The sequence below is a fragment of the Niveispirillum lacus genome (assembly GCF_002251795.1).
Taxonomy (GTDB): domain Bacteria; phylum Pseudomonadota; class Alphaproteobacteria; order Azospirillales; family Azospirillaceae; genus Niveispirillum; species Niveispirillum lacus.
Window position 1 is genome coordinate 57,219 of the sequence record NZ_NOXU01000020.1, and the last position, 48,238, is coordinate 105,456.

Genomic DNA, 48,238 nt, shown 5'->3' on the forward strand with positions numbered 1-48,238 from the left:
GGTCGGCGCCGCGAAGGGGCAGGACGGCAAGCCCAGGCCGTTCGCCTGGCTGCTGCGCAAGGGCGAATGGGCCGTCATCCTCGTTGACGATCCGGCCGGCTCGCCGCAACGGCGCGACGCCCTCGTGGACGCCATGCGCGAGTACGTGAACGCGAACCGCAAGGACATCGACGACGCGAAGTTCAGGGACTTGTTGGCCCTGTCCCGCGGGGAGGGGAAGATGACCGTTTACCCGGCCCATCGTCTCGGACCGGCCATGGTCCAGATCCTCGACGACGTCTCGAACTGAGAGGAGCATGGACATGGACGGAAACGAAATCACTGAGAAGCAGGCCCGCATGCTGCTGGCAATGGCCCTCCTCCCGGTCACTTGGCCCTTCGTCCTTGCGGCGTGGCTCTTCTTCCGGCCGGCGGTCGGCCTGGTCGAGCGGATCCGCGGGGTCGCGCCAGCCCGGCCCGACACGGCGGCCTTGATGAAGGACCTTGGGCGGAAGTACGCCGGCAGCGCGGACCCGCTGCTCCGGGGCGACCGCCGTGCGGCGGCGGAAGCTGCCTGGCCGACGGAGGCATACCCGTCGCTTTACATCGACGTGCCCGAGGACCTGGAGCGGCCCGCGGCGATGGACGGCCGGCTGTTCGAGGGCGTCGGCGTTTCATACCTTGCAGAGAGGGAGATCGTTCCCGACGACATCGCCGACGCGGCCCATGCCGGCAAGGTCGCGCAGCGGGCATTCGTGCTGTCGTCGATCGGGATCCTTGCCCTGGTGGCGTTCTTCCTGACCATGGCCGGCAGCTACCTCCCGGTTGGAATGAACCCATACGCCGCTGCAGCCGGTATCGCGGAGGTGAACGCCGACATCGCCGAGCTGCGCAAGCAGACAGTGGATCCGCTGCACGTGTCCTGGCCCGACATGAAGCCCATCGAGCTGTCCGCACCGACGGAGGGCGGCCTCGTCTCAGGCTTCCTGGCCGGTGCCAAGGCTTTCGGCTTCGACGCCCTGCATGTCGTCCTCGTGTACGTGGTGCCGATCCTGGTCACGGTCGCCTCGATCCTCTCCATCGCATGGGCGCTCGGAAAGGCTGCGCCGGCGAGCTACCTGTCGGCGCTGCTGGCCCGGAAGGGCGGGCGGTACGCCATGCCCACCAAGGATTCCTTCGTCCGCTTCCAGCACCGCGCCGACCTCCGCGAGCGCAACCTGAAGGGCTATGCGAAGCAGCTCCGGCTGGCCACCGGCCACCAGGCGCTCGACCCCCTCATCGGGCTGGGCAAGGCGACCGGCGCGCTCCGCCACCGCGGCGACCAGCTGGCGCCGCTCGCCGGCCAGACCCTGTGCATGGACTACTCGAGCCTGTTCCAGCACATGGTCGTTTTCGGCGGCACGGGCGAGAACAAGACGGCCGGCATCCTGAAGCCGATCTTCCGGCAACTCCTGGACACGAGGTCGCCGGCTGGCAATCCCCTGGGGTTCTTCGTCATCGACGCCAAGGCCGTCCTGTGGCGCGACTTCATGCCCAAGATCGAGAGGGCAGGCCGCCTCGACGACGTCCGCGTGATCGGCTTCGGGGCGGACCAATGGGGCGTGGACCTGCTCGCCGGGCTGGACCCGACGCAGGCCGCCGGGGTGCTGCGCACGATCATGGACCAGCAGGGCGGCGGCGGGAAGGATCCGTTCTGGGCCAACAACGCCGTCGACATCTTCAGGCACCTGCTGGTCCTCGCGGAGGCGTACCGCTACACGCCCGGCGGCCAGCAGGAATGGCTCGACACGGGCATCGACCCGTACTCGATCTCCTGGGTGTTCAAGGCGATCTGCTCGCCGGCGATCGTCAGCAACGCGACGATGAACGTCCTCCGCTCCTTCGCCGACGACCAGTGGGACGAGTACGGCAGCGCAATCCACTCCGCAACCCTGTGGTCCAGCATCACCTGGCTGCAGAACGTGTGGGCGACGATGGCTGAGAACACGAAGTCCGGCGTCGTGGGTCAGGTGAGTCAGATCCTGGACGGCCTGGCGTCGCGCCAGGACATCCGCGACCGCTTCGCGTCCGGGCGGCCGCACCCCAACGCCGAGGCCGGGCGCCGCATCCTCCCCATCCGGGAGGCGCTCGACGGCCGGATCGTGATGGTCGCCGTCTCCTCGCTCGAGCACGGCACCGCCGCCAAGTCGATCCTGATGTTCCTGAAGACGGGCCTCTTCCGCGCAGCCCGCCTCCGCGAGTTGGAGATCGGCAGCAAGGCCTGCCAGGCGAAGCCCTGCGTCTACGTCGCCGACGAGGTCCAGGAATTCGTCTCGGGCGACACGTCCGGCTTGTCGGACGGCACGTTCTGGAACGTGGCCAGGTCATCCGGGGTCGCGGGAATCATCGCCACCCAGACGATGTCGTCGCTGGTCATGGCCCTGGGCAACGAGAAGGCCGCCGAGAACCTCGTCGCGCAGTTTAGGTCAAAGGTGATCCTGCGCGTGGAGGACTGTTCGGCGTCGCGCGGCGAATCCATGACGACGCTTGAGATGGCTCAGGCCCTGTCTGGCCGGTACGAGAGGTGCCGCTCGTTCGAGGCGGGCCAGTACGAGAGCCTGGACGCCCAGTTCGCCGTCACCGGCTGGCATCCCGTGCTCTCGGCCCCCGACGGAAAGCCCGTCCGGCCGGCCGAGCGCAGGGACATCGTCGTGGAAGGCATGAAGGCCGCCTTCCTGCCGATGAAGTTTTCCAAGGACTCCGTCCGCGATCCCTTCCGGCCTGCCATCGACGGCGTCGGCGAGAAGCAGTCCCTGTACGAGGTCGACCCCCGCTACCTGGACGACGACGCCCGGGTGGCCCTGAAGGACGGCCAAGCCTGGCTGCAGCACAACATGCAGGTCGCGTGGCGGCGGGAGGACCAGCACCGCCAGACGGTGACGACGGGGATCGAGACCGAGCCCGGCGTGACGCCGTCGGACTTCCTGTCCATGGGCCGATTCTTCGCCTACGCCCACCTTCAGCGGGCCGGCGCGCGGGTCCACGACATCATCGAGCTTGAACCCGACTACGAGGTCGGCGTCCCGGCCGCAGAAGCCCAAGCCGCCGCCTGAAGGAGATCGAACATGGACGACCAACGCATCATCGACACGGACCTGCACCTCCGTACCGGCCGCCGCGCGGGCGACGACGAGAAGCCCGCCGCGCAGGCCCAGGCGAGGGCCGCCGAGGCCCGGGAGCGCGAGATCGTCGCCTCCAGGGAGAAGGCGAGGGAGGTCGGGCGCGAGAGGTAGGCGGGCAGGGGACCGGCGGGAGGGGCGTCCACCTTCCCGCCGGATCCGCCGAGGCCGTTCGGCTGGGAGCAGCCTGCGGGCCGAGAGGAAGGAAGAGGGAAGATGAAGGCAAGCACCGTCACGACGAGTCTGTTCGCCCTGGGCCTTGCCGCGGTTGCGGCGGGCCCGGTGGCCGCGTTCCCGAAGAAGCCGGCCCCGGTGCCCGCGGAGGCGGCCCAGCCCCAGGCAGGGGAGCCACAGGCGCAGCAGCAACCCCCGAAGGAAAGCGCCGCGCCAGCGAAGGAGGCTCCAAAGCCCGCCCCGGCTCTGGCGCCGCCGGAGGCCAAGCCTGCGCCAGCGGCAAGCGCGAAGCCTGTGGAGGGGCCCCCAGCAACGCCGGCACCGAAACCCGTAGAAACGAAGTCGACCAAGGCTGCCGCCCCGAAACCAGTCGCGCCTGGGAAGCCCCCGGAACCGAAGCCCGCCCAGGTGGCACCCGCGCCCGTGCCGCCGCCTGCCGTCCAGCAGGCGGTCCAGGTCCCGGTGCTCGACCCGCTGGACGACCAGCTTCGGTGGAGAGCGACGTGCCAGCGCCTGTCGCTGGACTGCACCCCGCTGAACCAGTTCCCGGACCTGATGCCCTACGAGGTCGGGACCCGGCTTTCCGACCAGGAGGTTTCCAGGTCCGACAAGCGCATCGCCGTCGCCGGCTGGCCCTACGACATCGTCTTCGACCGGCAGGGCGCGATGAAGGGGCGGATGGTGACCGATGTCCGCCACCAGCTTGCCATGGCGTCCGCCGGGCAGGACGTGGTCGTCGATCCCAAGCCTTCCTCCTTGCGCGGCGTCACGCAGGTGGTGATGGGCGGGCAGGGCGGGTACGTTGCGCTGCCGCCCGAGGAATGGGCGAAGCAGTTCGCCGAGCGGATCGGCGCCCCCGGCATCGCGCCCCGGCTCCGGGACGCGGCCGTGCTGGCGATCGGCGGCAGGACGCAGAAGATCGTCCTCGACGGCGCCACGGCGGCCACCCTGTTGCCGCTTTGGCCGAGCCCGCCCCCGCACGACGCGTTGGGCGTTACCTCAGGGGATATCGCATCCGGCATGGCCTGCATTGTAGGCATCGGGTCGATGGCGTTTCCGGCGCCTGCGTATGCCGGCCAGCCCGGCCAGCCCGTATTCGCCCTGGTCAAGGACCTGCTTTTCTGCAGCGGCGGGCCGGCTGGGATGAGGGTTATGGAGAGGATGCCGGCATGACGGGAAGGGGTGGCACCCCCGGTCATGCGAACGGCGCATAACTTTACAAAAGCGTCATGCAAAAGGGGAATTGCTCATCCAATTCCCCTTTCGTTCGTACTGCTAAGATAATTATCTTACGAATTTAGGTCAGCTGTCTGAAGACCTCATTATGAAAAGATACTTAGCCTAAATTCCGAGGCCAATTGTCCCAACCACGGCAGGCATCTGCATATAATGTACATGATATGCTGTTTCTAACCTACTGATCTTATTCGCTTTTTTTGTTGCCTCAAGTCGCGCCTTCGTCCATTGTTGTGGACATCGCAGACAGCGCGGAGACGTGTCGTGAAGACCGTTAGGAGCAAAAATCTGAAGAGCGTGCGGCAGGTTGCCGACGAAATGGGAATGACTTCCGCGAATGTCCGGTACCATATCGGCAAATGGCGGAAGGTCAGCATGACAATCGACGGGGCCATTCTGGTCGACATCGTGAAGTTCAGGCGAAAGATGGCCAGCGTGGTCACGCGCGGCAAGCCGCGCCTTGGTTTCCGGCAGGATCAGACGGCCGCCGCCTGACGGCTGGCCACACCGGAAAAAAGAAAGCCCACCCGCAGGTGTGCGACCTTTGGGCAGGCTGGGTGCAGTTCAAAAACATCTTGCAAATATATGCTAGCTGATTCCGGGATCGGAATCAAGGCCTAGTATATGAATACGCACCCATGCCGCGCCATGGCGCACCCTGCCCTTCCCGAAGAGGGCATCAATCAGATGGCAAGTAGCAACGAAATCAAGGCCCGCATCGTCGGCGCCGAAGCAGACCGCGCGTCCGTAGAGCAGGTGTTGGCGGCCATCGGCGTAACCGCAAAGGTCGGCGGAAGCTGGGCTTCGTGTCCGTTGTGCGGCAGGAAGCGCACGGACAAAACGTTCAAGGTCAATGAAAGCGGCACGTGCCAATGCCAGAAATGCCAGCGTCCGAAGAATGTCCTGGACCTGGTCATGGAGATCCGGGGTCACAAATTCCTCGATGCCATCGCCTTCGTCGGGGAAGTGATCGGCCTACCCCTGGACCGGAATGGCCGCCCCGGCGTCATGCCGGCCAAAGGTGCCCGGCCTGCGGCCCGTGACTTCCGGCCGGTGCAGGCGGAGCCGAGGAGGGCGATCCCGGTTCCAGCTGGGAAACCGCGCCGGTCCTTCGTCGCGCCCGACGGGCAGGAGATCCAGACCTTCGCTCCGAGGGAGGGGATGCAGGCCGAGCTTCCCAGCCGCCTGTCGTCGGTGCCGGTCGACAGGGAGGCGCGCGATCGAGGATACAGGATCCTACTGGATCATCTGGCGCTTAAACCGCAGCATCGCCGCTGGCTGAATGCCAAGCGTGGGTTCGGCGACGGGCTGATTGACCGCCGGCTCTACCGGTCCCTGCCGAAGGTCGCCGACATGGCGGCGGCGGTGGACGCGGCCGTGGCGGAGATGGGCATCGAGGTCGCAGTGGCACTGCCGGGCCTGGTAGTCCGGGAGGTCGGCGGCAAGCCCTGCTGGATGCTGGGCGCCCGGTATTCCGGGAGCAAGGACGGCGGCTTCCCCAACCAAGGCGAGACCGGCGACGGGCTGCTCACGCCTGTCATGGACGCGGACGGGTTGGTCGTGGCGCTTCGGGTCCGGTCGCACGTCCCGAGTGAGAACGGCGGATGGGACAAGAAAGTCACGTGGATGTCGTCCAACTACGCGGGCGGCGCCAGTCCTGGCGCGCCGTTCCATCATGCCGTCCCCGGCCAGCTGGTCGATGCGTCCACCATCCTTGTCACGGAAGGCGAGGACAAAGCCCAGGCAGCGGCGGAGCACTTCGGCTGCCGCGCGTTGAGCTTACCCGGCTTGAACCCGGCTGCGGGGGAGGCGATCGTGAGGGAACTCGAACTGGTCCTTTCGCGGTACGGGGATGAGATTCGCGCCGTCGGCATTGCGCTGGACATGGACCCGCCGTCGAACCTGAACGCGACGCGGGACGCGTTCATCACCATATCGATTGTCCGCGAATTCTGCGCCCGCCGCGGATTGGAATTCGCCGTCGGAAGCTGGGATGGGGTGAAGGGAAAGGGTATCGACGACGCCATCCGGGCTGGTGCTGAGGCCGATTGGCTGACAGGTCCCGAAATCGACGAGCACCTGACCCTGCTCAAGGGGGACAGGGAGATCGAGCTGCCCCGCCGGAATGCTGGACCGGCGGCCGGGCCGGACCTCCTGGCGGAGCTGGATGTCCCGGTATGGGACGGAAGCGAGGACCAGGCTGGGGCGGGCGAGTTGTACAGGTACGACGCCGACGGCATGCCGACTGGCCCGGTGGGGTGGGCGACTTCCGATCCCCCAGCACCGGGCGAGGCAATGCAGCCAGCCGGGCAGCCGAACGACGAAACCGAAGCAGACCCGGGCGACTTTTTTGCACACCTTGACGCCGGGCCCGGCGACGCTCCCCTTCCGGAGCTGAACGACCTGGCCGTAAAGGACGGGCAGGCGGGCGACGTCGGGGGCCAAGTGGGGCTGCTGAACCGGGGTCAGATGGCCGACCGGCCCGGCTTGCCGGAAGTCGCTTTCAAGCTGGTCGGCTGCCCGCGCTTCTCAGTCGGCCGTGACGGCATCTTCCTGAGCCTGGGCGAGGACAGAGGCTCCCGATCGGTCACGATGGACCCTATCGTCCCCGTTGCTGTCAGCAGGAACCTCGAGACGGGCGAGGAAGAACTCGTCGTAATGCACTGGCGGCGCGGTGCGCCTGGCCGGTGGGTCACGCTGCGTATGGATGCGCGTATCCTCGCGTCGAGGAACCACCTGGCCGCACTGGCGGCACACGGCCTCGAGGTCAATATCCAGAACGCCGGCGACCTGTCGCTTTACTTAAGCGTGGTCTTCCGGCTCAACGGCCACCTGCTGCCTGTGATGTATTCGACCAGCAGGATGGGGCTTCAGGAGGTGGACGGCAGGTGGATGTGCTTGCTCGGCGACCGGTGCATCTCCGCCGCAGGCGTGACGGCGGCCAGCCGGTCTGACACTGGGGCGCTGGCGGGTGCGCTGAGCTTCAAGCCGACCGGTGCCGGCGAGACGGCGCTGGCGGATATCTTCAGCACGAAGGGGACAATCGATGGGCAGCGGGAACTGATGGCGCTGGTCGCCGGCTTCCCGAAGGCGCGCGTGATCCTGAACGCGGCGCTGGCTGCATCGGTCGTTACGCTTGCGCGCAGGCCCGGCTTCGTCCTCGACGTCTACGCGCCGAACGGTTCCTCGAAGAGTACGCTGACCCGGCTTGCCGCAAGCACGTACGGTCGGGCCGACGATTCCGGCGGGCACGTCGGGCAGGAAATCCCGTGGAGCTCGACGCTGCCCAGCATGGAGCTTAGGGGAGGGACGCTCGGCGGGCTCCCGATGTACATAGATGACAGCAAGCACCTTGCCGGGCACGGCGGCGGCGAGAAGGCGTCCAGCTTGATCTACACGGTCGGCGGCGGCGGCAAGTTGCGCGCCGAGATGGGCGGGACCGGCACCAGGTCGAAGAAGGTCATGCAGACGGTCGCGATCTCGACCGGGGAATCGGCGCTGGCCGGGCTCCTGCCGGCGAACGACGGCGGCGCCAAGACTCGGCTGCTGCATGTTGGCCACCCAATCCCGGTAAAGTCGCCGGAGATGGCTGCGGTGGCGGACAAGATCAAGGCCGGCGTCCACCGGCACTTCGGTCACCTCGGGACGGAATGGATGGCGTTCCTGCTGTCGAAGCTTGAGGCCCATGATGCGCACAGCAGCCCTGGCGCGTTTGCCAAGTTGCTGAACGACGCGATCGACGCAGAGACGATGCGCCTCGCGAGGAAGGCTCCCGGGCATCTTTCCGCGGCGAGGCTCGCCGGCTATGCCGCCGCGATCAACGTGGCGGCCGGGTTGGCGTCCATGTGCACGGTTAACATGCTGGACGGCTCCGCGGTGGGCCTTTACCCATGGGAACAGGAACTGGTGGACACGGTCGAATACCCAGAGGGCGGCGCGCCTCCTGCCGGGGTTCCTGTCGGGAGGGTTGTCGACGGGGATATCTGGGCTGGCATGCTGGAACATGCGGAGGATTCGGCGGGGGACCTGAAGGCGCTGGACAGCGTGTACGCGTGGGCGGTCGCCAACCAGACGGCGTTTGGCGGGCGGTTCGACCCGGAAAAGGACCGGCCGCGGGAACTGCTTGGCGTGTGGAAGCAGGACACGCGCGAAAAGCCCTGGGTTGCCCTCTATATCCTGCTGCCGGCGCTGGAAGGCTACCTGAAGCAGCAGGGCTTCGTGCCGAGCCAGGTCCTGGCGGCCTGGAAGGAAAAAGGCATCACCAAGTGCGACCCGGGGCGGGTGACGACGAAGTCGGTCTGCATCGCGGGCTCCTACCCGCGGGTCGTCGCAATTAAGCGCGAGGCGCTGATGGCCCAGGAGAACGGGGAGGGGCAGGCTCCCCAGCGGGAGCTTGCGCTCGGCTAACGGGGAGGGGGTAGGGATGGACAGGACCGAGGAGTTCGAGGCGGACCTGGCCGCGGGGGCCAGGCGGGCGCTGGAGCGGGGACGGGATGCCGGGGAAGGGGAGGAGGGGTTCGAGGCCGACCTGGTGGCGGGGGTGCGGGAGCAGCTCCGCCGGAGGGAAGAGGCGAGGCGGCGGAGGGAGGAATGGGTTCAGAAAAGGTGGGACGAGTTTTACCAGCGGCTGGCGGCGGACGCGGCGGCAATGGAGGATTGACTGCGGGGTGGATGGGCAGCGGAGGCGGGAGGCCCAGACGATCATCGGCCCAGGATTCTGCGGAGCACGGATCCGATCCAGCTGAAAATGCCTCGACTGAACTGCTTGGGACGCTGCTCCAGTGTCGGAATGGACAGCGGTGGTCGCTTGAGCAAACGATCCTGCTGACGTCCCGCCTCGATGGCGGTGCGTGTCATCTTACCCGCCCAGACAATGGCTCCACGGTCGATGATATAGTGAGAAGCGCAGGCGAAGTCGTGATTGCCAATCGAAGGCCAGATAGACGCCCCTTCATCATGCATCGTAAGCCTGTATTCGGTGGAAACTAGTGGCGTTGACACCTCTTCGCCACATCCGCACGCACAGTTGTGCAGGGCTACGCAGCATTCTCGCGAAACATACAGGACCCCGTCTTCAAGAATCTCAGGTATCTCGGTCGTGAAGACGGTTCTGAGCTTATTGACCTGCATCATTTCGCGACTCTGTTAGAGATATTATTGCCCTCGATCATGTAAACCGAATTTATCTCGTTTCGTTCGTCACGGAAATATTTGGCCCATCGCTTCCATCGCATCACTGCCATAATCGCACTCAACGAGTTGACAGCGGCGATCTGGATATCCGTGCGATATAGCTCGTCCTCCTCGTTGTCGTCGCCAAATGGAAGCAGCTTTTTGACATCACCCCAGTTCGTACCAGGGCAGATGAACGTCGCGCGGGCACAGCCATCCAGACAGTTATCCTCCAAGCCAACGCCAATGCCAGTGTCGACGAAAGGAATGCTCAACCGTAGCAGCCCCTCGGCTATCGCGAGCCGCGAGGAACCTTTGTCAACACACACAAAAACGAAGTCGAAGCCGTTGAGTTCGCCCACGTTGTCGCGTGTTACCCGAACCGGGTGAGGCGTGATTCCGCCGTGAATCCGAGCATAGACCTGAGCGTAGTAGTTTACCTTATAAGGAAATTCCTTGAGCAATGCCTCCTCAGGTGCGCCGGGTGAACGAAACAGGTTGTGGTTCAGCAGTTGGTCCCCATCATAAAGATGGATTTCCGTGACCCATGTTTTTGCGAGTAGGTCGAGCAGATAAGACCCAGTACCCCCAAGCCCAATGATCGCGACCCGACCCTTCAGCTTTCGATTCACCGTGCCGATCTGATACCGGGCGGATGCTGAATCGGGGATTGCGAAGGGACTGTCATCGTTCGCAAGCATGCCCCGTTTGTGGGTTCTGGCGTTTGCTGTTTTGTCGAGTGACCTCGCGGCGGCGCTGATCAACTGCTCGTATGCAACCACCTTATCATAAATGTTCTCGTAGCGGTGGGTAATCTCTGGCTTCGACGACAGGTAATGATCCACCTCGATTTTGCCAATACGCTGCCTTTGGGAGCTATTGATGATATTTTCCATGCGAGCGCCGTTTCGATGGCACGGCGTTTCCCCTGCGAAATACATCGTATGGTCGGCCTGCGGCGTCGATGTCAGTCCGGAGGAGGCATCAAGCGACAGCGCGCAAGTAAGGATGCCCCTGGCCAAAGTGCCGCTGGTCGTAACATGCGGAACGCCATGGACGACCAGATGAGAATTATCCACCTCTATTTCGAAGCCCTCATCAGCGAGACGCTTCAGAAAGGGGTCACGACTTATCAGAGCGACGGACATTGAACACCATCCCGTTCTTCACCTTGATGGACTCACCTTCAACGAGATCACCTTCAGCGCCATCGACGCCATGCAGGTAGGTCGTCGTGTAGTTGAAGTTCTCAAAGTTGGGATTGGGATAGGCGATTTCCGCGATTTCCCGGTAACTGTATCGACGCTTCTCAACGGTACGCGATCGCCCATTAACCTTGATAATCACAGTCTTGGTTTCACGACTACGGACGCGCTCGACACCCTTGCCCGCCAAGTCGAGCTCACCTTCAGGCGGAATAACTGCGTCGCCATCGCTGTCGAGCACCAACTCGTGCTCCTCACCAATACCGGCGTAACGGTAGATGTCGGCCACCGCGATTGTCGCAACCCCCCACTCCCAGCCGCGCTCATCGACCGTGAAGGTAAAAACGCGATCGCTGCGGAAGGAGAGGAATACCGCTGCCTCGCCCTCAACAAACTTCACCTGATCCTCCAGGCCGATCGAACGGCCGGAACGCTCGATGATCTGGATCAGTACAAAGTCGCTCGCGGGCACTTTGTTGGCAGCTTCGCGGATTTGGTCCCCATCCATGATTTTGTCCCCCGTGCCATAGGGGACACCGTCGACGGTGAACTGATACTTCTCGTGTTCCTTGGCCATTGTGTTGCTCCATTCACGACGACTCTTGATCCGAAGCCCGCAGCGGACTAAAGTGACCATATAGTCCCGATATGGATTATCTATATCAGGACTATTTTGCCACACAAGTCCAAATTTGGACATTTGGGGAGAAATGTACGTGGCCAACATCGAACCCGTCGCTCGGACAGGCGAAGGGCGGTTCGCAATTCCGGCAGTCATGGAGGCTTTTCAGGGTCTCGCGGAATTGTGGCAGCTGTCCACCGAGGACCAGCTATTGCTGCTCGGGTCCCCTGGAAGGTCGACATTTTTCAAATGGAAGAAGGAAGGCGGCACTATTCCGCGAGACACAGTCGAGCGCGTCTCGCACCTCCTGGCGATTCACAAGGCGCTTGAGATCCTGCTTCCAGACACCCGTGCAGCCGACGGTTGGGTCCGTAAACCTAACCAGTTCTTCAACGGCCAAAGTGCACTTGATGTGATGCGCGGCGGCCATGTGATGGATATCTACCGTGTCCGACAGTATGTGGACGCCCAGCGTGGCGGTTGATGAATTTGCTGCCATCGACGTCAATCGGGCATTCTTCACCCTCATTCCATCCCGGTTTCCCACGGTCGATGTCTTCGCACGCGTTGCCAACGATCGAAGTAAGGAATTGGCTGAGATTGAATCCTTGACGAACCCGCGTTTGCGGGAGCGGGATCGGCTTCTCAATGGCGTCCAGGTAGTTGATGGCAACGGTCCGCTATTGCAGAATTGGAATCATGCGCCCTTCACCTACCAGAACCCGGAGGGATCGAAGTTCTTCGACTCGAGGTACCCGGTATTAGAGCTGGCTGGCGACGTACAGACGGCGCTAGCCATCTCGATCCGCAAACGCGAGTCTTTCCTGTCCCGTACTGGCGAAGCTGCGATTGGCCTCGAGATGCGCGAGCTTTCACGTGTCGTGAAGGGTCGCTTTGTCGATGGTCGTGATTGGAATCCCGATCTTGATGTTGACGAGAGGATTCGTCGCGGCCAGGCAATCATGAAAGCGGGTTTCGATGGATTGCTCTACCGCCCGGTCGAACGGCCAGCTGGCTACTGCATCTGTGTACTTAGGGGCGAGGCCTTGGAACGGGCAGTGCAGCGTGACCATTTTAAGTTCGTCTGGGATGGTAGCCGCGTCAGCACGATTTACTCCTTCAGCTCTGGCAAAGAATACAGCCCGGATGACCTGCGCGGCGTTGTCCCAATTCTGGCGGCTTAAGTACCCACCTTTCCAAGACACTGCACTCACGTTAGGCTTCGGCCTCACTGTAGGCAAAAGCACTGCGGCCTCAGCTGCCGACGTCGCGCTTGGGGGCATAACGGCATTGCCTCTCCCATCGGACGTTGTAGTGCGGAAATCACCGACCTGAATGGCCGGGAACTTCAGGCTCAAGCCGAATTTGCAGATCGGCAAGCAGATTAAAGTTCATGACATCGCCGGTCAGCGTTTCCAGGTAGTTGAGTAAATCATCTTGTCGCGGTTGACCAAAGGCCAGACGATAGATCGTGAGACTGCGCTTGAGCCAAGCGAGTCGTGTGACTTCCCGACTGAACGGCAGCATTGGTACACGCCGCTCGACGCGCACCGAACCTTCGTAGATCCAATAGGGGATGAGGTCTGTATCGACCGCCGCCTCCGAGCGCGCTCGCTCGAACATCAGCTTCCATGGATCGTTAGGAGCCTGTCCACGGCCCCTGACAACAGCGGCTTGACGCTCGGCCAGGTTGAGACGCACGGCATGGCCCTTGAAACGGTGGACGCGGCCTTCGCGCTGCTCGAGGTCTACCGGGTTGCCTGGCAGGTTCCAGTGATAAACGCGATAGCAATAGGGATGAAAGTCCAGCCCTTCCTGGCCGACCGACGTGGTGGCGAGAATGAACGGCCGGAACGGTGAGTTGAAGGCGTCACGCACGCCTCCGAGCCGCGCGACGGCGCCGTCCTCGTCCTTGTAGTCGGCAAGCCGCATCGCAAAGCGTCCGCGCATCTGGAACTTGCTGATGGCGAGGGACTCTCCATCGACCTGCACGTCATCGACTTCGATCTGCGACGGGCGGATAGCGAGGGCCTGGGCCATGGCGCGAGCAACACCCATTGCACGGTCCTCGGCTGGGCGGGCGCCGAGACCTTCGGCGTCGACAAGGTAGTGGGCGTATTCGTCCAGGACGGCCTGTAGGTTGTGCTCGGCGCAATAGACCAGCACGCGGCGCCAATAGTGATCGTCGGTATCCCGCCTCAGCAGGGCGACCGCGTCATGCTGGTTGAACAGCGCCCGGAACGACCAGGCGACTTCAGCGGCGGCGCTGAGCAGGCGCGGGTCGTCCCACGCCAGCTCTGGCGCGATCCGCTTGAGGGCGCGAAGTGCGCAGACGGCCGGACTGCCCAGCGCCACGTCGACCAGCAGGTCTGGAAGATCGGCGAACGAAGTGCCGATGTCGTGCGTCTTCACCGCCGCCGCCAGCTCGGCGACATGATCCTGAAAGGCGTCTTCGCTCGCCAGAGCGCGCATGCCTTGGGGCGTCTCCAGCCAGGTGCGGGACCGCGCGCCCAGCAGGTCATCGATCACGGCGGGGGCGGCCCACTCGGCGCTGTTGGCGTCCTGCCGCGACACCGCCCCTTTTCGCAGGGCCTCGAGGGCGGGCTTGAGACGGTCGCCTATGGCGGCGCGCATGCCATCCTGCGACAGGGCGGTCTCGGTTTCACTGAAAACCGCGAGCGGATCAGCCAGCTCGGCCAGTGCCGGCGATGGATAGATCAGCAGCAGCGCGCGCAGACCCACGTGCCGCCCCTGATCCTGTCGGAACTGCAAGGGGCGCAGGCGATGCGGCTCGAAATAGCGTCGGCCGGATTCCCCGACGCCCATGCGCCGTTCGGCTTCATAGGACAGCAGGGCCGCGATCGCGTCGGGCACCATGGACCAGGCTGAAAATATCAGCGCCTTGGTCAGCGGCGCGCCGGATCGCGCGTCGCCGTAATAGGGCATGGCGGCGGGTATCCAGAGATTCTGTTCGAGACGATGGTCGAAGATGTCGTCCATGATCGCGCGCATGCGGCCATTGGCCGGCTCAAGCAGCGCATAAGCGTCGATGGCTTCGTGATCGAGCATGGTCGGCCGAGCGGCCTGGATGGCGTTGCGGAGGGTCGCCGAGGGCGCCTCCGCCTCGTCCCTCAGAAGCTGCTTCAGACTGTAGTGGCGCATGAAGTTGAGTAGGTAAGGCGCCGATTTCCAGTATTCGATGATCTCCGGCGCATTCAGCGTGCGCGCCACTTGCGACAAGGCCGACGCCTGCGCGAGATCGGCGGGCGCGACCGAGACCGTGATGGTGGGCTCGCTCATCATGGAGTCGCGTTCGATCGTGGACGCGACCCGCTCGGTTCGGGCGATCACTTTGCGCAGGCGCTGTTCGATGGCCTGGCGCGCCTCGACCGCTGAAGCGTGCGATTGCGGCAGGGTATGCAGGAGGCCGCGGAAGGCGCGCATCTCGCGCGAGAGCGTGGCCGCCAGCTCCGGCCCTTGTTCGCGGCCATAGAGGAAGCTCAGGGTTTCGAGGAAGTCCTGATAGTGATCGCCTTCGTCGGGCTCGTCACCGGCGAGCGTGAGCATCCGATAGGGCGTGGCGGAGAGCAGCAGGGTGCGGGCGGCGTGCCCGTCGCCGCCCGAGTAGTCGAACAGTTCGCGCGCGAGGATCGCCGCGTCGCTGTCGCCGTGCAGCAGATCCCGAAACCGCTGGAACTCGTCCATGATGATCAGGTCGGGTTGCAGCGCGTCGACGCAGGCATGGGAGAGCTTGGCGCGTAGCCGGGCGACCAGGCTGTTGCGCGGCTGCGTCATCTCCGGGGGATAGCTGTCCCGGCGGCGCGGAAAGAGTTCGCAGACACGTTCGAGTTCCTCGAAGAGGTCGCGATCAGCCTGCACGTCGCGGCGGAAGCGCTCGATGATGCGCTTGTCGACGCCTTGGAGGGTGAGCGTGTCCACCGCGCGGTTCCAGCCGTCGATGCCGGCCGTGACCTGCAACAGATTGTGCAGGCCCCGCGGGCGCGAAACGAGGTCGTGCAGGAGATGGTGCAACAGGGCGCGTTCCTGCGTCACGCCCGTCGCGGAGCGCAGATCGAAGGTCGTGCCCGGCGTCAGGCTGATGAAGTTCACCTTGTTGGCGTCGAGACCGACCTGATCGCGCAATTGCAGGGGAACCAGGGTCATGCGGGTCGGCAGGGCCAGCTCGCGCCGCCCAAGGACGTTCAGCCGGTTGAGGTTCTGGGCGGCGATCGCCTGATTCGAGCAAATGTAGAGGATGTCGATCCGCTTGGTGCTGTCCCACAGGTGCTCGATCATGCGGGCGATGACGCCGCGCGCCACCATCGTCTTGCCGAGGCCGACTTCGTCCGCGACCAGGAACTGGCGGACAGGATCGTCCTCGCCGTAGAGCCGGTCGAAGACATAATCGACGGTGCGCCGCTGAAAGACCTTGAGGGGCGCAAGCGCCGCGTCGGCGCGGAACCGTTCATTCGGCATGAGCAGCGTCCTGCGTGGCGAGCGCAATCCGGAAGGTGTTCCAGAGCGCGCGGAACTCGGTCGGAATCGGATCGGTACCTGCGCCGTCGTCGGTTTCCAGACGGGCGATCAGCCGTTCGATGGCGCGGAGCTGGTCGCCGCCACGGCAGAAGGCGCGAACCAACTCTTCAAGGATCGGCGCGTCGTCGTTAGCCGCGCGCCACGCGCCCTGACCGGACCCATCCTGCGCCGCCAGCGCGGCGGCGAAGGGATCGCCCAATTCGGAGAGCAGCAACCGGAGATAGCGGAAGAAGGCATCCTTGCTGTCGATCACCCAGCGCAGGATGGCGGCGTGGCGCTCGGCGGGCAGCCCCTCGATCATGAGCCCGGTGCTGAACAGGATGGAGACATTCTCCGTCTCGTCCGTCAGATGGCAGGCGAGAAACCGGGTTAGATCGACCAGCGGCATTGCGCCAAGGTCGACGGGCTGCCCCCGCCGAACAGGCTCCAACACATCGCGCGCATGACTTTCGCCCCGCGTGATCGGCCAAACCCGCAGGACACCGAGCCCGAGAAGGGACAACGGCTTGGACGGCGCCAGCCAGACCCGCCAGGCGGGCGCGCCATCGGCGTTGGGCTCGGCGCGCTCGCAGCGGAGCGTGAGGCCGCTTTGGCAAATCTCTCGCCGGGCCAAGTCCAATCGCGCCTCGGCCGCGCATTGCGCGGCGTCGGCGGAGTTCATCTCGTCGCGAACGAAAGGCCGCGTCAGCCGGCCGAACCCCTTCTCGCCGAGGATTTCCTCGACGCTGCCGACCCGCGACCGCTTGCCGGTCAGGGTCGCGAAAATCTCGACATTGCCGCCGGTCAGCAGCGCCGGGCGCGTGGCGTTTCCTGAGCCGACCGTGATCGCGGTGTCCCAGCCGCGCTCGGTGACGAACGCCTTGGCGTGGAGCCCTTGCAAGGCCGTTGCGTCGGCTTCCTCGCCATCTTCCGTGGCCGCCATCTCGTCGAGCACGGCCACGCGCGCGAAGCGGTCCAGCGTGGCGACGGACACCCGCGCGAGTTCGTCGGAGCGTCCGATGAAGATCGGCTTTTCGGCGCTGGGCAGGACGGCGAGCAGCGACAAGGTCTGGTCGTCGCAAAAGGGCGAGACCACGCCCAGCCGCACGCAAGGTTCCGGGCGCCACGGCTTGCCGCCGAGGCCGTTGACCGCGAAGGAGACGCCCTCGAATGGTTCGGGCAGACTCCATTCGGCGCGTCGTATGTCTTCGGCCAGCTCATCGATGAGGGCCTTCGTTCCGTCGGGAGCGCCGACGGTCGCCAGGTCGGGGAGCTGGCGAAGGAAGTCGGCTACCGGGCGGTTGATGGCTTTGGGCTGCTTGGAGATCACCCCGTCGAGGGTGGCGGCAATATCCCAGGAGCGGTCGCGCGTCAGGTTTCGGGAGAGGATGAGCAGGCGCAGGCGCGCTGGATCTTCGGGCCGCAACGGCGTGAAGCGCAGCGCCCACATCTTGGGGTGGAAGGCGCCGCCCTGAGGGGCGGCGACCTCGACCACGATGCGTTCGAGCAGCGAGCAAAGGCGGGAATGGGGACGGACGCTCGCCTGGATGTGGCCGGCGTCGGTGAAGACGACGAGGCGGCCGGCGATGCGCTCGGCGCCTTCCAAGAGCGCCAAGGGGTGAGAAAGGATGTCGTCGCGATTCTCGGCAGCGAACAGCGCCAGACTGACCGGCACGGCGAGCGCGGTCTCGAAGTCGAGCGAGAAGGTCGTGGCGACCGCCGCGTCGAAGACGTAGCCCGCCGGCGGCTGGAGATTGGCGCCGTAGAGCGTTCGCTGTTCGGGATCGAGGCTGCGCCTATTCAGCATGGGCGAGATCCCGCAGGTGCGATTTGGCCTGCGCCCAGCGGAAAGTGAGGCGGTCGGCGCCGGAGGCGCCGGTCCAGCGGTCGCGCACGGCGTGATTGGCGTAGCGGGACTGGCTGGTTTTCAGCCGCCGCTCGCGCTCTTCGACAAGCTGCCGCGCCGCAGGCGACGCGATCACCTGCTCCGTCCCGGCCAGAACCAGCTCGCGCCACTCGGTCACAAAGCGCTTGGCGGCTGGCCGGACGGTGTGCGCGGGGTGCTCGACGACGTTCCAGAAATCATCGAGCGACCATGCGCGCACGGCGCTGGGATCGAGTTCGTCGCTCCAGGCCGCAAGCCGCTCGCGATAGCCGTCGATCCAGTCGTCGCGCTGGCGCAGCTCGCTGAGCGCGAGATTGTAGAGTAGCGCTGCGCCGTGCATCGCATGGGAGAAGATTTCCCCATGCTGAACGAGGCGGCGCACTGCGGATGGAAACGCCGACAGATGGGGGTGCGTCCAGATATAGTCACAGTCCGCGTCGACGCCTTCGCGCGCCAGCATCGTGAGCAGTGCGGTGGGCTGGCTGGCGATCAGGCGGTCGATGAGGAATTGCGCCTCGTCGGTGGTCAGGCGGAAGACGGCGTGCTCAAGCAAGTTGCCGGGCACCTGGGGCAAAGTCGGATTCCAGACGGCAGGCATCTGAGCGACGGCCAGAGCATCTTCGCCGCTGGATGAGCCGCGGGATCGGCCACGGCCCCGCAAGGCGACGAACAGACTGTCGAGCGAACCAGGAAAGACCCGGATGCCCCACGCGCCCAAGCCAGCCCAATAGACGGAACTCGGCAACCGCTGAAGCCGTGGTCCTGCATCCCGGCCGATGATGCCGTTGGACTCACCGCCGGCTTTCAGGGCGTCGGCAAGCCGGATTTCGGTGTCGCGCGCTTCGGTGCGGAGCTGCGCTTCAGGGACTTCGCGCTTTTCCAGCGCGCGATAGAGCCAGGGAATGAACAGCATGTATCGCAGTCGCGTCTGGATCGTGCTCGTGCCTGGAAAGAGATGATCGGCAATGGAATCCCGGATCGCCCCCAGCCCCAGCTCGTCGCGGGTCTCGCGCTCCTGAAAGAGCGCCATGATGCGCTGCGCGCGCTGTCGCTCGGCTTCATCGAAATCGATCCAGGCAAGAGACGACATGGGCTCAGGCCGCCTCGCTCTCGGTCTGCTTCGTCGGCAAGATGGGAATGACTGAGCCGGAGGTCATCAGCACGATCAGTCCGCGCTCGGCGCCGGTCATGTCGAGATAGGCCCGCACCTGCGCGCGATAGTGATCGAGCATTTCCAGTGCTGGCACCACATCGCTTTTCCAGTCCACGACGACGGCGGGACGGCCCTCAGCCGTCAGGGTCAGGGCGTCGACGATCCCGGCGGTTGCGATTTCCACGCCGTCGGCCGTCCGTGCGGAATAGACGGGAAATTCGGCCAGAAGACCAGGCCGCAGGGCCGCGATGTCGGGGAGGGCCAGGGTCCGGGCCACGCAGGCCGCCAGTTCCTGCGCCGACAGCCCTGCTGCCGGGTCGGCGACCGGGGACCGGCCGAGGGAGCGGATGAGGTCGTCAGCCCGTTCGGCCAGGTCGGCATCCACCTCTAGGGTTTCGCCGGTCAGCACCTCTTCCATGAGCTTGTGGAGGATCAGCCCGCGCTCGCGGCCACCCTGCACGAGGGCGGCGGCTTCCAGTTCGGGGGGCTGATCGTCGGCCGACCCCGTCCAGAGCGCGGCTTCTTCTTCCCGCAGCACGGTACCCGCGGCGTTTTCGTCGCGGCTGGGCGCAAGCCAGGTCAACCGCATCTGCGCGGCCGCGATGGCTTCGGCTTCGGCGGCGAAGCCATCGCGCGTCTGGGTGTTGCCCGCGCCCGCACCTGCGGCTGCGAAACCGGTAGGCAAGTGAGAGACGTCCAGGCCGGGTAAGGCCGCGAGCGACAGATCGACGAGTCCGATCCAGGCCGATCTCGACTGCGTTACGTCGAGCCGAGGTAAGACGAGGAGTTCGCGGGCGCGGGTGGCCGCGACATACCAGAGCCGGATGCGCTCGCGGTCCAGTTCCTCCTTTTCCGCCTGGCGCGCGATTTCATAGCCCTCGGGCGTGACGCCCAGGACCGGGCAATAGAAGGTCTCGGTCTGGCGGTCGATGACGGCGCTGTCGGTCGTCATGACGCCGGTCATGGTGTTGATCGGAATGACGATCGGCCACTCGAGCCCCTTGGCTGCGTGCATGGTGAAGAGCGCAACCGCTTCCTCCTGGGCGTCGGGCCGTCCCTCAACGGCGCGGGCTTCGTCGGACCACGCCGCCGTCATCGCCTCGGCGAAGGCGCGCAGGCCGCGCACGGCGTAGCCGGTCGACAGGCTGAGATAGAGATCGACATTGGCCAGCGCGCGCTCGGCCTGGCCGCGATGGCGCTCGAGGAGGAGCGGACGGACGCGCATCACATCAACGGCCTGCGAGAGCAGCTCGTGCGGGGTCGTGCTGTTGCCGCGCCGGGAGAGCGATTGCAGCCGCTCGATGATTTGACGCGCAAGCGGGTGCGTGACGACGGCAGGGTCGATGCTTAGATCCAAGCGCGGGATCCGATCCGGCTGTTCTTCCGAGCGCGGAAGTCCCCAGATGATGTCCAGCAGGTCTTCTTCGGTGAGACCGACCAGAGGCCCGCGCAGGAGCGCGCCGAGCGCAAGCGTGTCGCGGCGGTCGGCCAGCACACGGGTAAGCGCGAGGAGATCCTGGATCTCCTGGCGGCGGAAAAAACCCTTGCCGGCTTGGGTCGCCACGGGGATGCCGCGGCGTTCCAGGGCTTCCTCATAGCGCCACAGCTCCGCGCCGGTTGGCGCCAGCAAGGCGATGTCGCCCGGCTGGCAGGGGCGCTCGGCGGCACTGCGACGATCGACGATGGGGTGGCTTTCAATCAGCCGGACGCACAGCTCGGCGATGGCGTCGGCTTCGGCGTCGCGCTGCTGTTCGGCGCTGGCCTTGCCGTTTTCATCGGCCACGGCGATGTCGAGGGCGGCCACGCACAGGCCGCCCCGATCGTCATGGAACGGGTCGAGAGCGGTGAAGCCCGGCTGGCCGTCGGCCGAGAGCACGGCCTCGAAACGCTCGTTGACGAAGGTGAGGATCGAGGCGCAGGAGCGGAAATTGGTCGAGATCGACAGGAGGCTGCCGGGGTGCTGGGCGCGGAAGGCGTCACGTGCCTGCACATAGGCGCCGACATCTGCGCCCCGGAAGCGATAGATCGCCTGCTTGGGGTCACCGACCAGGAAGAGCGCGCCCGGCCGGATTTGGAACCGGGTCCAGTCGGCGTCGACATCGACCGGCTCGCCGCATAGCCGCCAGAAGATTTCGGTTTGCAGCGGATCGGTGTCCTGGAACTCGTCGACGAGGACATGGGCGAAACGCTGCCCCAGCGCCCGGCGCACGGCGTCGTGGTCGCGCAGCAAGTTGCGCGCAGAGAAGATGAGATCGTCGAAATCGAGCTGGGCGCTGGCGCGCTTGTGGTCGCGATAGCGTTGCAGGATCGGACGCGCTTCGTCGATCAGCGCCGCCAAGGCATGGCCGGCGACGGCCTGCGCCAACGCGACCCAGGCGTCGCAACAGGCGGTGTAGTGGATCTCGGCTGCGTCGTTCAGCCGGTCGCCATCGGCCTTGGAGAAGCCGGCCTGCTTGGCTGCGGCGGCCCATTTGCCCTTCTTGCGGTAGGAAGCGAAGGCGCCGGTCTTGGTGCAAAGGTCCGGGTGGGGCCGCGCGGTCAGGAGCCGAACGAGGCCCGCGGGCGTCGCGGGATCGGGACCGTTCGCTACGGCGGTCGCCATTTCGGCCAGGCGCTCGACGATCGTCACCGTTTCCGGCTCGGCCGCCGCAGTGCCGCCCATGAAGCTCGCGAAATTCGCCGTGGCCTGCCGGAACGCCGTGAGGTAGGCGTCAAGCGAAGAGACCGGAGGGGCCGAGAGAGCGGGGCGGCGGCGCAGATTCTCGGCGATCTTGTGGATGAGCGCCACGGTTTCGCCGGGGCTGTGCAGCACCATCTCGGCGAGGATGCCGCCCTGGCCGCCGGACAGGCGTCCGCGCAGCCAGCCATCGACAATTTCGAGGAAGGTGAGGTCAGCCTGGTTGCGATCCATGACGCCAGCGCCGGGATCGATGTCGGCCTCCGCCGGATAGGGCTTTATCAGGCGCTGGCAGAAGCCGTGGATGGTCGAACAGGTGATTTCATCGATCGCGGCGCTGGCGGCGGCGAGATTGTTGCGATGGGCCTGGGACAGCCCATCGGGCAGCGCCACGCGCAGCTCGGTCGCAATCGTGCCGGCCGAGAGATCGGCGACGAACTCGCGGACACGCGACAGCAGCTCGCTCGCGGCGAGTTCGGTGAAGGTGACGGCGGCGATGGAGCGCGGCGCGATGCCTTCGGCCATCATGGCGGCGATGCGGCCAGCCATGACGGCGGTCTTGCCTGAACCCGCGCCGGCCTCGACCAGGATTGAGCGATCATGGAGGCTGATCGCATCGCGGCGCGCGCCGTCGTCCTTCAGCATCTTGGACACGCTGCTCATCATTCCGCCTCCCAGACCTGAGCGACTTCGCCAAGCTGCTCCGCGGCGGCCGGCATTTTGCGTTTGCAGTACGTGGCGCTGGCGTTGGCCGGCAGAGCGAAGGCGAGGTCGTCATAGTCGCCGCCGGTATCCGGGCCAGGCAAGGCCGCGCCTCCGACGAGACTCGACCGTGCCGCGCGCAGATAGCCCGTGATTTCCGCGAGGACGGCCTCGGGATCGTCGAGCTTGAGATCGACGGGCTCGCGCGGATAGAGCAGCGAGGCGCTGATCGCGACGTCGTCTCCGAGTAGCGCCTTCACTGCGAAGGCATAGAGGCACCGCTGAAGCTCGCGTCCACCGTTCAGGCGGATGTCGCCGCGCGGCGGCCGTCCGGTCTTGTAGTCCCGCACGAGGGCGCGCTTACCGTCGCCGGAAATGTCGAGCCGGTCGATATAGCCGGCGATGTTGAAGCCCGTGTCGGGAATCGTGACCGGCGCGCTCGCATCCCAGGGCGTCTCCGCGTCGGATTTCGGCTCTGAGCCACCGAAGGGCACCTCCCCGTAGGATCGGGCCCCCGGCAGGATATCATCGCCATATGACAATGCGCGGCCCGCCATCACGCGGGCGTCGTCCAGCGTGCGGCTCCAGATGACAGGCGGCGGAACCGGACGCTCACGCTCCCAATCGGCGGCGACGGCTTGCGCAGCCCGCGCCACCGCGGCTTCGATGGTTTCGGCGTTGGCGGAGGAAAGGCCGCCTCCGGTTTCGAGGTCGCGCAAGGCGCGATCGAGAACCATGTGGACGAGATCGCCGGTCCCGAGCGCATCGAGCACGAGCGGTTCGGCGCTGCTCTGCGGTTCGCGCCATCCGAACGCATAGACCCACAGGAAGCTGAGTGGATTTCGCAGCAGGCGGCGCAGCGAGCTGGCCGACTGGGTGCGGCCGAGGATGGCGAGAACGAGCGGATGATCCGCCCGCACGAGCCCGTCATGGGGAGTGATCTCGGCCTCTCGCCAGTCGCGCCAGCAGCCGTGCGCGCTGAACGCCTGCGGATCGGCGGCGAACTCCCGGGGCCGGGCCATGAGGCGGTCGGTCTCGCTGAAGGCGTGCACCGGCGTCGCGTTGCGGCGCAGATAGGTTTCGTTGCCACGCCCGGCGAGCAGGGGGCTGCGACCCAGGAGACGCCCGTCGGTGTCGCGCCGGGCGCGCGAGAGAACGACGGTATCGGCCGTCGTGGCGAGGATCGTCTCGAAGTCGCGGCGGTCGGCGAGGTTGACCGGCAGCGGGTCGAGCACCGGGGTCGGGATGATATGGTCCGGGATCAGGCGGTCCTCGGCAATCCCACGCGGCCAGCGCGAGGAATTGAGCCCGAGGAGCCGCACGAAGCGGCGGGGCGACGCGGCGAGCGCGCTGGCCGGCATCCAGGCGACGCAGACGCACGCTTCCAGCCCGTCGTCCTGCTTCAGAGTTTCCAGAGTGGCGTCGATCGAGGCGGCGGGACCGGCGAGCAGAGCCTTGCGCCAGATCGCGAGCGAGCGGCCCTTGAGGAAGGCTTCTCCGATCTCGCTGGCGGCCTCCGATCCTTTAACTAGGGTCGCGACCGCCGTGCGCAGAGCAGGAACATGGTCGGTGCCGTCGGGCCAGTCTTCCGGCGTCAGCCGGGCCAGCAGGCGGTTCCAGGCACCCGGCGTCGAGAGCGGCGCATCGGTCGGCAGCGCCCGCAACCAGCCCTCGGGCAGGGTCTCGAAAGGCCCGCTGTCCCGGCAGAGCGCCGCGAGGCGGCGCAGCCGCGACTGCGACAGACCGCGAACCACGATGTCGGCCAGCGCCGCAGCTGCCTGGCCCTCGCGGGTGGCGACGGTGCGGATGCCATGGACGAAGTGAAGGTCGATGTTGGCGTCGGCGCGCAGGGCCAGGAAATGATCGTCATAGTCGGCGGGTGAGGCGGTCGCGATGGCGATCTCCGAAGCCGGGACGCCCGAGGCAAGCAGGCCGCGCACCCAGCGCATCGCCTCAATGGCCTCGTGATAGGCCGTCGCCGCGCTGATGGCGCTGATTCCCGGCGCTTGCGCCAGCGCGCGTGCAACCGTGACGCCGGTGCCGTCCAGCCATGCGGGAACGCTCCTCGGGCCGGCCGACCACCGCACGGGAATATGGGCGGTGAGGGCCTGGAGCAGCGGCCGCCAGCAGGGCGAGAGTTCGGTAAGGCCGACGATCTCCAACGGCCCGAGGACCGCCGGCGCATGGCCGATCCGGACGGTTGCGGCGGCCACGATGTCGAGAGGCCGCATCATTCCGGGCGGAAGCTGGTCGAGGACGACCGCTTCCAGCCGCGCGATAGCGGCGAGACGGGGATGATCCGCCGCGCTTGCGGCAAGATCGATGCCCGCGCGCCAAGCTTTGTGAAGCGTGTCGGCCGCCGCGTCGATCATGCCGGGAAGAGCCTTGATGCTCTCCAACTCGCCCATCTGCGTGGCGGGCAGGGCTGCCTGGATGGCCGCGCGCAGGCTCTCGTCGTCGATGGATTGGGTGAAACCACCAGCCAGCCGAACAGCGGCCTGCTCGAGGGTCATGATCTGGATGCCGTTATGGCGGTCGCGGGCCGCCGTTAACCGGCTTTCCCGCATCGCGAGCCGACCATGAACGATCAAGGTGGAGCGATGTACGTTGGTCATGGCCATCCTCCCTCTAAGCCAAGTTGTTGAGCTGCTGGTTGAAACCCATAGGGTTGCTGTCTCAACATACCTCACTGGAGTTAGGGGTGTAAAATACTCAGGAGATACACGGTTATGTTATGCGGCTATCAACTGATGCTAAAAACAGTTGGGGCTGGGATGATCCCAGTCTACGGTTGACGGACCGCCTCCTTCCTGATGGGGCTTCCGGTCGGATGCCGGCACCCGGGCGTCTTTTGCGCGGCACTGTTGAACAGCCAGCCAATATTGCTCATGCGCAGCCCAGCTGAAGTTGAACCGGACTTTGGGAGCGATCCGTATGGATCTTCTGAACCATAACCACGTTGCAGTCTCTGCACTTGGCACTTTTTATCGCAAACAGCCTGCGGGTGGATACTTCCAACCATCTTGCTTTTCTGCACCAAGTAGCCGTCGCTCCTTCATGCCCTTGATGTTGTCGATCTCGAAGAACGAGATCGTGGCTTGGGGCTGTCCATGGGTATGGAATACCTGTCGCTCATAAGTTTGCCCCTTGGGGAGGTGGGCGTTGCTTCCGCCATAGGTTCCGTTATTCGCGATCAGGACGAGTTGATACATATGATAATGCAGCGCCTGCGCCATCTGATCGAATGTGCCGACGTCGAGATTAAGTGCTGGGATCGCGAAGACATCTGATCGATCGCGAAGATCGCTTGCCAATCTCAAATCGGTTGCATCGTAGCAGATGGACGCGGTGAGCCACAGCGCATCGCTGGCCGGATTTTTTGACCATTCATAGCCGACCAGCCATTGGCACGGCCGGAATCCGATTACTAGTTCAACTGACGAGTTGAATGGAAGCTCCATCGGAGAAAGGTGCTTCTTACCCTGTCGCCTGATGACAGTCTGCAGGCCTCGACCCTCCACTCTTCTCGGTATAATCCATAATGCGGAATTGATCAGAGGCTGGCCAGGAACGACGCGCTCGTAGACCATCCCGGCAAGAATAGTAGTCTTGAATGCCCGCGCGAACGGAACGAGATGAGTCGCGACATCGTCCGGATGTACCGATAGCTCTGGCAGGATCAGCCAATCCAAGCGCTTACTCGCCGGTTTGTGGGTTTCGCGTAGGTCCAGCATCTTCTCTACCGCAGCCAATGCCGTTGACAGATGTCTTCTGTGCTTCAGCCGAACATGCGGCGAATCCATTGCGAGATCGGTCTCTGAGAAGTCATTCTTCTCAGGCATGATTGATTGGACAACGCATGCCCTGAGCGGCCGGCCCTCCTGAGCCGTACCTGGGATCGGCGCGTTTACCTTGAGCATCAACGTGCCCGTTGCCGAGCCGACTGCGGCGTAGGCGTCATTCAAAGCGGCGCGAATCCGAGATGCCGTCTCCTCAAGTGTAAGTTGATCGGTTTTGCAGTTGCTGGTGCGGCAGCCAGGCCAGATGAGCAGGTCGAACAGAATATCCTGTGTGAATTGCGATATTGGCAGCCAATCGTCACCGAACGCTTCGTGTCCGTTGTAGAATCCGTACTGTCGCTGGAACCAATGTCCCCTCGTGGGTCGATAGACGGGCGCTGCCTCCTTCCAGGAGGAAGGCCTAACCGGAAGGCTGAAATCTATCCTAGCCGTCAGAATGAAGCGCAGCAGATAGCCGAGCTGGAACCTCCAGCGCTGGGATGCCGGAGCCCATGATGGCGCCTTGTAGATCGACGTGTAGGCTTGGGTGGTCTGAGCTGACATGAAAACCACCTGATCCACACGGACATAATTTCCGACATCACTCACCGCAATTTGCGTTGTGGAGGGCGTTATGACCTCTGGCACGTCTCCCCGTCCGACATGCTCTATGAACTTCTCGGCGAAGCTCAGAACGCCAATCTCGTTCCGCAGCGAGTTTAACGGCCCCTTGTCCTGAACGTACGATTGCAAGGAATGCATGTCGGGCGAGTTAGACCACGCGGCGATCCCCAAATCCTCGGCGATCCCCGCTGGCACGGTAAATTGGCCGTCGACAGTGTGATAAAGGTCTCGAGCGAACTCGATGTCTCGGGCTGCTATCTCAGCAAACCTGGCCGGAGTCAGCGTCCTTGCGACCAGTTCCACTGCTTTGTTCTTCGCCAGGAAAGATCGACGGGTGACGACTGCGAATATCGCATATTCCCGGTCCGACGACGGGTCTGGTCTTCCTGTCAAGAAGGAGAGGAGCCTCCAGTATGGTCGATTGGTCTTCGGAGATTTGGGCGGATCTATCGACTGAGGAGCATGCACGGCAATGTAGAGGAGGGCTTGCTGGGAGAGATACCATGGAACCTGGGCCGCCTCGCCGTTGGCTACCCGGATTGCAGACAGCAGGAGCAATGACCGGTATCCGACGACATCAACCGAAGCCGGAAGGCATTCACGATCTTCGATGAAGCCGGTTTCAGTAGCTCCAGCCCGAAAGATCTCCGCAAGGCAATAGTAGGCTATCTGACGGCTGCTGGTCGTTTTGATGCGCCCGTCGAGATAGGGCTCGATGAGTTTCAGCACTTCGGCCAACATTTGGGGTGAGGGCCAAAGGTCCAGGGCGACACGGAGCAGTCGCACATTGGACGGATCAGAGATCCACCGCTTGACGAGGATCAGTGCGAACGCGTGGGCTTCGTCGTCCAGTTCCAACTGCGAAAGCCGGGTACGTCGAAGCGACTCCTCGCCGAACTTGGGAGGAGCCATGAAGGGGCGATCGTCGAGGAGCGGCCTGAGAGAACGGAAGGTTTTTCTAAAGCGACCTGCGGCGAAGCGGCCGATCGTCTCGTCCTTGACGTCGGGCACTGCTCTCAGGCTCGCAGGACCCGACGCATCTTCGGTGTCACTTAGATTGATTTGGGACCGGACCAGCGCTTCGATCGCCTGTATTACTTCTTCTCCGCCGCTGGCGTCGAACCCGCCGGAGATCGCGGTCTGAATACGCTCCATTTTTCGAGATTGGCGAACGAGAGGCGTCTGTTCGCCGCCCACCGATGCCGTGGAGGTCTTTTCCATAGCGAGTTCCAGGCCGGGACATGTGCCGGTAAGCGTTTCTTGAAGCCAGGCAGTAACGCGTTTCTGAGCCTCTGCTTGCGAAACTTCAGGCACCACAGTGATGGTGAGCCTAATGTCATCGACATATCGACATGCGTCCTGGAGCCAGACTCCGTGGGGTATCTCGCGCCCAAGCTGATTCAGCACAGCTTGATCGAAATCCAGAAGCACTATGTTCGAGAAGAATCCGGCTGCCGCCAACCCTTGAGGAAGGGAGACCCCGGTGAACTCTGGTATCAAGGCACCCCGCTTATAGCTTTCAAACTGGCGTTGATCGGCGTTGGCCCAAGACCAATTCAGCACTTTGCAGGCGAGATCGAAGAATCCCCCGTCATCGTTGGGAGTCTGCAGTGCCCGTATCTTGGAGTGTAGTAGTTCCGGCGTCACTCTATCATAGAATTGCTTGAGGTCGGTCTGAACTATCAGTATCCGGTCCTCATTTATGAGCGTCGCCGCAACCGATTCCGGCCGGTACAGAAAGGACCGATAATCCTGAAAATAACCGCGATAGAGCTTGGATGAGCCCCAGCGATGGATCAAGCCATCACCGGCCTCCGCGTGATCGCAGAAGAGCCGATTGCCGTAGGACATCACCGATCGACGGACGGTGAGGGATCCGAAGTTGCCACGAGGATCTCCTTGCGCCGTTTCAGCCCGTTCGCTCAGGCAGAGCAGAAGCGCTATGGCGGCAACCTGATCGGCGAGTGAGACGTGGGCGAGCGGCCGCATTTTCGTCGGCCCAGATCGAGTGGATTTCCACAGCCCTTTGGCATCGAGCTGCCATCGCTGGCTCTTAGGAGCGGGAACGAGTTTCAGCTGGTCGGTCTCGTATTGTCCCGATCGGAGGCGCTCCGACAGTCGGAATATGAAATTCGGCAGGTCCGCTGCAGCTTGGTCGAGCTCCAGGGTGTCGGAGAACCAGTTATGATGGCGGATGTAAGCAGCAGCCTTCTTCCAAGCCTGAACGAGGACGTACTCCTGAGATATCTGATCGAGTGTCGGAAGAAGCCGCTGCACTTTCTCACCTGCTTAATGCGCCGCGCGTCTTGGCACGAGGCTCCACTGGTCGCGTTTCCTAGGATTATACACCGAGGTCGTCATGATGGGTGACGGAGTGCAGTATAAATCATTGTTAGCCGCCATAAGGACGGGCGGAGCTCGGAAAGGCTGGTTACCCACAAACCACTTGGCGAACGATGTCCTCCTGGATGCTGCCTTCCGCAGGCACTCTTAAATGGAGCAGAGAGCACGCGCCCTTTCCGTGTATCAGCAACCTTGAAATCGGGTTTGCCTCGCGCACGGTCAAGGCTCGCACATGGCCGATCACAATTGCGCATTCGCGCGCACGAGACAGCGCAACATTCATGCGATTCTCATCGAGCAGGAAATTTGTGTTTCCACCGCTGCGCGTCATTAACAGCAAGACGATGTCCGCTTCGCCGCCCTGTACGGCATCCACGGTCGTGGTCTGTACGCGGTGTTCCAGACACCGTCTACGAATCTCATGCTCGACAGCGACGCGTTGCGCTTGATAAGGGCAGATCACCAGACAAGCCCCATCAGTCGCAAGCGCTGCAACCAGTTCTACGGCCACCCGTCGCTCGAATTCGTTTTCGAGACTCTTACCCTGAACGAAACGATGTCGATACTCCGGCACATCGCTACAGTCCACTATCGTGAGACGCTGCCGGGTCAGTGCCCAGTCCGTGTCCTGCCGCGACGACTTCAGTCGGCCCTCGTAGAAGAGCTCGCTCACGGCTGCCCCGATTTTCGGGTGCATGCGGTGCTGGACGGCTAGCATAGCCTTGTGGCTGTCCGGTAAGGACTGGAACAGGTGGTGGAAATAGCTGTCACGCAGCAGCGCCTCCACCTCCTGAGGGTCGAGCCGGTTGGTGCCGTCGTCGCCTAGCATTTCCTCCGTCACGGTCGGCGGCAACTGCTTATGGTCACCGACAAGCACGAGGCGGTGGGCGCGCATCGCTGGCAGCAAGATTTCCGGCGCGAAAGCCTTACCGGCCTCATCAAACACTACCAAGTCGAACTCCTTGTCCAGCAACGCGAAATCGGCACGCGACATACCCATCGAGGTCACGGCATGCACCTCGCGGCCTGCCAGGATCCAGCGGCTGAGCGCTTCGCGCACGCCCCTGGCCAGGGTGCCGTCATCGCCCTCTATCAGCGCGCGCCATCCCGGATGCACGCCGCTCGCTGGCGCCAGCGCCGACGCGCGCCAACTCTCGATCAGGCGATCTTGCGAACAGTTCACCAAGCTGGTGCCTTCGATCCGAGAGGCCTGCGCCACATAGCGTACGATGCGCTCCGCCAGCCCCGGGGCCTCTTTCAACAACCGCTGCATCACCTCGTTGACCGCGACGTGCGTCGGCGCCACCACAAGCACGCGAGCGGGCAGCGGCTTGCCCGACGACTCCCAGTCCGTGAGGAATCGCCGCAAGAGAGCAACGACTAGCGTCGTCTTGCCCGTCCCCGGCGGGCCCCACACCGCGAATACGCCTTCATCGGCAAGGGCGGTATCGATGATGGTGCTGGGGGTGTTCGCGTGACTGCGCGTTGTATTCGCAGGACCTTCCTCCAGGTGGAACAGGTCGGCGCGCACCGTTGGCGACACGAAGCGTTTCTCCAACGCTGAGCCGGCGGAACGCGCCATGATCTCCTGCGTATAGCTTGCGCCGACCACGGCCAGATAACGCAAGGCGTGGGCGTCGGCGTTGGCATCATGAAACGAGATTTCGACCAAGCCTAAGGCGTCGTCAAACACCTTGAGCGCCCGCAGCGGCATCTTCTGGCCGACGGCGTCCACGCCTTCCACCCGCAGAGGCTCCGCGTCCGCTTCGAGCAGCCAAGCGGGAAGCGGGCGCTGCAGCACAATGCATCGTGCTGCCTTCCCCGCCCGCCTTCTGCCGGTGGCGAACACTTCCACGCGCGCATCGCGTTCCGCCATATCTCTCAGATCTTCAAATAGCACCTGCATCTTGCGCAGGTGTAATGCGGTATGGCGGTCCATAAGGTTGATGCGTTGGTTGGCAAGTTCCTCAGCCAGCATGTCCATGAACTCCTGGAACAAGCCTGGAGTAAGTTCCTGTTCGGCACCGCTGCCAGGGACGAAGACGCCCACTTCCGCATGGATGCGCACGGAGGTCGGTGGCCGCGGACCGGCATCGTCCACTGCCAGCAACTGGAAACAGTCAGCGCCTTCTTTGCAGCGCATGCGCAAAGCTACCTCTCCAACCTGGAAGACGAAGACACCCTGGTCCTGCATGGACACGCGCCAAGGGCGCGATAGGGCGCCAGATTTCTCGATACGGTCCCACGCTTCCTGCAGTTCGAGTAACTGTTCGGTCCTGCAGGCCAGCGGAATGGGGCTCCACTCCTTGGCCTCTCGGCGGACGGTGGGCGAGAAGCCCACGTCGAGCAGCTCCGTACCCGGGCGGGCACAAACCGCGCGGTCGATTTCCGCCCAGACCCACGGGCGACTAAAGACACTTAGAGGTGCACCAGGAGATGTATTGCCTCGGGGATCACTCCGCTCCAGCGGCAGTCGGAATTCGATGCGCGTCGGTGGGCCGCCCTCGACGCCTGTGTCCAGGCTCGGCGTGATGCTGACCCGCAATCCGTCTCGCATACGACCTTCGACAGTCACCTCGAAAGCCGTCGTTCCGTTGCGCGCCAGCCGCAACAGTTCCCCTCGCAGCGGGCACACGCTCGCAGTTCGGCTATGGTGGTCCACATCGTGAACTGCAACCAATTCGCCACAGTGGTTGCCCCGCAGCACATAGCCGCGATGCACCTTCGTGCCGGCTTCCAGCTGTAGCAACGCGCCGCGGGCAGGGTAGTCTGTCGGCATCTGCAGCCGTTCCAGGGAAAAAAGGTCCTCCACCCCTGTTGGCAAGCTATAGCGAAACCATTCCAGGTGCGCACGCTCGGCCTCGACAATGCCTACTGCGTGCTCGAGTTCCATAATGGTGCGTCGCAATGCGTTCTCGCCCACCGGGCGCAAGTGGTGGGCCGCCAGCGCAGATGCCTGTTTGAGCGCAGCGCGCAACTCCGGTTCGATCTGCTCTCGCATCTCGATTTCCGCAGCGATAAGGAGTCGGACTTGCGCCATCCAGGGGCCGAGCAGCGTGCGGCGCCGCTGCGCGTCGGCCGCAAGGATATCTTCCCGCTCGCGTTCCAGCTTCAGCAGTTCGCGCCGCTGCTCTTCCGTCTTGTCGCCGAGCCACCACTGGACGGCCATGGCGCCCATGCTGATCCCAGCCAGAGCCAGGTGGATCATTTCAGCCGGATCGTCGCGAGCGTTCTCAGGGATTCGTTGGCATCGGCTATGATGCGTCGGCGCCCTTCGAAGTCTGAAGATTGGCCGGCCTCGTCGATTAGCATTTCCAATATTTTGAACACGTATTCCTGGATCTCCTCGAGTTTGTCCAGTGCGTGGTGTCCGAGGTCGACTTGTAGCCGGGTAGTCTCGAGGGCCAGCCTTGCCTTCTCGATATCTGCATGCGCCTTAGCGATGATAGCTTCGCTATCCTTCTTCGCACGTAAATAGTCGAATCCTTTGCCGATTGTATTGAATGCATCACCCAATACCTTCACGCGGGCCACCGCCAGGCTGTTCTCCAATTTGGCCAAATCCAGTTCCTTCGGCCCGGTGTCACTCGCCGCCGCAGGCATGGGCTTGGTCGCCTTAGGTAGATTAAGTTTGCTAGCCATGGGGTATTCCTCCTAGTTCCTTCCATCCGGCCAGTGCGGTGCCGAGTTGCTCCCAGGCATCGTCTAGCATCTCCTGGACATTCTCCAGTCCCTCGCGGTTAGGAATGTCCTCTTCCAACAGGAGGCCCAGCCACACCGTTGCGTCCTGCATCAGCCTAGCTGCAAGGTCGACCAGTCGTCGCGCCGGATCGAGGCGGCCCCGGTGCAGCTCGGATTCACGTTGTATTAGCGCCGCCATTTTCTTCAGAATTTCGCGTTCCTGAACTAACCGTTGCTCCAACAGCGCGATCTCCTCGCGCACCGCGGCGGTCCTCACCCTCGTGGCGCTGTAATCCAGCCCGGCCTGAATCGCGCCGAGAACGTCCGACACTGCCGCCAGCAGTCCCAGGGGGCCTACCCGGGCGGGCGTTCTCACCGCCGTCCCGACCCCAGCCCTGGCCATGATCTCGACCGTTTTCGACAGGAATCGAAGTGCCTCGCGTGCCATGAAGAATCGCCTTGTTCCAGCCCAGGGGTTGCACTTCGATCAGCCTTCCGATGAATGCCAGTCTCCGCGCGAAGTCGAGAGGCAACACCGGCAGGATGTCGCCCGTTATGCATTGCATCCTAGTGTTTCTTTCCGGATCACTGTGCCAGAGAGTGCCGGAAGCCGGCTCGAGGTAAATTTCCTCGTCCTGTCGTTCCGGCACGGCATCCTTAGGTGTTTCCAACGTGACCTTCAGGCGCACGAGCAACACCACCCGCGCATATTCCCGGCAATGCGGCACGCGCTCCGGCGGCTCTCTTTCCGCGGTTGTAAAATGTCGGTACAAACCCTCGGTAAGGAAGGCCTTCGGTACCGACAAGGTCACGGGAATCGCATGATGCCCAACCTGCAGCGACACCCGCAACCACTGGTCGGACAGCGCTTCTCGCGTCGTTTCAGGACATGCGTCGGGCAGCGCCGTGTACAGGCCGCTCAAAGCGCTAGAGGTATCCGCGCGCAACCGCAGCTCCTGCACCTTGTCCTGTAAAGCCTCCACCGAACCGGGTACTCGCTCTGCCGGCTCCGTTGCAGCCGGCAAAAAACGGGCGTTTGTCGGCATGGCGCTCGCAAACAGAAAGCGAACAGGATGGCGCTTCGCGTCCGCCGCCTTGGCGAGAGCAGTCAACAGCGATTTGCCGCGTGCCGTCGGTATCCAGGATTTGGGTTTCACTAGTCCATGTTCGGCTAGCAGGTGCGCGATGGCGTGAACCGAGTCCGATGGCAGTCCCGTCTCGGCGACCAAGGCCGCGCAGTCCGCGCCGTCCGCCAGCCTCTCCAGGCACCACTGGCAGATTACGTCCACTTTGCGCGGCAGGCGCACATCCACGTGCATGCGGCAGGCGACCGCACCCACGTCCCAAGGCACGGTTTGCAGCGGCTGCGCCGGTACCAGGCAGAGGCTCGCTGCAAAGCTGCTGTGCAACTTCGATGGCGGCAAGGAATCCTCTAGTTCCGGAACGTCGATCCAATCGACCCGAACCTTGATGACCTGGCCCGCGATTAGGGCGTATTTACGCTCCGGGCCGCCAGTGAAACGCGCGTGCGGAACGAAGCCTTTCGCCTTGCCATATGATACGTCGGTCTTATCCTCAGCCGGCCGCGTCACTCGAACCTCTACCTCGTCGCCAACGGACAGAGTGGACAGATCGACCCGTCGGATCATCTCCTCGACCAACGTCTCGCTGCAGGTGTACTCGCCCGGCTTCGAACGGGAAGGGCCAAGCACAACAACCTGTAGTCGGTCACCGCGCTGATAGTATGAGGAGACATCGGCTTTCTCACGCGGTATGTGATAACCACCAACATGGCCAATGCGTCCGTGCGATATCTGGACCTTGTAGAACTTTGGCCCCACGTAACTGATGGAGCCGGTGACAAGATCACCGACCTCAAGATCGTTGCCTCGGTCTGTTATGGGCATTTCCGCGGTCGGGACCACGGACGGAGGGCCATTCAGGAAAAAGAGCCGGAAGATATCGAGAATTCCCATACAACCCTGACCTTTACAGTAAGCTCATAGGACCGCGCAGAACACGTCCGCAGCAAGATCTGGCTCAATTAGAGTAGGCATGTAAATTAATGAGCGCAATCTATTTTGTGAAAGTCAAGTAATTTTGGAAAACACTCTTATATCAATATCATGACATGATTACTTTTCGCATCTGACCGGCCGCTACATGGTTCACAAAGTACGCAGCCTCGTCGAACCAAAGGTCAAGCGTGTCTCAGGCGGGCGCGGTGTGGCTGAAGGTCGCGAAGCCTTGGCATAGTGGGCGCGTGTGGGCCAGCCTCGACTGTCTTCTTTCATATTCCTGCAGGCCCATGGCGCGCAGCGCCGGCGCCGAAAGCGCCGGAAACACCCGGGCGCGTCTGCGCCCGGGCAGCGAGAGGTGGCAACGGAAAAATCGGGCGCCCCCTGGAACATCCTGGACCGAGAGCACTTCACGCCTTCGTGAGAGCTGCCCGGTTGCCTCCCGAAACCTCTCCCGGCTGCTGGCCACCAAGGCAAGAATTTGCGCATCACCCCATAGCATTTGGTGTTTCAGGTACATGAAACGCCGTGCCATAGTTTCAGGGCTGCCTGAGGCCTGAGAAACCGACGGCAGTGCGCATCGAGCGCTCACACAGGGTCTCCCGCTATGTCGGGCGGCCCACGGAATACAACACCCTCACACGGCGTCGGGTCGCTCCCGGCGCTGGGGAATACGTGGGGCGCGTCTCCCTGTGTGCGCGTTTCTCAGCCGCCCGGCGCCAGCCGGCTGCGGATGGATGCGCTTGTCATGCCATAGGGAGACAAGATGACCGACACGCCCTTCGTGCCGTTGGAATCCCATGCTGCCGGCTGCCCGTGCTGCGCCGGCACATCCGCCGCCGACCAGTCAGAAGCCGCGATCGGATCGCCGCCGACGTCCCGGTTCCCGTCCGGCCTCCACCGCGTCGACGAGCTCGACCTCCGCGCGCTCCTGTACTACCGCGGCGCGCAGACCGCGGACGGCGTGTACACCTACGGCCTGACCCGTTGGAACGCCGACCAGATGGCCGGCAAAGGGCTTACGTACGACCAGGCGCGCAACTCCGACATCGGGGTCGGGACGGCGGTCACGCTCAACTACCATTTCATGACCGCCCTGCCGGCCAGCTTCTCCGAAGGAACCGTCTACGGGCCGGCATCCAGCTTCCGCCCGCTGAACGACGACGAGAAGAGGATCGTCGTCGAGGAGCTGACCAAGATCTCCAACGTCACCGGCATCAAGTTCGTGGAATCGACGAGCCCCGCAGGCAAGACCCTGTCGTTCGCGGTCACCGCCTTCACCGATTCCAAGACGTCGGTCGCCCGCGCATCCATCCCCGTTCCCTCATGGTCGCCGGACCGCATCACGTTCGGCGAAGGGGCCGGCGACGTCTACCTGGACCGGAGCTATGCGGACGGCCACGCGAAGGACGGCTTGTCGGTAGGGGAGCGCAGCAACCTGGCGGGGACGATCCGACACGAGATCGGCCACGCGCTTGGCCTGTCGCATCCCTTCGCGGGCCCGGTCGTCCTGCCAGATTCCGCCCAGAACCATTTAAACACCGCGATGGGCTACACGGACGCCAACGACATCCTCTACGGCATCATCGACGGGACCAGTTCCGGGACCTACCTCAACGCGACCATGGAAAGCCTGGGCGTCCTCGACATCCTGGCCCTCCAAAGCCTGTACGGCAAGAACACCACCTTCCGTTCCGGGGACGACGTCTATACCTGGGACCAGAAGGCCGCATTCCGGCAGGTCGTCTACGACACTGGCGGCACGGACACGATCGACCTCTCGGCCAGCACGATGAGGTCCGACATCGACCTGACGGCGGAGTACCTGTCCTCCATCAACATGCGCGTCACCGGCACCGAGATGCGGACGAACCTGCCGTCCTACTATACCGTCACCCCCCCGATGGTCACGTACACCGGCAAGGGCAACCTTGCCCTCCTCGGTACGATCGAGAACGTAAGGGGCGGGGCGGGCAACGACCGGATCAACGGCAACGACGTCGCAAACGACATTTCCGGCGGAGCCGGCAACGACAGCATCTGGGGCGGGGCCGGCGACGACAGGCTCTCCCTGGGCGCCGGCAATGATCGGGTGGTCGCCGGGTCCGGCAACAACACGGTCGACGGTGGGGCCGGCATCGACGTCGCAGGGCTGGACGGATCGGCGTCCCAGTTCCGCATCACCCGGGCTGCCGACGGCACGCTGACGGTCACCAGGGCGGACGGGGTCGATACCTATGCCGGGACCGAGTTCGTCCTGTTCAAGGACGGGCTGAAGCTCAACTGGAACGTCGGGGTAAAGTTGGCCGGAGGCTTCGACGAGAGCTACTACTTGTCAAAGAACCCCGACGTCGCCGCGGCGGTGTCGGCCAAGGCGCTGGCCAGCGGCTTCGACCATTACATCCGGTTCGGCCAGGCGGAGGGACGCTTCGCGGTCGACGCGCGGTCGGACCTTTATTTCGACGAGAACTTCTACCTGGCCGCCAATCCCGACGTGGCGGGCGCGGTTTCCGCCGGCAGCTACCGGACCGGCTGGGCGCACTACCAGGCGTTCGGGAAGGCCGAGGGTCGGACGGCGACTCCGCTCTTCGACAAGGCCTACTACCTCGACCACAACGCGGACGTGAAGGCCGCCGGCGTGGACCCCTGGTTCCACTTCATGAACTTCGGCTGGCGGGAGGAGCGCGACCCTTCTGCGTACCTGGATGTGTCAGGTTACCTGGACGCAAACGCCGACCTGAGGGCAGCCGGAGTCAACCCGGTCACCCACTACCTGATGTACGGCCAGGCCGAGGGCAGGCTGCTGGTGGCGACCGCCGGTATCGGGATCGACTGGACCTACGTCGGCTGAGCCGCGCCACCGTTTCCCTCCCTGCAATGAGATCGCCGGCGCAGGACGCAGCGTTCCGCCGGCACCATCCATAGGAGAGCAACATGAAGAAGTCCGCCGCGACGGGCGTCGCGCTCGTCATCGTCGCCGGGCTGTCCGCTGCCCCGGCGGCCCGGGGGCAGGCGGCGCCGCCGGTCGTCACCGCGATCGACGGCCGGCCCATCGACGTCCTCGGTGCGCTGCCCGGCATGACGCCCGAGCAGGTGCGCGCCGTCCTGGAGCCCCAGGGCTTCGTGGTTAAGGACGAACACCGGAAGGAACTGAACTACAGCCAGAACAAGGTCGTCGTCTGGACCTCCCCCGAGTTCGTGTCCCGCCTGATCCTCGAGAAGCCCGGCGCGGCGCCGGCCGAGGAGGTGACGGCGGAGTTCACCTCGGGCGTCAGCGGCAACCAACTGGTGGCCGCGACCCGGTCGTACGACTGGACGTCCGGTAGGACGCCGCTGAACTGGGACCTCAAGCCTGCGAACGACTACGTCGTAAAGACCTGGGGCAGGCACAGCGGCTTCCACATCCCGGCGGACGACGCGCACGTCGTCTACTGGTACAGGTTCATCGACGGGAGGACCACGACCTGCCCGAGGACGCCGGACGGCATGAGCGAGACCTGCTACGAGGGCGGCAACCTCGGCGGGCCGCACGTCCTTGACGAGTACAGCCGGACCAGCGACGTGCTCATGCGGGTTGCCATCTGGAACCACCAGGGAAAGGTCCTGCGCTTCGAGCAGCTGGTCGACGACTTCCAGCGCCGGGACGCCGCGCGGGCGCTGGAGAAGGCCGAAGTGGAAGCCAAGGCCAAGCAGGTCCTCTCCGGCGGAGACAAGCCGCCGCCCAAGCCCAGGCCGACCTTCACCGGCATCGACGTGCCGAAGAGCGTCCCGGCGCAGGGGAGGGCGGACAAGGCGGCGCCGGTGGAGAACATCCCGACCGGCAGGGACGGCGGGAAATGACGCGGGCGCTGCGGGTCGCCGCGTCGCCCCTGGTGTGGCTGACCCTGGCGTACCTGGCCTTCGAGCTGTCCTTCTCGGCCCGCCTGCTGGACGCGGCGGCGACGGCGGCCGGCATCGGCGACATCCAGGCGCTGGAGCAGGTCGGGCGGACGCTGTCCGGCATCGCCCTGGGCCTGGTGGCGGCCGGCGCCCTGCTGCGCCGCGAACGGCCGGCGGGCCTGGGACGGGCATGGGTCATGGGCGCCACCGCCCTGATGTTGCTCGGCCTCGCCATCGACCTGAGGGTCGGGTCGGAGAGGCCCACCCTGGCCGCGGCCGGCCTGGCCTGCGGCGGCGTCGCCATGGTCATGGTCAAGCGCCGGGGCCGATGGGACGCCGACGTCGGGGCGCTGGTCCTGGCGCTGCACCTGGTGGCCAGCGTCGCCGCCATGTACGCCTTCCAAGCCCACTTCGTGGAGGCCCTGGTCGGGCGGCTGGGGCCGGAGGACCGGCGCGCCGCGGCTGTGCTGGCCGAGGCCGCCGACCGCTTGACGGCCTGCCAGGTGCGTGTGGACGAGATCTTCCTCTGCGACGGCGCCTCGACGCCGTCGGGGAAAGCGTTCGCCGCGATCTTCCCGCTGCTGGCCATCGGCCTGCCGGACCTGGACCGGCGGGTGATGCCGGCGCTGGAGCGGCTGGGGGCCCGGAAGTTCACGACGGAATGCAATCCCGGCGATGAACGGTGCATCGGCACGCCCGAATACTTCCTCAACGAGGTCTGGCTGCCCCTGGTGGCAGCGGTGCAGGGCGGCACCTGGGCGGACTACCAGAAGCAGGCGCTTGCCGGATGGGCCCGGCAGGAACGGGCCTGGGACGACTACGCGAAGAAGCTGTCCAGGCGCGGCTTCGAGCCCGGCACCGTGCCGCCGGCCCACTGGGATCGGGTCCGCCGCGAGCTGCGCAAGGAGGGCATCCAGGTCGCGGACGACTGGCGGCCCTTCGACCGGCAGGGCTTCCAGGCGGCGGTCGACGCGCAGGTCGAGCGCAGGCTCCGCCAGGCGCACAAGGAGAAGGGCCTGGGGTCGGGCTCGACGCCGATCCAGGACTTCAAGGTGTTCTTCGCCCAGCCGGGCATCCAGCGGGAGATCCGCAGGGTGCTGAACGTCCCCGACGGGAAGATGGCCTTCAGGCCGGTGGTCGACCCCGCCGCCGTCGAGGCGGAAATCCACGGCCCGCTGGTCAGGGAGGCCGTTCGCGAATACGCGCGGGTGATGGGCAGCGCCCCGGAGGACTTCGCCGAGGGCGGCCGCCACGGGGAGATCGGGACCCAGGCGGCCCACCGGGTGGTCGTGCCCCCCGTGGCGCTGCTCTTCTCGCTGCTGGGCGGCGGCGGCCACCTGCTGAAGCTCCTGGTCCTGCTGACCGGGACGGTCACGTCGAACGGCGCGGCCCGTGCCTTGGTCAGCATGGCGATCGTCGGGGCGCTGGCCTTCTGGCCGACGACGAGGCCCAACGCGGTGGTCGGCACCCAGGCCTACGCGAACCTGGACGCGGCGGCCGCCGGCTTCGTGGCCGGGCGGATCGGGGAGGCAGGCGGGCGCGCCGCCGCCGGCCTGCTGGAATGGACCGTCCGCGCGCAAGACGTCTTCTACCCGGTCAACGAGGCGATCCGCACCAGGCTGCTGCGCGGGATCGCGTTCGGTTTCGGCGGGCCGGCCAAGGGCCCGCAATCCACACATCCACCAACGTGACAACCACGAGAAAGGTCGTACAGTCATGGACAAGACGAAGTTCCTCGCCGCAAGCCTGTTGTGCACGGCCCTGCTGACGGGCTGCTCCAAGGAGCCTGCCGCAACCGAGCAGAAGGTTGCCGGATCCACGCCGGCTCCGGGAACGCCGGCTCCGGCCACCGAGGCACCCAAGGCCGCAGCGGTCGTTCAAGTCGCGAAGGCGGACAGGTCCAAGCCTTTGGCTGAGTACCAGGACCTGAAGAGCGGCCGGACGGTTATGTTCGCCTACCTGTCGGTCGACACGCTGCCGATCGACTACGGGAAGATCGCCGGACTGGTGTCTTCCGAATACGCCAGCTCGCAGGACGAGTTCCGCAAACACGACCTCATGGCCGCGCTGAAGCCCGGCATCGACGCCGAGATCGCGAAGGCGCGGGCGAACCGCTACTACCGCATGGAAGGCGAGGTGGAGGTCGAGAAGTACGATTTCGTTTCGAAGTCGTTCCAACTGGGGACTTTCAAGGACTCCGATGCCCAGATGTATTTCAACGACATCCAGAACTACAGCGTCGGGTTCGCGAACGCGGAGCAGTTCCAGCGGCTGAAGGTCGAGGACGAGGCGCAGGCCCGCCGGGTAGAGGCCGTGAGGGCGGAGACCGCCGTGGGCGGCAACCCGCTGCAGAAGGCCTACGCCAAGCACAAGCTTTTCCTGTCCATCTACCTCTTCGCGTCGGAAGCCAGGCTGGGCCAGCCGGTGCTCATCGCCGAGATCGTGCGCGTGCAGTTGAAGGACGAAAAGGGCAACGTCCTGGCCGAGATGTGAGCGGGGGATCCCGCCGCGGGCAAGCCGGCGGGATCGTTCCGGTACCGTGACGACACAATTGGAAGGTGGATCCCATGAAGATGACGACGATGGGCGGCCGCATGCTGGCGGCGGTTTCCTTGCTGGCCCTGGCCGGCTGCGGCGGCGAACCCAGCGAGGGCGACATGCGCGACGCGTTGCAGGCGCAGATCGACCAGGCGAACAAGATGGCCGCGGCCTACGGCGCGACGGGGGCGAAGACCGTCCTGGAGGACTTCAAGAAGGTGGGCTGCGCCAAGGCAGAGGGGACGGCAGCCTATGCCTGCACGGTGACGGTGCGGATGAAGGGGCCGATGGTGGATGCGTCCGGGACGACAGAGATGAGGTTCGCGAAGGGGGAGGACGGGTGGGTGGTCGTGCAGTAGAGGGGCGAGAGGCCGAGAGCCGGGAAAAAGGGGGTGAGGGTGCGGATGTGCGGAGGTGCGGGGGTGCGAGAGCGCCCCGGGGGGCGCGGGGGCGGCGTGCGTCGCCCCTGAAGCCCCGGCGCTGGCGCGCCGGGATCGAGAGGTGTGTGAGTGGGGGCGGAGGCTGGCCGGGGAGGGAGAGGGCGGAAACGTGGCCTGAGAGGGACGTAGGGCTTGGCTTGGTCCTCGGAGGTGGTTTCGGTCGTCAGGGGTGGGAAGAGCGAAGCTGGAGCGATCTGAGGGGCTATTTCGGGGAACCGGGGGCCGGCGGCGGCGCGCGGGGGTCGGCCGGGCGGGGCGAGAGGCGGGCGCCGGAGGCGCCTAGAGGGGCAGGCTACGCTGGGGAAGGGCGGGACGCCTGCGGAAGAGGGGTGGGGGCTGGGTTTCGAGAGGGTGCGCTGCGGGCGCACCCGGCGCGAGAGGTGGGGAGTGTGAGGGAGTCTGGCCTGAGGGGGTTTTGTTGGTTACCCCCGCGAATACCCCCACTACCCCCAACGTACCCCCAATGTTTGGGGGTACTGACAGCGCTCTTTAAGCCATTGTTTTATATACATTTTTTATAAGAAAAATTAGATAGATAGATAAATACCCCCAAACCCCCAACCTAATATCCCCCCCTACGCGCGGGCGCTCGACGCGCATGTGCTCACGCGTATGCGCGTCGCGTCCGCGTCGCGCGCTCGCATGCAGATGTGTAGCTTCGGAATTTTTGGGGGTGATGGAAAAATCGCCACCAAGCTATTGATATTAAACGTCAAAAAGTACCCCCAAGTGCAGGGGGTAGTGGGGGTAATTCGCCCTATTCCTATTCAAATCATACTAACCAACTGATTAGAAAAAGATTTTCCACAAAGTGGTCAATTTCAGCCAGGACGCGTCCAGATCTTAAGCTATTGATTTCATTGAGTTCAAAAATACCCCCACTTCTGGGCACCGACGATAACACGAGGCGCCCCCAGGCCAGCTCAAACCCCCGGTCAGGCTCCACCCCAGCCAGAATTCTCCGCGCGCGTGCGCGCGAAGCCACCAATCGCCACGGGGAAATCGCCAACCCCCACGTCCCCCTGCGGACGCCCGCCCGCCGAAACTCACCTCACCTCTCGCACCTCGGGGCGCGGAGCGCCCCGACACCCCGGCGCGCAGCGCCGATGGCCGGCCCGCGACTTTCCTCCTCGCATGCCAACCCACCACCCCCGCGACGGCAACCGCATCACGGGTTCCGCCCGTCCTGCCGCGGAACTGCTATTCAGCCCACCCTGCATCCCGCCCAGCCGAAGTCCCAGGCACCGCCCCCGGCCAACCCTTTCGCAACCATGAAGGCATCCAGGACAAATGTCCGCCCGGTCAAAGCACCCGGCCAATCGACCTGAATACTATTCACGTCATTCTCAAATTTTCCCATCCAATCAGACTAAATGCACCAATAAGACAATTGTCCTTCAATAAATCAAACAAATATCCCTGCTCTTCCTTCGGGTTTTACATTGAACTCCCCTGTCGATTCTGCTATACGGCTGCTTCGTTTTCCTGCCCACCCGGGGTTGCCGGGCACGCGGGAAACGCGTGTCCGGACTCCGGCCAAACCGCTGGAGCCCCGACAGATGACTTCCCCCGTACCGACCATCCCCGACCTCCCCAAGCCCGTGCCGGCAATCGCGGCGGTCGTCGCCGTCGACCTCATGTTCTCGCCCGGGTCCGACTATTCGGACCTCAACGGCTACACGGCTATCATTGACCCCGCCATCGTCGACCTCGGCACGCTGCTGCCTCCCGTCGGCCCGAACACGGCCTATGTCCGCGTGGTCGACGGGGACACCGGCCGCTACCTGCAGGCCGACGCCGGCATCGCCGCCTTCAACGAAGGCTTCTACCTGTCGGCCAATCCCGACGTGGCCGCCGCGGTCGCCGCTGGCGAGTTTGCTTCCGGACGGGAGCATTACGACGCTTACGGCTGGCGGGAAGGGCGCGACCCGTCCGCCCTGTTCGACGTCAGTGCTTACCTGTCCGCGAACCCGGACGTGGCGGCGGCCGGCATAGACCCGGCCCGACATTTCAGCCTCTTCGGCCTGGCAGAGGGGAGGGACGCGTGGCGGGTCCATTCCGTGCAGGAAGGCGCCGTCTTCTATCCAGATCCGAGCGGGGACCAGGGCTTCGCCTGGCTGCTGTGACGCGCAAGTCCAGCCTGCCGGGGAGGTGGCACCATGTCGTCCATGCTGTCCTTCGTCTTCCGCGTGGTCGACGTAGCGCTGACCACGGCCTTCCACGTCCTGCGTCTGGCCGCGGTCCTGGCCTTCCTGGGCTGGCCCCTCGTCGTCCTCGTGGCGACCGCCAACCACGCGGGCACGGTGGCCCGCGCCGCAGCCAACATGAAGGCGGCCATCCTCGTCTCCCGGTGAAAGCCGCCTTCACCCCCTGCGCAGGGCCCGCCAAGCCGCGAGCGCCACTACCCTGTCGCCGGCCATTTCCCGCCGCAGAACGGCCCGCCCAACCTCCGCCCTTTCGGCGTAGGCGAGCGCCTCTTCGATCCACTGCTCGTCGTCCTCGCCGGCGGCCCAGAACTCCATGTCGGGTTCCGGCAGCCACAGCCCGTCGTCCTCCACCTCCGACGCGGCGTCCAGCTCGTCCGCCCCGCCCGGCTCCGGGTCACGGAGGAAGTGCCCAGCCTCCTGCATCCTGGCCATGACGGCCAGCGCGTTGCGGATGCTCGGCAGTCGGACGACGTTGTCGGCCATGCTCGCTCCTGTCTGCTGTTTGGGGAGTGTCAGAAGATTCCTATCTGCATTCCCTATATATGCCATGCCGTTCGCCGCGTCAGGCCCCCCCACCGCTTTCCCGCCCGCCGGCACCCCGGACAGTTCGGAATCCTCTGACGCCTCTGCCCGCGGCGCTGACGCATTGAACCCGCCCGGTTCGGAATCTACTGACACCGCCTGCCGGCGCAACGCGCCCCCCCTCGGCCTCTCGGAATCTACTGACACCCGCGCTTTCGCCGATTCCCCGGGATGTTCGGAATCCTCTGACGCTCTGGTGCCCCGATTCCCGCCCGGATTCGGAATCCTCTGACATCCCGCCCTCCCCCAAGGAGTAAGGAATACTCCCCCGAGCCGTAAGGATTAGGAATCCTCCGACGCCCGTTTAGGAATCCTCTGACACTCCGCACCCTTCGGGACTCGGCGGAATCGCTCACGCCGCCCGCTTATCCACAGGAATCTACTGACGGTACTAATAGTGTTTTACTAATAGCTATACCTAGTAGGTGTCAGAGGATTCCGATCTAGACATTGATCCCCGGTCGGATATCGTCTCAGACAACAAAACATGCATTCAGGCACGCAGCCGGAACGGGATGGGCGACATGGCCGACCTCGACGACATCCACACCCTCATCAGGTCACATGGCGGCGACATGGACAAGGTCCGTGAGCTGCGGCCCACCATGAGCAAGGCGCAGCTGAACCTGCTTGAGATCGCCATCGGGATGATGTCGGAGGAGGCGGGGGGCATCGGCATCTCGCATTCCGGCTTCGCGCTGACCTGCCTTCCCCACAAGTCGATCGACAAGTCCGACAAGCCCCACCTGTGGCGCAAGCCTGGGTACAAGACGACGCTCTTGGTACAGTCCGGCTACACCGAGGCGGGCGACCTGGTCGGCATCCCCTTCGGCAGCCGGGCGCGCATGATCCTGGTCTACCTCCAGACCCAGGCCGTTCGGAACAACAGCCCCGTCATCGAGCTGGGACCTAGCCTGCACGCCTGGATGAAGAACATGGGCGTGTCCAGCGCCGGCGGGATGACCTACAAGCAAATCGCGGAGCAGGCTCGCCGCATCAGCGCCTGCACGCTGACCTTCCTCACCGGCGATGCCACTACCGAGATCCGGTCGAACGGCGCGTTCATCGAGGACAGCGTCCTCAGCTTCCGGGCCGACGACCAGAGCCAGCCCCAGCTCTGGAACGACCAGGTGAAGCTGCACAAGCGTTTCTTCGACGACCTGCGCCGCCACCCGGTGCCGATCCTTGAGAGCGCGCTGCGGAACATCGCCAGCAACAGCGCCGCGATCGACCTCTACATCTGGCTGGCCTACAGGCTCCACGTCCTTGAGGAGCCCAAGCTGATGCCCTGGCCCGCCCTGTTCGAGCAGTTCGGCGGCGGCTACCAGCACCTGCGCCAGTTCAAGCAGCCATTCCTGGACAGCCTGAAGGTGGCGATGGCGGCCTACCCCGAGGCGCGGGTGACGCTGGACGACAAGGCGCAGGGCATCGTGCTGCACCCGTCGCCGTCGCCCGTGCCGAAGAGCACGCCAAGGCTGGCCGTGGCCTGACGGAAGGCGTTGGGACTCGGAATCTACTGACACTTCGTTTCGGGAGCGGCGATGGCAACCCTGACGGAATGGCTTGCCGTCAACAACCAGCTGTCCGGCTGGGCCCAGGCGCTTGCGACCTTGATCACCGGCCCCCTTGCCATTCTCGCGGCGTGGCTGGCCTTCCGTGGCGCCCGGATGCAGGCCGACGCGGTGCTGGAGACGCAGCGCTTGCAGCAGGCCATGGCCCTCGCGCGCGGCCTCCAGGCTGAGGCGATGGACAGCTTCGTCCGCCTGACCGCGACCAAGCACCGGCTGGAGGAGGCGGATCCGAGGGAGGAGTTGGCCGACGTCGTGGTGCCGCTGGACCTGGGCTTCTACGAAGCAAACCTCGGGCAGATCGGCCTCCTCCAGCCCGACGACGTCCACGTGGTCATGTCCGTGTTCAAGCGGGCCGTGAAGTACCAGTCGGAACTCGAAGGGCTCCTCGCCAAGTCCCCGACCGTCGGCCAGACGGCACGGCTGACTTCCCTGTCCAAGCTGATGCTCAGCCTGGTCCGCGACATGCACCTCGCCTACGTGGGCCTTTCGATCAGCGCAGGGTCCACTCACGAGGCTGCGCTGGCGCAGATCAAGGCGTTGGAAGAGGATGCCGAAGAGTATCAACGCGAGCGCAGGAGCCTGAAGGGATAGCTCGAGCGCATCATTGGAACTCGCTATTTTCCATCCATGTCAACCATACCGGGGCTCATTAGCACCTGGATGTTGTTTTCCGCCGCGATCCGAGAACCGAATGCGTCCAAGTCCTGGACTGCCGGACAAACTTCCAGCAATTCGAAGCCTGTCGAAGCGAAGGCATCCGGCGTTCCCGCAGTTCGTTCCAACCCAACCTTGATGGCGAACGACACGCGCACCCCGGCAAATTCCATGCTGTCGAAATATAGGGCGTGGAGCGAAGTTGTGTCTCTCACGATCGCGACGGCGTCGAATTCGAGCCGTGCCAGCGTCTTTGGATTGAAGGCCATGTCGAGCACCGCCTGCACGGGATAGGCTGCCCAAATGTCTGCGATCGAGAATTCCACCGTCGGCGATATGCCGGCGGATTCCAGTAACCGGCCCCAGCGCTCCACGAAGTCCAGCAGTCGGGGAAGCTGCTCCTGATAGGGACCATCCAACTCGGGCGCCGGCACCGTCGGTGTCCTGGTTCCATGGAATTCCAGTTCGATGGTAGCCTTGCCGTCGGCCAGGTAGCTCAGGCCGCGAAGGAATTGGATCCAGTTCTCGAGGCTATGCCGAACATTGTCGAAGTTCCCGACGCTCTCGAATTGGAGGCCGTAGTCACGGAACAACACCGTGATGCACGGATGGCGTATCACGAGCGTCGGCCCACCTTCTATGAGCGGCGCGAACGCTTCGCATCTGAACAGGGCGGCCGGGCGCAGCGGGCCGGCTCGGACTATCACGGCGCACGGCCCGACAGGGAGAGGGGTGATGGTGAATTCCTCGATCCCGTCGAACAGCGACCCGCGGTAGGGCAGGCGCATGTCGAAACGGCGATCGTAGGCCTCTATCTTGATAGGTTTCAGCGGGACCAGCCCGCAAAGCATGTTCGTCAAGTGGTCCGGACTTTCGATCCAGACCTGGACGTCGGCCTCCAGGCTGATGCCGGAATAGCCGAGAGTCGCAAGCTGGCGGTGCTTTTCGTTGCTGTAGGCTGCGACGTCACCGGGGCAGATGCTGGACAGGGCATCCCTCAATCCCTCGGCGTCCGGATCGAACCGGACGCCCTTCCTATAGTCGAAGGAAATCGTCATGTGGTTGACGTCCTTCCGCTCCTTCAACTCGGCTGCCCTCAGCCTTTTCAGCACCCTCGCCAGCTCATCCCCCAGGAGATGGATGAGGTACCCTGCCACGGGTGTCCCGTCCTTGCGCATGCGAAACACCACGATCGCCGCGGGACTGCTGTCCTTCGCGAGGCGTTCGATCGAGGAAAGGCGGGCCGTCACGAGCCCAGCACCGCCGGCCGTGCATTTCAACTGAACCATGCAGGCGCGCGGCATCCGTTGGTCGAGGTTGGTTTCGGCGGTGGCATCCATCGGGAACTCTACCCTGAAGTCCCAACCGGTCCGGTCGCGTTCGGACTTTTGGCACACGAGCTTGTGAGCTGGACCCGTATGGCTGGACAGGTTTGGTCGGTCGT

General features: G+C 64.4%; 32 protein-coding genes (1 of these 32 running past the window's edge). 18 read left to right on the plus strand and 14 right to left on the minus strand.

Translation table 11 applies throughout. The annotated features are described in order from the left end of the window. The 7 genes from CHU95_RS03400 to CHU95_RS03420 form a co-directional block, all read left to right on the plus strand. Nucleotides 1-289 carry the end of a hypothetical protein gene (locus CHU95_RS03400; RefSeq protein ID WP_133065410.1) on the plus strand. The gene continues 467 nt to the left of window position 1, outside the view, so only the last 289 of its 756 coding nucleotides appear in the window; the start codon falls outside the window, past its left edge; it ends in the stop codon at nucleotides 287-289. 13 nt (nucleotides 290-302) lie between these two features. Next, complete coding sequence (locus tag CHU95_RS03405; RefSeq protein WP_133065411.1) at nucleotides 303-3,071, plus strand: type IV secretory system conjugative DNA transfer family protein; 2,769 nt, start codon at nucleotides 303-305, stop codon at nucleotides 3,069-3,071. A 12-nt stretch (nucleotides 3,072-3,083) separates the two neighbouring features. Then, nucleotides 3,084-3,251 carry a hypothetical protein gene (locus CHU95_RS22290; protein ID WP_165771983.1) on the plus strand — a complete coding sequence of 56 codons (168 nt, stop codon included), beginning with the start codon at nucleotides 3,084-3,086 and terminating at the stop codon, nucleotides 3,249-3,251. 102 nt (nucleotides 3,252-3,353) lie between these two features. Continuing rightward, complete coding sequence (locus tag CHU95_RS03410; RefSeq protein ID WP_094453751.1) at nucleotides 3,354-4,484, plus strand: hypothetical protein; 1,131 nt, start codon at nucleotides 3,354-3,356, stop codon at nucleotides 4,482-4,484. A gap of 381 nt (nucleotides 4,485-4,865) precedes the next feature. Beyond that, on the plus strand, nucleotides 4,866-5,042 hold the full coding sequence (locus tag CHU95_RS22295) for a hypothetical protein (RefSeq protein ID WP_165771984.1): 177 nt from the start codon (nucleotides 4,866-4,868) through the stop codon (nucleotides 5,040-5,042). A gap of 153 nt (nucleotides 5,043-5,195) precedes the next feature. Beyond that, on the plus strand, nucleotides 5,196-8,954 hold the full coding sequence (locus CHU95_RS03415) for a DUF927 domain-containing protein (RefSeq protein ID WP_094453753.1): 3,759 nt from the start codon (nucleotides 5,196-5,198) through the stop codon (nucleotides 8,952-8,954). A gap of 16 nt (nucleotides 8,955-8,970) precedes the next feature. Then, nucleotides 8,971-9,207 (plus strand): hypothetical protein, encoded by a 237-nt coding sequence (locus CHU95_RS03420; protein ID WP_094453755.1) that lies wholly within the window; start codon nucleotides 8,971-8,973, stop codon nucleotides 9,205-9,207. Between the two features lie 41 nt (nucleotides 9,208-9,248). Here the strand turns inward: CHU95_RS03420 and CHU95_RS03425 are convergent, their stop codons facing one another. From CHU95_RS03425 to CHU95_RS03435, 3 genes are read right to left on the minus strand one after another with little or no spacing between them, the layout of a single operon-like run. Beyond that, nucleotides 9,249-9,680 carry a ubiquitination-like system serine protease family protein gene (locus tag CHU95_RS03425; RefSeq protein ID WP_094453757.1) on the minus strand — a complete coding sequence of 144 codons (432 nt, stop codon included), beginning with the start codon at nucleotides 9,678-9,680 and terminating at the stop codon, nucleotides 9,249-9,251. Further along, nucleotides 9,677-10,867: a ThiF family adenylyltransferase gene (locus CHU95_RS03430; RefSeq protein ID WP_094453759.1), complete on the minus strand. Its 1,191-nt coding sequence runs from the start codon at nucleotides 10,865-10,867 to the stop codon at nucleotides 9,677-9,679. The genes CHU95_RS03425 and CHU95_RS03430 overlap by 4 nt, the downstream gene beginning before the upstream one ends. After that, on the minus strand, nucleotides 10,842-11,501 hold the full coding sequence (locus CHU95_RS03435) for a multiubiquitin domain-containing protein (protein ID WP_094453761.1): 660 nt from the start codon (nucleotides 11,499-11,501) through the stop codon (nucleotides 10,842-10,844). Before CHU95_RS03435 ends, CHU95_RS03430 begins: the two co-directional genes overlap by 26 nt. Nucleotides 11,502-11,640: 139 nt before the next feature. On the opposite strand from CHU95_RS03435, the gene CHU95_RS03440 reads away from it, so the two are divergent. Both CHU95_RS03440 and CHU95_RS03445 read left to right on the plus strand, forming a co-directional pair. Beyond that, nucleotides 11,641-12,030 (plus strand): MbcA/ParS/Xre antitoxin family protein, encoded by a 390-nt coding sequence (locus CHU95_RS03440; protein WP_094453819.1) that lies wholly within the window; start codon nucleotides 11,641-11,643, stop codon nucleotides 12,028-12,030. Beyond that, the gene (locus CHU95_RS03445; RefSeq protein WP_207762356.1) at nucleotides 11,993-12,730 is read left to right on the plus strand and encodes an RES family NAD+ phosphorylase; all 738 of its coding nucleotides are present in this window, start codon (nucleotides 11,993-11,995) and stop codon (nucleotides 12,728-12,730) included. Before CHU95_RS03440 ends, CHU95_RS03445 begins: the two co-directional genes overlap by 38 nt. Nucleotides 12,731-12,869: 139 nt before the next feature. Here CHU95_RS03445 and CHU95_RS03450 read toward each other — a convergent pair whose 3' ends face one another. The 9 genes from CHU95_RS03450 to CHU95_RS03495 all read right to left on the minus strand — a co-directional run bounded on the left by CHU95_RS03450 (nucleotide 12,870) and on the right by CHU95_RS03495 (nucleotide 34,881). Then, entirely contained in the window at nucleotides 12,870-16,022 is a 3,153-nt protein-coding gene (locus CHU95_RS03450) for a helicase-related protein (protein WP_094453765.1), read from the minus strand. Continuing rightward, nucleotides 16,012-17,868, minus strand: coding sequence for a phospholipase D family protein (locus CHU95_RS03455; RefSeq protein WP_094453767.1), 1,857 nt, complete (start codon nucleotides 17,866-17,868; stop codon nucleotides 16,012-16,014). The genes CHU95_RS03450 and CHU95_RS03455 overlap by 11 nt, the downstream gene beginning before the upstream one ends. After that, nucleotides 17,858-19,036 (minus strand): DUF6361 family protein, encoded by a 1,179-nt coding sequence (locus tag CHU95_RS03460; protein WP_094453769.1) that lies wholly within the window; start codon nucleotides 19,034-19,036, stop codon nucleotides 17,858-17,860. Before CHU95_RS03460 ends, CHU95_RS03455 begins: the two co-directional genes overlap by 11 nt. 4 nt (nucleotides 19,037-19,040) lie before the next feature. Further along, a complete protein-coding gene (locus CHU95_RS03465) occupies nucleotides 19,041-22,442 on the minus strand; it encodes a UvrD-helicase domain-containing protein (protein WP_245837838.1) in 3,402 nt (1,133 codons plus the stop codon). Then, nucleotides 22,439-25,093 (minus strand): PD-(D/E)XK nuclease family protein, encoded by a 2,655-nt coding sequence (locus tag CHU95_RS03470; protein ID WP_094453773.1) that lies wholly within the window; start codon nucleotides 25,091-25,093, stop codon nucleotides 22,439-22,441. Before CHU95_RS03470 ends, CHU95_RS03465 begins: the two co-directional genes overlap by 4 nt. Before the next feature lie 369 nt (nucleotides 25,094-25,462). After that, the gene (locus CHU95_RS03475; RefSeq protein ID WP_094453775.1) at nucleotides 25,463-29,158 is read right to left on the minus strand and encodes a reverse transcriptase domain-containing protein; all 3,696 of its coding nucleotides are present in this window, start codon (nucleotides 29,156-29,158) and stop codon (nucleotides 25,463-25,465) included. 154 nt (nucleotides 29,159-29,312) lie between these two features. After that, nucleotides 29,313-32,432, minus strand: a complete 3,120-nt coding sequence (locus tag CHU95_RS03480) for a DEAD/DEAH box helicase (RefSeq protein WP_094453777.1) — start codon at nucleotides 32,430-32,432, stop codon at nucleotides 29,313-29,315. Next, a complete protein-coding gene (locus CHU95_RS03485) occupies nucleotides 32,429-32,866 on the minus strand; it encodes a hypothetical protein (RefSeq protein ID WP_094453779.1) in 438 nt (145 codons plus the stop codon). Before CHU95_RS03485 ends, CHU95_RS03480 begins: the two co-directional genes overlap by 4 nt. Before the next feature lie 215 nt (nucleotides 32,867-33,081). After that, the gene (locus tag CHU95_RS03495; RefSeq protein WP_094453783.1) at nucleotides 33,082-34,881 is read right to left on the minus strand and encodes a hypothetical protein; all 1,800 of its coding nucleotides are present in this window, start codon (nucleotides 34,879-34,881) and stop codon (nucleotides 33,082-33,084) included. Between the two features lie 808 nt (nucleotides 34,882-35,689). Here CHU95_RS03495 and CHU95_RS22300 point away from each other — a divergent pair. The 7 genes from CHU95_RS22300 to CHU95_RS03550 all read left to right on the plus strand — a co-directional run bounded on the left by CHU95_RS22300 (nucleotide 35,690) and on the right by CHU95_RS03550 (nucleotide 44,134). Continuing rightward, on the plus strand, nucleotides 35,690-37,774 hold the full coding sequence (locus CHU95_RS22300) for a hypothetical protein (RefSeq protein ID WP_165771985.1): 2,085 nt from the start codon (nucleotides 35,690-35,692) through the stop codon (nucleotides 37,772-37,774). Between the two features lie 83 nt (nucleotides 37,775-37,857). Then, complete coding sequence (locus CHU95_RS03525; protein WP_094453795.1) at nucleotides 37,858-38,763, plus strand: hypothetical protein; 906 nt, start codon at nucleotides 37,858-37,860, stop codon at nucleotides 38,761-38,763. Next, nucleotides 38,760-40,493, plus strand: a complete 1,734-nt coding sequence (locus tag CHU95_RS03530; protein WP_094453797.1) for a hypothetical protein — start codon at nucleotides 38,760-38,762, stop codon at nucleotides 40,491-40,493. Before CHU95_RS03525 ends, CHU95_RS03530 begins: the two co-directional genes overlap by 4 nt. A 25-nt stretch (nucleotides 40,494-40,518) precedes the next feature. Further along, a complete protein-coding gene (locus tag CHU95_RS03535; protein WP_094453799.1) occupies nucleotides 40,519-41,295 on the plus strand; it encodes a hypothetical protein in 777 nt (258 codons plus the stop codon). Nucleotides 41,296-41,369: 74 nt separating this feature from the next. Then, a complete protein-coding gene (locus tag CHU95_RS03540) occupies nucleotides 41,370-41,699 on the plus strand; it encodes a hypothetical protein (RefSeq protein ID WP_094453801.1) in 330 nt (109 codons plus the stop codon). A 1,640-nt stretch (nucleotides 41,700-43,339) separates the two neighbouring features. Beyond that, nucleotides 43,340-43,906 (plus strand): hypothetical protein, encoded by a 567-nt coding sequence (locus tag CHU95_RS03545; protein WP_094453803.1) that lies wholly within the window; start codon nucleotides 43,340-43,342, stop codon nucleotides 43,904-43,906. 33 nt (nucleotides 43,907-43,939) lie between these two features. After that, entirely contained in the window at nucleotides 43,940-44,134 is a 195-nt protein-coding gene (locus CHU95_RS03550; protein WP_094453805.1) for a hypothetical protein, read from the plus strand. Between the two features lie 9 nt (nucleotides 44,135-44,143). Here the strand turns inward: CHU95_RS03550 and CHU95_RS03555 are convergent, their stop codons facing one another. Further along, nucleotides 44,144-44,470 carry a hypothetical protein gene (locus tag CHU95_RS03555; RefSeq protein ID WP_133065413.1) on the minus strand — a complete coding sequence of 109 codons (327 nt, stop codon included), beginning with the start codon at nucleotides 44,468-44,470 and terminating at the stop codon, nucleotides 44,144-44,146. A 623-nt stretch (nucleotides 44,471-45,093) separates the two neighbouring features. Between CHU95_RS03555 and CHU95_RS03560 the strand changes: the two genes are divergently transcribed. Together CHU95_RS03560 and CHU95_RS03565 are read left to right on the plus strand one after the other, a co-directional pair. Beyond that, a complete protein-coding gene (locus CHU95_RS03560; RefSeq protein ID WP_094453821.1) occupies nucleotides 45,094-46,059 on the plus strand; it encodes a replication protein RepA in 966 nt (321 codons plus the stop codon). A 51-nt stretch (nucleotides 46,060-46,110) separates the two neighbouring features. Next, a complete protein-coding gene (locus tag CHU95_RS03565; RefSeq protein WP_094453809.1) occupies nucleotides 46,111-46,731 on the plus strand; it encodes a hypothetical protein in 621 nt (206 codons plus the stop codon). A gap of 23 nt (nucleotides 46,732-46,754) precedes the next feature. Here CHU95_RS03565 and CHU95_RS03570 read toward each other — a convergent pair. Then, nucleotides 46,755-48,238 (minus strand): hypothetical protein (locus CHU95_RS03570; RefSeq protein ID WP_207762357.1); only part of this gene is annotated, 1,484 nt, incomplete at its 5' end.

Bases quoted from the DNA above. Each gene is read 5' to 3' on its own strand.
- CHU95_RS03405 (WP_133065411.1), top strand. From the start codon at position 303: ATGGACGGAAACGAAATCACTGAGAAGCAGGCCCGCATGCTGCTGGCA.
- CHU95_RS22290 (WP_165771983.1), top strand. From the start codon at position 3,084: ATGGACGACCAACGCATCATCGACACGGACCTGCACCTCCGTACCGGC.
- CHU95_RS03410 (WP_094453751.1), top strand. From the start codon at position 3,354: ATGAAGGCAAGCACCGTCACGACGAGTCTGTTCGCCCTGGGCCTTGCC.
- CHU95_RS22295 (WP_165771984.1), top strand. From the start codon at position 4,866: ATGGGAATGACTTCCGCGAATGTCCGGTACCATATCGGCAAATGGCGG.
- CHU95_RS03415 (WP_094453753.1), top strand. From the start codon at position 5,196: ATGGCGCACCCTGCCCTTCCCGAAGAGGGCATCAATCAGATGGCAAGT.
- CHU95_RS03420 (WP_094453755.1), top strand. From the start codon at position 8,971: ATGGACAGGACCGAGGAGTTCGAGGCGGACCTGGCCGCGGGGGCCAGG.
- CHU95_RS03425 (WP_094453757.1), bottom strand. From the start codon at position 9,680: ATGATGCAGGTCAATAAGCTCAGAACCGTCTTCACGACCGAGATACCT.
- CHU95_RS03430 (WP_094453759.1), bottom strand. From the start codon at position 10,867: ATGTCCGTCGCTCTGATAAGTCGTGACCCCTTTCTGAAGCGTCTCGCT.
- CHU95_RS03435 (WP_094453761.1), bottom strand. From the start codon at position 11,501: ATGGCCAAGGAACACGAGAAGTATCAGTTCACCGTCGACGGTGTCCCC.
- CHU95_RS03450 (WP_094453765.1), bottom strand. From the start codon at position 16,022: ATGCCGAATGAACGGTTCCGCGCCGACGCGGCGCTTGCGCCCCTCAAG.
- CHU95_RS03455 (WP_094453767.1), bottom strand. From the start codon at position 17,868: ATGCTGAATAGGCGCAGCCTCGATCCCGAACAGCGAACGCTCTACGGC.
- CHU95_RS03460 (WP_094453769.1), bottom strand. From the start codon at position 19,036: ATGTCGTCTCTTGCCTGGATCGATTTCGATGAAGCCGAGCGACAGCGC.
- CHU95_RS03465 (WP_245837838.1), bottom strand. From the start codon at position 22,442: ATGATGAGCAGCGTGTCCAAGATGCTGAAGGACGACGGCGCGCGCCGC.
- CHU95_RS03470 (WP_094453773.1), bottom strand. From the start codon at position 25,093: ATGACCAACGTACATCGCTCCACCTTGATCGTTCATGGTCGGCTCGCG.
- CHU95_RS03480 (WP_094453777.1), bottom strand. From the start codon at position 32,432: ATGATCCACCTGGCTCTGGCTGGGATCAGCATGGGCGCCATGGCCGTC.
- CHU95_RS03485 (WP_094453779.1), bottom strand. From the start codon at position 32,866: ATGGCTAGCAAACTTAATCTACCTAAGGCGACCAAGCCCATGCCTGCG.
- CHU95_RS03495 (WP_094453783.1), bottom strand. From the start codon at position 34,881: ATGGGAATTCTCGATATCTTCCGGCTCTTTTTCCTGAATGGCCCTCCG.
- CHU95_RS22300 (WP_165771985.1), top strand. From the start codon at position 35,690: ATGACCGACACGCCCTTCGTGCCGTTGGAATCCCATGCTGCCGGCTGC.
- CHU95_RS03525 (WP_094453795.1), top strand. From the start codon at position 37,858: ATGAAGAAGTCCGCCGCGACGGGCGTCGCGCTCGTCATCGTCGCCGGG.
- CHU95_RS03530 (WP_094453797.1), top strand. From the start codon at position 38,760: ATGACGCGGGCGCTGCGGGTCGCCGCGTCGCCCCTGGTGTGGCTGACC.
- CHU95_RS03535 (WP_094453799.1), top strand. From the start codon at position 40,519: ATGGACAAGACGAAGTTCCTCGCCGCAAGCCTGTTGTGCACGGCCCTG.
- CHU95_RS03540 (WP_094453801.1), top strand. From the start codon at position 41,370: ATGAAGATGACGACGATGGGCGGCCGCATGCTGGCGGCGGTTTCCTTG.
- CHU95_RS03545 (WP_094453803.1), top strand. From the start codon at position 43,340: ATGACTTCCCCCGTACCGACCATCCCCGACCTCCCCAAGCCCGTGCCG.
- CHU95_RS03550 (WP_094453805.1), top strand. From the start codon at position 43,940: ATGTCGTCCATGCTGTCCTTCGTCTTCCGCGTGGTCGACGTAGCGCTG.
- CHU95_RS03555 (WP_133065413.1), bottom strand. From the start codon at position 44,470: ATGGCCGACAACGTCGTCCGACTGCCGAGCATCCGCAACGCGCTGGCC.
- CHU95_RS03560 (WP_094453821.1), top strand. From the start codon at position 45,094: ATGGCCGACCTCGACGACATCCACACCCTCATCAGGTCACATGGCGGC.
- CHU95_RS03565 (WP_094453809.1), top strand. From the start codon at position 46,111: ATGGCAACCCTGACGGAATGGCTTGCCGTCAACAACCAGCTGTCCGGC.